Genomic DNA, 42,406 nt, shown 5'->3' with positions numbered 1-42,406 from the left:
TGTTTATAGGTCATATCGCCTTTTTCAACTTGCTCAACAACAGACAATTTAAAGGCTAGTGAATAATCGCGCTGAGTCCGCTTTCTTATTGAAGGAATTCGCTTTTCCATCATAGGTCTCCAATGTGTAAACCTATTTCAGGACGGGACATTAAAAAGCGACCAAAAAGCCAACGACAACCGCTGGCTTTTTTGGCTGATTGGAGCCGCTTAGAACGGCAAACCAAGCGAGTTTTTCAACGACGTAAGCATGGCTTGACCACCTTCGGTCTGCACATACTCATACACCGTATTCACTAACGGGCCAGCCAATTCTGGATCGAGCCCTAATGCAGACAATGATGAGTTGAGCATATCCAGATTCCCCGCGGTTTTACCTAAGTCGCCACCAAGACCACCCAGTAAGCCACCAACTTCCGAAGACTCAACTTCTGGAGCTGCTTTTAGCAAATCAGACATATCCGGCACAATGCTCGACAAATCACTAAAGTCACCACCCGACATGCTGCTTTGCGCCATGCTAAATAAGCTGCCTAACGCGCCGCTAGCTTGCTCGCTTGAAATGCCCAGCTGGCTCGTTACCGTATCGAGTAATGACGCTTGCTCAGCCTTTGCTGGCATTGCCATCAAAGCGCACACCAACATCAAGCCCGTCACTAAAATCGAGCTAAATTTTTGTAATTGCTGCATATGAAGTTCCTTGTTCAAAAGATTGTTGTTTTAACGAGAAGAGGCTGCGTCGTACAGCCAGCTGTATGGAGGTTAGTACATATCGACAAACAAACCATAACACGATGAAAATTAAGCTTAATAACAGCTAAAAATTGGCTCATAAAAATCCAGCTTATTATTAACAATAGCGGCCACAAAAAAGCCAAAGTAGCAATTTACTTTGGCTTTTTGATGCCAGCAGAGGCAAGAGGCAACTGCCTTGTTAATTCAGATCGTCATCTTTCCAGTACTTGGTGCCTTTTACCGTAGCCTGTAGAGCAAGACCATTTTCGGTTAGCTGGTAAACAGTGATATCACCGATCGTAGTACCGGCACCGGCTTCACCGCCTTTTTTGCCCGATTTAGCCGCGGCGTCGGCTTCTGCACCAAATCCCCAACCATCATCAACAAATTTTTCCATCGCTTCTTTGGTGTGAAACACAAATAGCACTCGGAAATCTTTCGCACCTAAACCCAAGCCGATGCCACCTTCACCCATCGACATATAAGTGCGTTTGCCACTGCTGCGGTCCACCACCACACCAGAGCCACCGCCGGCTGCTACAAAGATTAAATTAACCTGCACATTAGAAAACGTTGCATAGCCAACACTGGAGTTCACCAGCGTTTTGGCAGCAGGGTCTTCTTTGTAAATTTTTTGCAGGATACTTTGGCTTTCTTCATTAATTTCAGTGCGCTCTTCAGCAGGATCGGCTTGCGCAACAAAGCTACTGAAAACCAGTACCAAACTGGCGAGGCCGGACATAATAAGACGACGCATGGTCACTCCTTGTTGTTGTTTTTTTAAATTACATCAACAGTATAGTCAGGCTTATCGAAAGCAACGACAAAATTTATAACTTGGCCCAAACAGGCTTAAGTAGGTTTAAATCGGCTGACAGACGAAGTCCATTCGCAGCGATGTTAACTCGGCGCCATCATCGCTGATCTGAACAACCAAGATCCGATCAAACTCATGATGTTCGATTGCTGGCACGGGCTGGCTAGCTAACAGTGCTGCCAATTCAGGCGTGGTATTACTGTGCCCGACCACTAACGCATCCTCTCCTTGGCGTTTCAATTGCTGTGCGAACCCAGCCAAATCTCGCGGATTATAAGACTCGATAGCGGTATTAAATAATCCAGCACTAGCCGCAGCTGTATGACGTGTTCGACGATAATCGGTGCTGTAGATTGTGAGGTATTTAGTTGCGGTCTTTTGCAACCAAGTCGCAAAGTAACTAGCTCGTTGCTGACCGCAGTCAGTTAAGTCAGGATCCTTGCCGCTTTGTGGATTATCGACCTTCTCAGCATGGCGCACCAAGTAAATGGTATAAGGCTGCAACTCAGCTTGCAGAGGAAAGCAAAGTAGTGAACAGAGAAACGTTAATGAAATCAGATTCCAGCGAAAGTTTCGATTCATGGCTTAGGCGTTCCAGTTCGCGATGTATTGGATCATTTAATGACTGGCAGCTTACGTGATCCTCGCCTGAGTTGCATCACGCCGACCAGCAAGGCATGGTAGCCCGTAACGTTCCGTTGTATTAATGATCATGCCTCTGCAACCCAAAACAATCCTATTGACGGTATTGGCCTTGCTCGCTTTCGCAGCAAATTCGCTACTAACCCGGCTTGCCTTGGCCGATCAGGTCATCGATCCAGCCAGCTTTACCGGAATTCGTTTGATCAGCGGAGCCATTTTGTTAGCCATCCTGTGTTGGTGGCCCAACCGTCACCGTAACAAGCATGATAAAAGTCTTTGGCGCAGCGGAAGCTGGGTTGCGGCCATGGCTTTATTTAGCTACGCCGCACTATTTTCATATGCGTATTTGATATTGGGTGCCGCAATGGGGGCGTTGTTGCTATTTGCGGCCGTACAGTTAGTCATGCTGCTCGTTGCTTGGGTTAAACAGCGAAAACTCGCGACAACAGAATGGATCGGATCGGCGTTGGCACTCGCCGGCTTAGTTTACTTATTGCTGCCACACGCGACGACGCCAGGGCTTGTGTCTGCCGCCATGATGATTATTGCTGGCGTGAGCTGGGCAATATACACGCTGATGGGGCAACGGAGCTTATCGCCGACGCAAGACACCGCCGCTAACTTCATCAAAGCCATACCGTTCGCTTTACTATTAGTGCTAATTGCCATGCCGTTACATAGTTCGTGGCAAGGTGTGGTGTTGGCGATCGCTTCGGGGGCTTTAGCATCAGGCGTTGGCTATGCGCTGTGGTATGCCGTGCAGCCACAGTTATCAACCACCCTGAGCGGTAGCCTTCAATTGCTGGTTCCGCTGATTGTTGCGGTCTTTGGTGTGGTGTTATTGGATGAATCAATTACGGTGCAACTGCTCATTGCCGCAGCATTAATTTTGGGTGGAATAGGCCTTGTTATTACCGGTAAACGTTCTGTGCCAGCGAACAATTAAGGTGTGTCGGAATGGCCTAAGTCGCGCTCAGGATTCATCACATCACGAAGGCGTTGCTTCAACACTTTGAGCTCAGGGAAACCACCTTCGCGCTTACGAGACCACACCAGCGCATCATTCAGCCAAACATCAAATTGCCCTTTGCGGCCAGGTCCAAGTGCCACTTCCTCAAGTTCATTTTCAAACGTCGTTAGTAACTCTTGTGCCGTCCAGGCTGCACGCATCATCCAACGACAGCCGGTACAATAACGGATCCGCACAGTCCATGTTGGCGACGCTTGATGCTGTTCAGTCATGGGTGACGCGGTCGTGAGCAGCAAGCAGTAAGTCGCGGCTTTCGGATTGGAATTGCGTAGCAAAACCTCCGAACCAATGAGCCACTTCGTTAAATTTCTTAACGAAAGCTTGCTTGTCTCCTTGCTCCAGCAAGGTCAATGCTGACGTAAAGTTCTGCAGGTAACGTTTAAACATTTTAATGTTTTCTGGCGCCGCGGTAATAATGGACGCATACAGTTCACCGTCTTGCGCGAACAACCGCCCGACCATGGCCAATTCCAAGCGATAAATAGGAGAGCTAAATGCCAACAAGCGAGCCAGATCGGCATCTTCATTCTGCAGGTGCATGCCGTAGGCAAAGCTCGTGAAGTGACGAAGCGCTTGAACCATGGACATGGTTTCATCATGCTCTTGGCCATCTGATTCATGCAGACGAGGCCCCCACAAGCGCATTTGATCCAACACCCACTGGTATTGCTCGGCACCGCGGCCATCGCAATGAATAATGACTTGCTTGGCAAAACTTGCAATGTCGGGACCAAACATCGGGTGTAGGCCAACAACTGGGCCATCGTGGGCCGCCATCATGGCTTTCATCGGTGCTTGCTTAACCGAGGTTAAATCAGTCAACACGCAATCAGCAGGCAGCTTGGGTAAACGCTCAATGGTTACGACGGTTTTATCAATGGGAACCGAAATCACCACCAAGGATGCATTCGCCACAATCGCTTCAGCTTGATCCCAGTCTTGGCTTCCCAGTATTTTCACACTGTAACCCGATAAGCGGAACATGTTGACGAACAAGCGGCCTAGTTTGCCGTTGCCGCCGACTACAACCACATCACCAGCCGTTGGGTTCACCTGTTTGAAACCTGCATCATTTTCACTGGCGTAGGATTCACGCATGGCGCGGCGCAGCACATCTTCAATCAAATCTGCTGGCACCCCCATTTTTTCCGCTTCCGCCCGACGCTTAGCGAGCATCGCTGCCTCACGCTCAGGCACATACACCGGCAAACCGTGTTGGCTTTTATATTCACCAACCGCATGAACCAGCGCTAGTCGCTGTTTAAGCAGCGACAATAAAGCTTGGTCCGTTTCATCAATCTGATCACGGAGTTGATCTAGGTTTGCAGGTGAAATGTTCATACAGCGAATCCTTGTTTACAGCTAACTTGCGGATATTACCTACGATCGGGCAAGGCGTCAGCCATTACCTTGTGGGCATGCTCTAACAAGTCTGCTGTTGTCTGCCAGTTAATGCAGGCATCCGTGATCGATACACCGTACACCATGTCTTCTGGTTTTTGCTCGCTCGACTGATTGCCTTCGCTCAAATGACTCTCCAGCATAATGCCGATAATCGAACGATTGCCATTGGTGATTTGAGTGAGCACATCTTTAGAAACGATTGGCTGACGGCTGTAATCCTTATTGGAATTACCGTGGCTACAGTCGATCATCAAGCTTGGCGTTAAGCCTACTTTCTCTAATCCAGCTTCACACTCAGCAACGGCTTCAGCATTAAAGTTCGGTCCTTTCGAGCCACCACGCAAAATAACATGTCCATCTGGGTTACCTTCCGTGTTAATCACGGCAACCTGCCCCATGGTATTGATACCCAAGAAGCTATGGCCGCTTGACGCCGACTGAAGCGCATTAATTGCAGTGGTTAGGCTACCGTCAGTACCATTTTTGAAACCAACTGGCATCGACAAACCACTCGCCATCTCGCGGTGAGTTTGTGATTCGGTGGTACGAGCACCAATGGCAGACCAAGCAAATAATTCAGATAAATACTGAGGGCTGATCGGATCAAGCGCTTCGGTTGCCATCGGCAAGCCCATTTCAGCAATTTGAATTAACAATTTACGAGCGCGTTTTAAACCCGTTTCAACGGCAAACGTACCGTCCATATGAGGGTCATTGATATAGCCTTTCCAGCCAACAGTTGTGCGAGGCTTCTCAAAGTACACACGCATCACTATGTATAAGGAATCTTGATATGCTACCTGTAGATCCCGCAATCGCTTCGCATATTCCAATGCCGCCGTTTCATCATGAATAGAACAAGGGCCGCAAATAACCAGCAGCCGAGGATCGCGATGATGAATAATATCGGCGATGGTATTGCGAGACGCTTTAACCGCGTCCAATACAGTTTCAGAAACAGGGAATTGAGCCTTCAATTGAGCCGGCGTAATCATCACGTGCTCAGATTGAATATGAATGTCGTTAATTGTGTCCTTCAAAATTTACACCTCAACGCAAAACGGGCCAGTTTTGCCAAATAACCATAAACAGTGGGGCGCAAGTGTGTTATAGATGAAATAAAAAATCAAGGTGTACACCAAACGAAACAGCAGTAAATTTTACGTTACACCCAAATTAAGCGAATAGATAAGCGGGTAGAGATGTTGAATTCCAGTGTGCTAGCACGCTTTAAGCACTATAAAGTGACGATCAAAGCAAGGGCTTATCGAGCCTTTGTATCGTTCAGCGAAAACCCCAAACGTTATAGCCGAACGCTCGCGCTATTATTGGTTGGCGCTTTGCTGATGATGCTATTTGAAAGCTACCAACTGCAGCACCAACTGTCGCAAAGTAGTCAGCACGCGGTGATCACCCATCAGGCTAAATTGGAGGCACTCAGCGCCAGTAAATTTCATCTCAGCAAATACCAACTGCTGGTAGAAAATTGGCCCCAATTCAAATCATTGAAAGCCGACACTGAACTTGAGCAGGCTCGCGCCACCGCCAATGAGCAACTGGCGCAACTCGATGAGCAACACGTTTCGCAACTTTGGCAACAAGTGCTGGCGCTCGACTACCAGCTACAACTAGTGGCCGAACCGAGCAGTAATCAAGCGCTAGCACTCGTCAACAAACTCAATGCAACATTGCGCGACGTACACCTAGCGCTTGACCAATCAAACACTGAACTATTTGCCCTCATTCAGGCGCAAAGCACTCAAAACCAGCGTTTCATCGACGATGCCAAACAACGATCGTTGTACCTTGACGGCGCCACCTTGCTGCTAGTGATCTTAGCTTTCGCAGTGCTTTATCGGTATTTTCGAGCCAGCCAGTTCTATCGCCATAAAGCTTTTCATGATCGCGTCACCGGTTTGCCTAATCAGTCGAAGATGTTGTTAGATCTTCACCAAAAACGCCATGGCAACATGCTGCTGCTCGCACTGGAGCTCAATAACATTGAACATTACGTTGCAGGTCAGGGTTACAACATTATCGAGCAGATCCACCAGTCCTTCTCTCACCATTTGTTGAATGTCCTAGCGCAGCTTGAACTTAATTATTTTCAGGTGTACCGCAGCGGCAAAGGGATCTACTTGATCAAAGGCTGCGTGGCCGATCAGAACAAAGTTGCCGAAGTGATCAAACGTATTCGGGCTGCGCTTATCAAACCCATTTCAACCAGCATTGGTGAATATCACCCGCGTTGGAATCGTGGTGCCACACTCATTTCACCAAACACTGCGCCAGAAAAGGCACTTGATCAGCTATATGCCGCTTTAGCCGAAGCAGGCTACGAAGGCCAAGACTCGCTCCAGTTTTTCTCGTCAGCGTTGCGAGATAAGCGTAAGCGACGCTGGAAACTGCAGCAGCTGCTAGGGCAAGCGATGCGCGAAAATCAACTCGCGCTTCATTATCAACCCCAATTTGAAATGAAAAGTGGCCGCCTAATGGGGGTTGAAGCACTGCTGCGCTGGCAAATAAACGGCAAAAACGTTGCCTCGCCGGCTGAGTTTATTCCAGTTGCCGAACAAACAGGCCTAATCATTGAAATGGGTCGTTGGGTAATTAGAACCGCCATTCATCAGGCGGCGTTTTGGTATCACCATAATCAGCCGGTCAAAGTTGCCATTAATATTTCACCACGGCAGTTTGAACATCCCGACTTTATTTCTGAACTCAAACAGCTACTTAACATCACTCAACTACCGCCCAAATTCATCGAGCTTGAAATCACTGAAGGCGTGTTAATGAAAGATGCTCAGGGCGGCTTAGCAACGCTCCATGATCTCAAGAAAATTGGGGTATCACTGGCCATCGATGACTTTGGTCAGGGCTATTCGTCATTGAGTTACCTGCACCGCTTTCCCATCGATAAATTAAAAATCGACCGCAGCTTTGTTACCGACGTGCACCATTCAGAAATGGATCAAGTGATTGCGCGCATCATTATTGAATTAGGTAAGCAACTGCAGCTAGAGGTTATCGCTGAAGGCGTGGAGCTGGATGAACAAGCCCAATGGTTGATAACAAATGGCTGCCAATTGGCACAGGGTTATCTAATGGGCAAACCTGTTAGCTGTGGTGAATTGCAACAACTGCTCGACCAACAGCAATTGCCGTTGCCGCCAATTACTCCCAATGCCGAATAAGTGGTAGGACGCTAAATTTCAGGTATAAAAAAGCCCGCTATTGCGGGCTTTTTCATGCTTGGCACTGGAACCGGAAACCGAATTAAAAATGGGTTTAGTTGAGCTTTTCTTTAATACGTGCAGACTTACCTGAACGATCACGCAGGTAAAACAGCTTAGCACGACGAACATCACCGCGACGTTTCACGTCAATGCTATCAATCATTGGGCTGTGAGTCTGGAAAGTACGCTCAACACCTTCGCCATTAGAGATCTTGCGAACGGTAAAGGCTGAGTGAAGACCACGGTTACGCTTAGCGATAACCACACCTTCGAACGCCTGTAGACGCTCACGGTTGCCTTCTTTTACTTTAACTTGTACGACAACTGTGTCACCTGGCGAGAACGCCGGCACATCAGTTTTCATTTGCTCTTCTTCGAGCTGCTTAATGATATTGCTCATAAGATTTCCACCCTAGGTAACTGAAACTAAGCTTTCTCATCGAGATAAGCCGCAAGCAATTTGGCTTGCTCGTCAGTCAGAGCTAGACCTTCAATTAAGTCGGGCCGCCGTTCATAAGTCCGAATAATGGACTGCTGAAGTCGCCACCGACGAATATGTTCATGATTGCCACTCAGTAACACTGAGGGCACGTTTTTCCCGTCTAATAATTCAGGTCGTGTGTAATGTGGGCAATCTAACAAGCCTTCGGTAAATGAATCTTGCTCAGCTGACGCTTGTTTACCCAGCACACCCGGAACAAACCGAGCAACTGAATCAATCAATGTCATTGCTGGCAACTCACCACCACTTAAGACGTAATCACCAACCGACCATTCTTCATCAACTTCCGCTTCAATTAAGCGTTCATCAATGCCTTCATAGCGGCCAGCAACTAAGATCAGTTTGTCGTTTTGAGCAAGCTCACAAACGCCTTGCTGATCCAACTTACGCCCTTGCGGTGATAAATACACCACCTTGGCTCCCTCGCCTGCCGCTGCTCGCGCAGCTTGAATGGCATCACGAAGAGGTTGCACCATCATTAACATGCCCGGACCACCGCCGTAAGGCCGGTCGTCCACGGTTTGATGCTTATCATGGGTGAAGTCGCGCGGGTTCCAGCAATGAAACTCAATGAGCCCATTGCGGACTGCTCGGCCAGTCACACCATAATCAGTAATGCTCCGGAACATTTCCGGAAACAAGCTAACAACACCAAACCACATGATCACATACCTGACTAAAAGCCAGGGTCCCAATCCACGGTAATTTTCTTCTCGGCAATATTAATGTCGAGAACAAATTGACCGTCGATATACGGGATTAATCGTTCTGTTTGACCGAAGCCATCATTTGGATTGGCTTTCACCCGCAGCACATCAGCTGAGCCGGTTTCCATCAATCCTTCAACTTTGCCTAGGTTGTAACCTTTGTCCGTCACCACTTCGCAACCAATGAGGTCACGCCAGTAGAACTCACCTTCGAGTTCAGGCAAAACAGACTCATCCACTGCAATAGTGGCATTAGTCAGGCGTTCTGCCTCGGTGCGGTCGTCAGTGCCATCGAATTTTGCCACTAGCCCTTTATTGTGCCAGCGCCAAGCTTCAATCGTCACTTCCTGCCAGTTACTCCCTTTTTGGATATACCAAGGGGCGTAGTCGAAAATGCCTTCAGTCGCATCGGTCGCGGAGTGGACTTTTACCCAACCCTTGATGCCGTAGGGCGTACCAATTTTCCCCACAACAACTTTATTAGCGGACATAACCACTCTCTAACCTTATGCTTGAGCTTTTTTCAGCTCTTTAACCAACTGAGCAACACGGTCAGAGGTTTGTGCACCTAGACCTACCCAGTGATCGACGCGTTCCAGATCTAAGCGCAGGCGTTCAGCGTTACCACGAGCAACAGGGTTGAAGAAACCCAATTTTTCAATGAAACGACCGTCACGCGCACGACGAGAGTCTGCAACTACGATTTGATAAAACGGAGTTTTTTTAGCTCCGCCACGTTGTAAACGAATGGTTACCATACCGTCCTCTATCTCTATAAATAGGGGTTTGCGGTTCCAGTGTTCCCCACAAGAAACTTGCGCCCCCTGCGGGAAAGCGGACGGATCTTACTAGAAACTGGTTAGAATGCAAGCAAAACCAAGAAAAAGAGCAAGTTGAAAAGGGCCTGTGCAGCAAGTTATTGAAAGGCCCCATGACGGCCAGAAGCGCAGCTGACAAAGCATCACTTGAAATCGATTTAAAGGCGCGAAATCAACATGCTAAAGTTGAGCACTACGAGCCTTTATCAATCAAACTTTATTATTCACCCCCAAAGCAAAAAACGGATGACGACATGCGCGGAATAGTCCTTTGTATATCATTGATGATGATGACCAGCTCTGCTATCGCTCAGGTAGTTCATATCGCCCCGCATGGTTTTATCGTTGAAAACCAAGTTGTTATTAATCAACCAGCCGAAAAAGTTTGGCATGCATTAATCGAAGATGTCGATCAATGGTGGCCCAAAGATCATAGTTGGTGGCAGGGTACGTTCTCAATCGACGCCAAGGCTGGCGGTTGCTTTTGCGAAATCAGTGGTGGCAAATCAGCCGAGCATATGCGAATTAGCTTTGTTGAGCCCCGCAAGTTATTACGCATGACGGGCGGATTAGGGCCGCTGCAAGGAATGGGGATGCATGGAGCTCTCGATTGGCAGCTTGCCAATGAAGGCTTAAACACAAAAGTAACCCTGACTTATCGCGTCAGCGGCATTGATCCCGACGGTTTTGACAAGCTTGCGCCGGTTGTTAGCCACGTACAGGGGTTACAATTAAATGCACTGAAGCACTACTTGAGCCGTTAACGCGGGTCTAATAAAACAGGCCCAGGCCCTTGTTCGGCAAGTTCATCATCGGGGTTATATAACGGACAAGCTTCCATGGATAAACACCCACAGCCAATACAGCCCGATATCTGATCGCGCAGCCGCTCCATGTATTGAATTTTTTCAGTTAGCTTTGCTTGCCAAGTGGCAGAGAGCTTTTCCCAGTCGTTCTTGTTGGGCGTCCGGCTATTGGGCAAGGCGTCAAACGCGCTTTTAATCTCCTCTAAGCTGATCCCCATCGCCTGAGCCGCTTTGATGATAGACACTCGCCTAAGCACATCGGGTTTAAACCGCCGTTGATTCCCTTGGTTTCTTAAACTTCTGATTAACCCTTTTTGTTCATAAAAATGAAGTGCTGAGACGTTAACCCCACAGCGCTTGGCAACTTGACCAACACTGAACTCTTTGTCAGCCATAACCCACTCCATAATTTTTTAGTCATGCTAGAGAAAAAAGCCCTTTACCTCAACTTAACTTGAGGTTTTATGCTTGATGGCAGATTCAAAACATGGAATCACAACACGGGTTCATCACTCTGATTCGCAACTCTGACAAATACGAAAGGGAGCCAACATCATGGAATATATTCAAACTTCACTGATACCCGCCAAAGTAGGGTTAATTGCCAAACCGAAAGACCGCAGTCAGCAGCAAAAAAACAAACGCTGGTTACTTAAATTGCTCAGCATCTTTAATGGCACCATGCGCAACAAGTAGCCGCCGCTCATGGTTATTAATCGCAAGAAACGATCACACGCTGCGGTTAGCCTGCCGCAGCAACGGGCGAAACGCTACCAGACGAGACATCTGGACGAGCCATCTCAAAATGGCGAAGGATTTGAGTCGTTTCATCAATGCGGCGCTCAAAACTTGCTTTAAGTGCCCGCTCTTTCGGAGTGTGATCACCGTCGCCGAATGGGCCAAAGCCATCAAGAGTGGGTACGCCTGCTGCCGCAACAATGTTGGCATCACTGACGCCCCCTCGTTGCTCCGTTGGTAAGGAATAGCCAAGTACCGATTCAATGGTTGCCAATAGTTGCGCTTGTGCCGAGCTAGGCTGCATTACATCGCGTTGAATACCGCCTGATAAACGCGCTTTCACCCCCGCAATAGCTGGTGTTGCAACTAACCGTTCTAATTCAGCTAAAACCCGATCACGCTCGGAAGTTTGGGTATAACGCATTTCGACAAGTAGCTCAGCACTTGGCGAAATGGTATTAGCGCCAATGCCACCGGACATTTTGCCAACATTAACCGTGGTACCTTGCGCCAAGTCGGTTAATCCTTGCAACGCCACCAGCAGGTGTGCCGCCGCTAGATTGGCATTACAACCATCAGCATAATGATTACCAGCATGAGCACCTTTTCCGGTCAGTTGCACCTTAAAGGTACCAACGCCTTTCCGGCCAATCACCACTTCATGGTTAGGCCCTGCGGCTTCAAACACCAAGCAAGCGTCGTAATCTTTGGCCAGCTCTGCTGTTAAGTATTTGCTGTCATCACTGCCGGTTTCTTCATCGCTCACCAGTAACATATCGATATTGCGTATTTCACCCAATTCGGCATGTAATCTGCGTAGCGCGCACAGAGCGATATAGTTACCACCTTTCATGTCACAAACACCGGGCCCATAAATCCATTCTTCATCTTCGCGAAAGTCGGTAAATGAGTTAATCGGAAATACCGTATCTAAATGGCCAAGTAGTAAAATTCGCTTGCGATTATCACGCTCGTTTGAAGATTGAGAAAAAAACTTAATATGGTTGCCAATGGCATCTCGTTCGAAGATTTCTGCCTTAAAACCAAGCGCGGTCATCCAGCTTGAGAAAATGATACCGTTTTCATCCACTCCGGACTTGTTTCTAGTGTGAGAATTTAACTCAATAATTGAAGATAACTCTTTAAAATCCATTATAAAAACCTAGTTACGCACCAAATAAGACAAAAAAATAAAACTGACTAGAAAATCCACCTAAACATTGCACCATTTTGGCCAAATTTGAGCCTGAAAAATGGCACTTTCTTTACTAAGCAACAAATGTGCAATTTTCACACAATTGAAGCTAGTTTTTGCAACATTTTTGGGTTAAAAAGGCGCCGACGAAACCTAGTAGGACAACGGAGTAATTTCTAACGCGGGAACCTCACGTCAAATTTCCGCATCACCTCGTATTGGGACAATGGATCGATGGCAAAGCATAAGGTTGGTTTTTGGTTGTATGAAAATGGTGGTGGTTTAGCCATCCAGAAAAAATTTGAAGAACAATTGTTAGAGCGCGATATACAAGTCGTGCCCGACTTAAATTTGCGCGAAGCAAGTGCATCTAGCGGCACAATTCTGTGTAACGGCGTTTCGATGGAAGAATTATCACTTTATTTTTCCTACAACGCGGGTCAACAAACACAGTATCAAATCTATCTATACGATATGGTTGATCGCCTAATTCCGGTGATTAACAACTTCAATTCATTTGCGCTAACCGAAGATAAATTCAAAACCACGCACCTGCTGCGCCAACACAATATACGAACACCAGATTACCGACTTTGTCACCGGAATGATCTGGACAGCCTACGCCTTGCGATGCGTGAATGGGGAGGCCGCGCTGTATACAAACCAACCGATGGTTGGGGTGGCATTGGTATTGTTCGCTTAGAAAACGAAGAATCGTTAGACATGCTGCAACCTTTCTTACACCAATTAGACGTGCCGCACTTTTTTGTCGAACGCTACATCGACAACGACAACACAGATTTTCGTATCGACATTGTCGATGGCCAATTTGTCGGTTGCTATGGTCGCCAAGCACCAAAAGATCACTGGAAAACCAATATCACCAGTGGTGGCCAGGTAATCAACCGAGAAGCAAACGATGAGGTGATCGATATTGCCCTCAAAGCTGCAGCGGCCACAGGATTAGAGATCGCCGGTGTTGACCTACTGTATGACCGCGAACACGAAGAGTATGTCGTTCTGGAAGTCAATGGTATTCCCGCCTTTGCCACGCCAGAACAAGAAGCCAACGGGCTTGATTTTAACAACCGCAAAATTGAACTGATTGTCGATTTGATTGAGCGCCTCGTGCAACACCCAGACCAACGCAATCATCGCCAATTAACCACTAGCACTAACGAGAATACAAATGCCTGAATCACGCTCAACCTTACCTAAGTTAGGCCTGCTGTACATGACACACGTACTGCGCTTTTTCGATCGCTCAAATTTCAAATCTTGGCCTGATCGCATTGAGCATGTGACATACCGATGGGGCAATGACAAACAACGTTTCATTGATGAAGTGAAACGTAAAAAAATTGAAGTGCTAATCGGTAATGTTCCTGCCACTGCCTACGAAACGTTTCGTGAAATCGCCCGAGCATTGCCGGGTGTCCGTTTTGTTCCATCACTTGATACGCAGTTTTCAAATAAATCAAAAGAGAACGTGACGCACTTCTGCCACAAATACGATTTGCCCGTGCCAGACACCAAAATATTTTACGATCTCGAGCAAGCTGATTTGTACTTGCAACAGAGCGAATTTCCAAAAATCATCAAGCGTAGTTACGGACCGTCTAACTACGGTGGCTACTACGTCCACAAAGTGGATTCATATGACGAAGCGATAACGTTGCTCAATAAAAAGCGTTATCTACCCGCCTATGTGCAAGATTTTGTGCCGATGAAAGCCGATATTCGGGTCATGCTAATTGGCCATAAGCCTGTCTGTGCGTTTTGGCGTCGCCCACCAGAAGGTGAATGGCTAACCAACACATCACAAGGTGGCAGCATGGATTATCAGGATGTTCCGCAAGAGGCTTTAGATATTGCTGTTGCCGCATCACAAGCCGCCAATGCCGAATATTGGGCTTGTGATATTGCACTCGGGCATGACGACCAGTTCCGTATCCTTGAATGCGCTACAGCTTTTGCTGCATTCCCGTATATTCGTGATTGGATTGGCCAATACTTATGCTGGCACTTCTCAGACGGTAAACTGCGCCAACCACACATTCCTGACTACAACTGGGAAGAGCTGGGCAAGATATCAACCCACGTACTGCGCACCTTACGTCATGTGAATTTCAGCTCACAAGCAGAGGTTTACCCACAAACCGATGGCGGCGAAATGTTTGAGCAAATGACCCCTCGCGGCTATCCGATTTTAAGTGTGCAATATAGCTCGGTTGAAGAGTGGCCAAGCGAAACTTGGAACTTCCAAGATTTACTCGGTCGCAAACCTAAATCGGCAACACACCAGCAGGCTAAGCCGGTAGCTGAAAGTAGTGAAGATGTGGCCATTGTAGTAACCGCGAGTCATACTGCTCCAACTCAAGCCGAAGAAGACGTTGTTCAAGCTGCCGAATGGGCGGAAGAACAGGTGCGCGACTTTCTATTAAGCATCAGCGGTATTGGTAACAAAACTGCCGAGCAGATTATTGGCACGCTGACATCAAACGGTGTTGTCCAAGCTCTGCGCGAAGATCCGATGCGCCTGACCCAAGTTAAAAGCATCAAACAGAAAAAGCTCGACAGTATTGTCGAGCAATGGCACAAAGTAGATCAAAGCCTGAGTTAAATTCAGAAAAGGGTTGATTGTTGTTTCAAAACCGCAACAATCAACCTTCTAACCTCTCATTCGATGAGTTCAGCTCTCAAGCTGAGCCAGACATCAGTCTCTACACGGATCATCCGCGCATGAAGCAACAATATATTTCCTATCAGCAAACCATCGATTTCCTCAAACAAGCAATGGGCGAGCACCCACATCTAATTCGCTTGCAAACCATTGGTGAAACATGGGAAGGCCGCCCGATTATCATGGTGACAATGTCGCTCGATGTTGCCTACGCAGATGAAAAACCAGCGTTGCTCTACACAGGTACCATTCATGCTCGCGAGTGGATTGGTATTGAGTTGTCAATTGCCTTTATTAAGCATGTTATTGATAACTATAAAGTTGACCCAAAGTTACTAGACACACTAAGTCGCAATACCTTGTACATGGTGCCGTGCTTGAATCCAGATGGGTTTGAATATTCTCGCAATCACTTTTCATTCTGGCGCAAGAATCGCCGCGACAATGGTGATGGTACTTTTGGCGTAGATTTAAACCGCAACTTTGGCGTTCGCTTTAAACAAAGTAATGATACTAGCGTCAACACATACGGTGGCCCTGCGCCATTCTCTGAGCCAGAAACGCGTGCCATTAAAGACTTTGTGGAGCGCCACCCGAACATAACCATTGCTTTGGACTATCACTCCCAAGGGAATGTTTTTTTCCCGGCTCACAAATTCAATCACGAAGCTGAAGTTGAAGGCACGGACTTAAACGTGCTGTGCGCCAATATGGCTCGTGAAATTGAACGAGTTACAGGCCGTCGCTACGGTATTCATCGTGGCAAACCCCCGACAAATCTCATTCATGGCAGCGGCCGCGAATATTACTACTCGCAGGGCATCATAGGTACCGTGGTTGAAGTTGGTACTCGTAACATTCCTGACTACCTCATCAACATGTCACAAAGTGTTGATGAGAACATTCCAGCAGTCTTGTATGCGTTAAAATCGGCAACGAATTACTCCAAGCATGCCCCTAAGCGAGTGGAGAACTTCACTGTTGAAAATATCGGCTCTAATGAAGTGACGCTCAGTTGGGATGCCGAAACAGCCCCCGATTTGTATTTCGAAATTTACCGAGCTGAACGAGGCAAAAGCCCATGTGTGGATGAAAATTTAGTCGCAATCACACGTACCCAAAGCTATACCGATGTTCAACTCAAAAGTGGCCACCGCTACTTTTATAACATTCGCGCAGTGGATCGCGTCCGCAAGGTTAAATCGCCATGGGCGCCAGAGGTTCAGCTTAAAACCTTGCTTGCTAAAGATGAGTTTTCCCACACCGCTTTTCCAATGAAAGCTCAGGTGGGTTACGTTGGTGAACGCACGTTAAAACGCAATGCTGAGCACTTTGGTCACAACTCTTTATTTGTTGGCGTAAACCGCAACAAAGGCTGTTGTTTTGGCGTCATCATGTTCCAATTTGGAAGTCTGCCAATAGACGTACTATTGCGCAAAGCATCACTTGCTTTGTACCCAATGGATCGCGTCAACGCTAAAATTGAGCGCTATGGTGAATGGTCTATTTCGATTCTGGACGAAGCCGAAATCACCGATATTACCAGCTACGATCAGATTGCCAACGCGCAAGCATTGCAAACCCTCGGCAATGCCATTGAGTCTGACAAGCTGACCCAAGGGATCTGGAGCAGCTGGAACTTCACCGAAATCGAGCGAGGTATTTTGAGCCAGCAATTTGCCTCGGGTCGAGTCATTCTGCGGATTGAAGGCCCTACATCATTGCCACAAGGCCATGACTCGCAGATGATGCAGTTCGATATAGGTTATGGCCGCTTTGGCGGCGGCATCCATTATCGTCCAAGCTTGCAACTTATTTACACCAAACAGCCCAAAACAATGGAGTTTTCTCCGGCTGCACTAAGCACCATTGCGCAAGCAGGTGTTAAACATGAGCAACTACAAAGTGGTTTTGATGCCCAAGGCGATAAAGTTTACGGTAGCTTAGCGTTCTCACTAGCGGGATTACCAAAGCCGGACGAAACGGTGATCACCACGGCTTACGTCAAACTCAGTGCGCAAAACAAACTCAACACCAACAAAGATATTCGCTTTACCATGGAATTGGCGGAGCTAGAGGATTTAGATTACCAAAGCGTTCGCTCACGGGATCAAATCGAATTTGTCGGCTATGAAGTCAGCAATACCCAGCTCAAAGAAAATAGTAGCCACGACTTTGTTTTTGATAGCTATTGCCGGAACCAATTGGAGCAATGCCACAGCGACAATCGAGATGTGTTTTTGTTGCTGCGCCCGACCACACCATCACAAGAAAAAAATGCGCTGATCGACTGGTTTGCTCAAGGCGATAATAAGCAAGCTAAACTCGTCATTGAATACATTGAGCGACGCAAGCAACCGTTACCGCCACCAACAGATTTCAAAGCTGAAATAGAGAACGGAAAGGTCAAACTAAGCTGGACATCACCATCACACCAAGATCTAGTAGGCTGTTATGTGGTCCGCAATCGCTTCCATCCGCCCCGCTCTCCATTTGATGGCGTGAAACTATACGGCGGCAAAGACGGTTATACCTACGACTCTTTTGGCAACGCAAACATTCCCAAGTACTACTCGGTCTTTAGCTACGATGATGTACCTAACTACTCGCAGCCAGCGAGTATGATGTTCAGTGTTGATGAGGTCATTCACATTGAAGAAGATGTGATAGAGACGCAAGAGGAAGAGGAAGAGCGCTTACAGCGCGAAGATGAAGTACCCGAGCCAGTCAACAACAACTAGTATCGGCCTAACGTAGCGCCCTTTCGGTTACTTCCTGTAAACCTAAGGGCGCATAGTGGTTGTTTATTGCCGCGTTAAGCTGGGGTTATTCGACCCAAGTTTCGTGCTTGACCCAATCAACTTCCATGGTCCAGTTGCTGGTCATTGGCGAGTCATTGATTTTGGCGAAGTTAAGGATGGCAAAGAACGGCTCAGGCAACAGGTGGCCTTCATCTTTAATGCGATACACTTCCACGTCATCGAGGCGGAAAATGACGTCATTATTCATCCACTCCACCGAATACTCGTGAAACTTATCAAGGGTCGCTTCTTGCACTAACATTTGTGACTGCCAATCACCGCCACCACAATGGCCTTCATTTTTAATAATCCGCGCAGCGTAGTGATTCGGCCCACCATCGCTGTGGTGTTCAAAAATATCCAACTCGCCTGAGCCCGTCATTGGCCAGCACACAGTCTCATCAGCCTCTTGTACTGGCGGCTCATTGTTGTAGGCACCCAATAACCACCAAGCTGGGAACATGCCGGGCTGGCCACTGTTAGGGACGCGCAAACGAGCCGTCCACTTGCCCTGAACAAACTCTTGCTTGTTTTTTGAGGCAATACGACCGGCAACATACTGGGTATCAGGATGCTGCTCGCCAGCTTTGTTCATATTGTCGCAAGGACGTTTTTGGCCAAGATCAACCACCCGCAACTTCAACGTGCCATTGCTCACTTCTCGGGTATCAAACGCGCCATCACGCACGTAGCACTGATCTTCGTTATTGACCCACAAGATTTGGTCTTGCCAGTTATCGGTATTAAAGGTTTCAAAGTCATCAAAAAAGGTGGTTTGCCAACCCTTTTCAGATGCCTGTTCAGCCGTCGTGTCGGTGTCGGCATTGTTAGAGCACGCTGTAATAAGCAATGCAGTGGATAGAGTGGCCCAGACTAACTTCATAATGTCCTCACGGAATAATTGTAATAATCACGCTTAAACGCTAAACCATTGCGGCTTGTTATATCGTCCGCTTGCCGGAAAATCGTTTAAGTGAACCGAATTGTAAGCGCTTTCTTGAAGTAATTCCGCGAGCCATCCCACAAACGTGAAGGGGCTAGGTTTAGTGACAGTTGTAGGTTTTATTGGGCAAAAGTTCGGTTGTAGGAACGACACCAGAACTTCGGGTATAAACGGCGAACAGGCGGCAAACGAGCGTTTGTTCCGTAAACTTATTCCTTAACGAAACGAACTTGGCTAAACCCCATGCGAGCAAACTCTTTATCACGAAAGTCGCGCACTGCTTTGTTGTGCTTTGACACCATTTCAACTTGCTGCTCCATGGCGAGATAACGGGTCAAATCTACCCCTTCTTCTGCCGCTATGGCTTCAAACATATTGTTAAAACGGTCTTGAGCAAACGAAATGGTTTTATCTTTGCCTTTGTAGGTGTAATGAATGCGCTTGGCCATGGTTGAACTCTTTGCAAGTTAAAAGCGGCCGAAGTATACAGCGAGCGGCGCAACTCTGCACCTGGATTAGCATTGGCACAACAGCGACGCTCCGTGTGTAGTGAACCTTTTGCCCGTTAACAAAACGCCTTATACAAGGCCATTAACTCATGTGCCAAACGTTCATCGCTGGCATACAACACCCCACGCCGATTCATAAAGAGCGAATCGGCCGCATTCAATTGCAGCGGTTCACCCATCATATCGGTCACCCATATTCCAGCAGCCTTTGCTACAGCAGCTGTAGCTGCAAAGTCCCATAGGCTGCCGCCGCCCCGGGTTGCTTTGGGGAATTTAAAATAGCAGCCAGGGCCATGTTGCAACACGCTTAACGCATTCATCACCGAGCCGGCTTGGTGATGCACTTCAATGCCATCGTAACCGAGCCGAATAGCGCACTGCTCTGTGGCATTGATAACATCGGGAAATGTCGGTAACGCCGTAAAACTTCGATCAAAGAACACTGAAAGCACCGGCGTTTTTGCGCCAATAATCGAGCGGCTCGTTGGAGACCAAGGTTTCCCTTGTTTGAGCAACGAGGGCTTCACGTCCACATCAGTTTGGCCAGCAATTGCCTGTACCAAGGTTGCTGTTACCGGATCGTAGATGACGCCTAAAAGCGGCACGCCATCTTGGCGAACCAAGCCAATCGATACGGCATAACCGGGCACGTTCTCCGTAAACGGCAAAGTGCCATCGAGCGGATCCACGCACCAAAAATACGGCCGACTCAGTCTTGGGTGTTGTTCGATAGGGCAACTGGACGAGCTTTCCTCCCCCAGAAAAGCAATATCAAACAGCTCAAACGAGGGCTGTAAGACATTGTGGATAATCGTTTCGCAAGCCAAATCCACTTGCGTCACAACTTGAGAAGCGATGCTGTCACCTGCCAACTTGCAGTTGACCTCAATGGCACGGCGGTCAAACGCGGCAATGTAATCACCGGCTTGCTGTGCTGCGTTCGCCGCTAATGCTGATAGTTGCTGCAGCTGTTGTGAATTTAACATCCGTTAATCCACCTTATGGTCCCGTTGAGGCGGCAATGCACTAAGTGCCAATTCAGTTTGTTGCTGGCAATAGTCACCTATTTTCCAATGGCCCGGACTCCAGCCAGCCAAAAAGCGATGAAAATCAGCCCAAGCAACGGCATACAGCGGTCGCCACGCAGAAACGACTTGCTCAGCACCGATCGCCGGTTGCCACCGGTTCAATTCGACGACTAACTGTTCGAAGTAGTCATCAACAAAACCTGGCGCATGAGTTACTAAACCTTGATCGGGCATGACACTGCTGAGCAGTAGCATCAAATCTTTTACGCCAGGCCCTTGTCCAACATATTGAAAATCGACAGCCGCAACCTGTTCGCCGCAACCATCCAAAGCGGGATTGGCAAAGCAAAAGTTAGCGAGCTTGGCATCCCCATGGATTAAGGATTGAAAACGGCAGTTGCGAAGCTCGTTATCGAGTGCCTGAGCCGCTTGTTTAAGCTTGCCATCGGTCATCGACTGCCATTCATCAGGTCGTGTATCAAGATGCCAATAGCCGCCTATTGGCCACAAGTCAGATGGGTGATTTGGCAACGATTCGTCCAACGCATTTGGCGAATGGGTGGCGCGGTTTTGTTGCACCTGATGGTGCGACATTTCTTCGATATCAAGATTCAGCGTTCGTGCATGCAGCTTTGCTAACCAGCGAACACAGGATTGTATTTGGCGAGTGGTTGGTCGGTCATCTTTGCCCGCTGTAAAGCGATCTGGGTAAGTAATAGCCAAATCTTCCAAGACTAACAAAAGACCCGACTCGGATGATTCCGAATAAACTAGATGAGGAACGCGAGCGGCTTGATTCACCAATGGCGCAAAACGCTGATACCAAGCCATTTCAACCTGATATGAGCGACGTTTACGCAGTTGAGACTGTTGGGTATTCCAACCTCTGGGGTGCTCTCCGTTCGCGTTATAGGCGATTTGCTTGACCACCAACGAATGAACGGGCTGATTAGACTCAGCTAAACCGGTAAGAGTTAACCGAGTCAATTCGCCCTTCCCCGCCCAAAGTGACTGCATGGGCGTCTCGTCAATAATCTTCTGGCAACCAGCAGCCAAACAAATAGTAGATCGCTGCTCAGTCGATAATGTCATTAGTCACTCTGTATTCCTTTATATGCTGAGCGCATTCTAACGTGAGCGGCATTCCTTGTGGTAAGCATTAACGTAAGAGTGAGGCTAGCGCCGAATCTGACCGCTATATATGAGGTGAGCAAGCCCGTGGCTTCTACTAGAGCTGACTCGACACGGAACGACTGAGGCCCTCAGTTTGCCGAATGCTGTTTGCCACTACAGAACACCTTGTCTTAGGTTTCATTAAGCAACCACCAAGCCTTCCTACAGCAAGCAAACAGGCTCTTTACGGGCACAAAAAAAGGAGCCCAACACAGCTCCTTTTTTATTTTAATGGTTTGCAACGTTATGGCTTAGCGCGGCGGGAAACCGCCACCGCCTGGGCCGCCACCGGGGCCTCCCATGCCACCGCCCATACCAGGCGGCAACATACCGCCCATGCCACGCATCATTTTCTTCATGCCGCCTTTACCCGACATTTTCTTCATCATTTTCTGCATTTGATTGAATTGCTTAAGCAGTTTATTGACGTCTTGAATCTGTAGACCACAACCAGCAGCAATGCGGCGTTTACGTGAGCCTTTGATGATATCTGGGCGTTGGCGTTCAGCAGGCGTCATTGAGCTAATGATAGCTTCCATATGAACGGTCATCTTGTCGCTCATCTTGTCTTTGATTTGCTCAGACATACCGCCCATTCCCGGCATTTTGTCCATCAAGCCCATCATGCCGCCCATGTTACGCATCTGCGATAGCTGATCGCGGAAGTCTTCTAAATCAAAGCCTTTGCCTTTTTTCAGCTTGGCAGCCATTTTGGCGGCTTTGTCTTTATCAACTTTTTGATCGATCTCTTCGATTAACGACAGTACATCGCCCATGCCCAAAATGCGTGATGCCACACGGTCTGGGTAAAATGGCTCTAGGGCATCAAGCTTCTCACCCACACCCAAGAATTTAATCGGCTTGCCGGTGATATGACGAACCGAAAGGGCAGCACCACCACGGGCGTCACCATCTGTTTTGGTCAGAATGACACCCGTTAACGGCAAGGCGTCATTAAACGCTTTGGCTGTATTCGCCGCGTCTTGACCGGTCATGGCATCGACCACAAACAAGGTTTCTACCGGCTCAATGCTGGCATGCAGCTCTTTAATTTCGCCCATCATGCTTTCATCAACGTGCAGACGGCCGGCGGTATCCACCAGCACCACATCAATGAATTTTTTACGCGCGTGCTCTACTGCGGCATTAGCAATATCAATGGGTTTTTGATCGGCAGACGATGGGAAAAACTCAACCCCAACTTCACCAGCAACCGTTTCTAACTGTTTGATCGCCGCAGGGCGGTAAACATCAGCTGAAACCACCAACACTGACTTTTTCTGGCGCTCTTTTAAGAAGCGACCCAATTTACCCACACTGGTGGTTTTACCGGCACCTTGCAAACCCGCCATTAAGATGATGGCTGGCGGTTGCGCGCGAAGATTTAAGTCTTCGTTTTGCTCCCCCATGGTGGCTTCAAGTTCATCACGAACGATCTTGATGAAGGCCTGCCCTGGGTTGAGGTTTTTCGATACTTCCTGACCAACCGCGCGCTCTTTCACTCGGTTGACGAAATCTTTCACCACCGGCAATGCCACGTCAGCTTCAAGCAATGCCATGCGCACTTCACGCAGCGTTTGCTTAATATTGTCTTCTGTCAGACGGCCACGGCCGGTTACATTTTTGAGCGTTTGCGATAAACGTTCAGTCAGGTTGTCAAACATGCTAGGTACCGAATTATCTGGTTGATCGTCAGTTGCCTGAATCTTTTGCAGTATCCCACTATGACGCCATTTGGCGACAGCAGCAGGATCAGAGCAGGCGATTATACGCGATTTCAAAGAAATTGGGGCAGTGATTATCCGTATCAAGGGGCGGGTTAATTTCAAGCTCGGTTAAGGCTATAATCGACAACTCGCAGCCGGAGTTTTCAATGAATTTTTTCAATCACTTAATTGATTTGAGTTTAGAAGCGGCGCCCTACTTATTACTCGGGCTGATTGTTGCGGGTCTAATTAAAGCCTGGCTACCGGAATCCTGGGTGCGCAAACAATTAAGTGGCAAAGGCAGTAAACCAATTGTAAAAGCAGCACTTTTGGGTGCGCCTATGCCGCTGTGCTCTTGTAGTGTCATCCCCGTCGCGCTCGGCATTCGCCGCAACGGCGCTAGCAAAGGCTCAACGGTATCGTTTTTAGTTTCTACTCCAGAAACCGGCGTTGACTCCATCTCCTTAACTTACGCGATGATGGGGCCAATAATGGCCATAGTCCGCCCCTTTGCGGCAATCACTACAGCATTAACCGCAGGGTTATGGGTGAATGCCACTGAGTCTGAACACACAGAACAGCATGCAACAAGTTCTAACGACAACAACACCAAAGCATCCTCATCGTGTTGCAGCAGTAAAACGCCTGAGCCAGCGACGAGCTGTTGCAGCAGCAAACAAGCTCAAACGGTGACGCCGGCGCCAGCTACAAGTTGTTGCAGCACATCCAGTAAGCCAGCCCAAGCTGAAACATCAAGCTGCAGCGACGCAGTAACGGAACCTTCAAAAGCCGAAGCAACTAGCTGTTGCAGTAGCACGACCAAAGCCACAAGCAGTTGTTCATCGCAACCAAGCACTCATTCCGCATCAGTAGCTACGCCCGCGACGACCTCTTCGTGCTGCAGTAGCAATCAAACACAATCACGCCCTGTACTGGACGGCATTCAATTTGCCTTCGGTAAGCTATATCAAGATATTGTCATGTGGTTATTGGCAGGCTTGTTAATAGCCGCCGCAGTTCAAACATTTATTCCAACCGAATGGCTTGCATCTTGGGGCAGCGGTTGGACGGCAAAGCTCATCATGCTGGTGATTGGCATTCCCATGTATATATGCGCCAGTGCCTCAACGCCGATTGCCGCGGGGTTAATGCTAGCAGGCGTATCACCGGGAACCGTGTTAGTGTTTTTGTTGGCGGGGCCAGCTACCAATATGTCGACCATTGCAGTGCTGCGTAACGAGCTTGGTCAGCGCATTATGTTTAAATATATTATTACCGTTATGGCGCTGGCATTGGCCGCCGGCGTGTTGCTTGATTTAGTCCTAGCTCAGCAACAGATAGTGATTACCGAACAACACCAGCATGCCGATTGGCTTCCGGTTTGGTTTAGCGCCAGCTGCTTGCTGTTATTAATTATTGCCGCCATTACACCATTGCGTGATAAGTTCTTTGGACTATTTAACCGCCCATCAGGAGTCCACTAAGCATGTTGCAACCACCGCAATTAGCTATAGCTGTTGTTGTTTTGTATGTCGCAATTGCGCTGATCCTTTGGCAGCAGTGGGTGCGCCCAGGCAAACGGCAACTGGCTCCGATGTTGCTAGCTGCGCCTGCGTTGTTGTTGCACACAGGTTTGCTCAGTTGGCAGCTCTTTGCTGTGGGTGGGTTGCTCGACTTTAGCCTGCCCAACGTTGCTTCGCTGGTGCTACTGCTAGTCGCCGCGATATTAACGTTGGCGCACCACAGTTTAAAATCCTTGCTGTTGTTACCCCCCGTGTATTTATTGTGTGCCGCTGCAAACATTCCAGCGATGACCGAAACAGCGCACTACTTCACCAGCATTACGGGCAGTACCGGTTTAGCCATTCATATTTCATTAGCGGTGCTGTCTTATTGCTGCATGTTTATTGCGGCTTTAATGGCGGTGCAAGTCTGGCTCATTGACCACCGGCTGAAACAACATGGCCCATTACACGGCTTGCCGCCGCTAATGGTGGTCGATCGCCAATTAAGTTTGCTGCTACGGGTGGGCTTTGTGTTGTTGTCCACCAGCATTCTGTCCGGTTGGTATTTCCTCGAAAGCTTCTTCGGCCATGGTCAGGGCCACAAAGCAATCCTGACCATTATTGCTTGGTTCATCTATGGCCACGTCCTTTGGATCGACTGGCGCTCGGGCATGTCATCCAAGCGAATGGCGATTTTGAGCATAGTGTCTGCTTCTGTGTTAACGCTGGCCTATTTTGGTAGTCGATTAGTTCGAGAAGTCGTGCTGGGCTAAAAGATTTTATTAAGGAAATGTGACTGGTGGGCTCCTCCTCTTGACACCGGGGGACCAATTGCGGCCAAATGATCCTTCAATAGTCATACAGGACTTCCCTTTTTGGACCACATATCGAATAGCACTCTGGTAGGAGTGCTCATTGCCCTCATCGTTGTGTCCGCAATGTTCTCCGGCTCAGAAACCGGAATGATGTCGATAAACCGCTACCGGTTAAGACACCAAGCGAAACAAAAGCATGGCGCTGCTCGCCGCGTTCTGAACATGTTAGAACGACCCGATCGGCTGCTCGGTCTGATCTTATTTGGCAATAATTTGGTAAATATTTTCGCCGCTTCAATTGCCACGATTCTCTGTACCCGCTGGTTTGGTGATTACGGCATTGCCATTAGCTCTTTGGGTTTAACGGTTGTCATTTTGGTATTTGCCGAAGTTACCCCAAAAACCTTTGCGGCGCTTTATCCTGAGCGCGTTGCCTTTCCGATGTCGGCAATACTTAAGCCGCTGAGTTATGTGCTGTACCCGTTTGTGTGGTCGGTCAACATGATTTCAAATGGTTTGCTGCGCTTGTTTGGCATCCAAACCGGCGATGATCAGGACGAGCACTTAAGCTCTGACGAACTGCGCTCGGTGGTGAATGATGCCGGCAAAATGATCCCTCGGCGCCACCAAGATATGTTGTTGTCGATCCTCGATTTAGAAAAAGTCACCGTTGAAGACATCATGGTGCCGCGTAACGAAATCATAGGTTTTGATGTCAACGACGACTGGAAAGTGCTGTCTCGGCAATTGATTTCTACGTCACACACCAAGGTCTTGCTCTACCGCGACACCATTGATGACGCAGTGGGCTTTGTTCATAGCCGCGATGCTTTGCGCTTACTCGCCAAAAGCGAATTTGAGAAAGAGTCCATGCTGCGCGCCGTACGCCCACTGTATTACATTCCAGAAGGTACGCCTCTGAATGTGCAGTTGCTGAAATTTCAGCGCAATAAAGAACGAATTGGCTTGGTTGTCGATGAGTACGGTGACATTCAAGGCTTAGTCACGCTGGAAGATATTCTGGAAGAAATTGTTGGCGACTTCACCACCACGATGGCTCCTGCGCCAAGTGAAGAGGTTGAACGGCAAGACGATGGCAGTGTATTGGTTGATGCCACCGCCAACATTCGCGACTTAAACAAAGAGTTGAGTTGGAGCCTACCAACCGATGGGCCGAAGACCCTTAACGGCTTGATTCTCGAATACTTAGAAGATATTCCCGATGCCAATGTTAGCTTGCGCATTGGTGACTACACCATCGAAATACTGGAAGTAGCCGACAACATGGTCAAGCAAGTGCGTATGCTTACTCGCACCGGTAAGAAACGACTGATTTAACAGGCTCAGCGGTTACAAAAAATAAGCGGCACTCGTATTCGTGCCGCTTATTTTTTGCCTTCACCTTAATCAAACCAACGTTCAACCGCTTCTTTGCTTGGCACGCTACCTTTATGAATAACCTGCCCATCTAACACTGCAGCCGGGGTTTTCATAACGCCATAAGCCATGATGTCTTGAGGTTGCGTGACCTTTACCAATTCATATTCAACCCCGCGACGGCTCGCTTCATGTTCAATCATGGTCGCCAATGTTTGGCAACTCTTACAGCCAGAGCCAAGCACTTTAAAAGTTTTCATATCAAATCCTTACAGAGTGGGAATAAAATTAAATAACCAGCCGACCAAGGTAAATGCCGTCAGCAACACAGCGAATAGCGTGACTAGCAACGGCCAACGCATCACTTGTTTTAGCAGTACAAACTCGGGAAAACTGGCCGCTACCGTGCTCATACAAAAAGCCAAGGTCGTACCGATGGGAAGGCCATTAACGATCAAACTTTCCATCACCGGAATAACGCCGGTTGCATTCGAATAAAGCGGAATACCAACCAACACAGCCGCCGGTACCGACCACCACTGGCCGCCGCCTAAATGGTTTTCAATCCAGCCGTCGGGCACAAAGCCATGAAGCGCAGCACCCAACCCAACGCCAATGAACACCCACTTCCATACGCGTTGAAAAATGACCGATGTTTCTTGCTTGGCAAATTGATGGCGCTGGCGCGCACTGAGCGGGGATGATTGATTAACTTCCGTAGGTAAGCCGGCTTGCCCTTTTTCTAAAGCTTTTGCCACAAAAGGCTGAAGCCAGCGCTGCGCGCCAATCGCATCGAGGAACAAACCGCCAAGCACACCGATGGAAATACCAACCGTGATGTAAAGCGTTGTGAATTTCCAACCCAATAAACCGGCGAGCAGCAAGACCGCCACTTCATTAATCAATGGCGATGTGATTAAAAAGGCCATGGTTATACCGAGTGGAATGCCGGCAGAGGTGAATCCTAGAAAGACAGGAATACTAGAGCAGGAACAAAACGGCGTAATCGAGCCAAAACTGGCGCCGAGCACGTAGCCTAAAAAGCGGTTTTTGCCGGCTAAATAGTCACGCACCCGCTCCACATCGAGACTTGCCCGAATAAAACCAATGACGTAAATCATCACCGCTAAGAGGCAGAAAATCTTGCTGGTATCTTCGATGAAAAAATGGAGTGCGGCTGCAAATCCTTGCTCTGGCGAGAAACCAAGCACGTCATACACCAGCCATGACGCAAGATCAGTAAACACTTGAAACATGATGAGCCTATTAAGTCTTTCTACACTTACCTATCGATAAGACGTAGCTAGTCTCAAAAGGATCCTAATTTTTTTAATCCGACTCTTTTTTTGTTCCACGTGCAGTAAAACAACAAACGCGCAACTGTTCGTCGAGACGAACCTGACATGAGGATTCGATTTGTCGTTTTAGCTTTTGCCGCGCCCGACGCAATCGTGACTTAACAGCAGGAAGGGACAATTCATGCGAGTCTGCAAATTGCTGTTGCGTCATGCCTTGTAGATCGCACGCGGTAATGATGTGTTGATATTGATTTTCGAGTTCAGATAACACTCTGGGCAAACAACTGAGGGCAAGCAGATCGACCGCGGCATGTGCATTTTCTTCTTCATCCGCTTCAGCGAGAAGTTCATCATCCAAAAGATCGACAAAGCGCTCTTTTCGGACATGATCAATCAACAAATTTTTGGCCACTCGAAACAGCCAGGCTTTGCCGTTAGTGACAGAGCAGAACGCTTCGCGCTGTTGCATCAATTTGATAAAAACGTCTTGAAGCACGTCTTGCGATAGCGCAGGACGTTGAGTTTTGCGCAACAGCCATTGGAGTAAGCTCTGTTCGTGCTGATGCCAAGCTTGCAGGGCACAGGGAAATGCCCCTTTAACGCTCGCTCGGATTTGTTCAGTCACGATTTAACCCTGTTCAAGCGTTAAACGCCCCTTAGAACAACCAATCCAGAAAACCACCTTTAAGCTCGTCTTTACAACTACGATATTGGCTACCGTAGTTACTCGCGCGACGCTCTACCTTCTTAGCCACTTTCTTAAGCCACGGCTTGCTGTTGTAGGTTTTACGGCGGTAACCGCCCCAACCTTCGTGGTAATTCAAGTACTGACCGTAGGCGTCCCAGCGCGACACGCCGTTGATTTTGTGGGTTTTGGTGATGAACCAACCCATGAAGTCGATGGCATCGCCGAAGTCATCGCGATCGGCACCAGAGTTGCCGGTTTCACGCATGTAATCTTCCCACGTCATGGTTTTGGCTTGCGAATAACCATAAGCACTGCTGACGCGGCCCCAAGGGATTAAGCCGAAAAAGATGTAGTCTTTTGGTGGCAACGCATCATGACGGAACGACGATTCCTGATACATCATGGCCATTGGCACTTGGATCGGCACGCCCCACTTCTCGTTCATGTCCACGGCATCGTCATACCAATCATCTTTTTCGCGAAAAATTTCGCATAGATTTTCCGGATTAGCCGGCGGCGTGTTAGAACAAGCCGTTAATGCCAACACAAAAAAGCACATAACGAACTGTTTTAAGTAGTTTTTTCCCATTAGCGCTGGTTATCCCTAAAAAAACCTAAAAAAAATTAAAAAGTTTCTGAACTTTTCGCGTTAGCCCGCGTCTTAATAAGTGAACGGATTTATCGCATTGTTCATCTTTATATCCCTTTCATTTTCCCCTGGGTATGTGGGAGTCGCTGACAACAGCGGCTCTTTTTTTTATCTAAAATTTACTCTCAGCAACTACTACAGCGAAAATGGCTGCTGGTTACGCGCAAAATAATCGCTCAAAAACTCATCCAGCGATGGGGCTGATGCAGCTTCTAAATCGGCTTGTTGCTGAATAGAATCGCTCGCCAACTGTTGCCAGTAGCTATCTGACTGATTTTGATACGGCACATCGGTCAATAACTTCTTGTATTGCGTGGCTAAATGCAAGCCAAACTGACCGTTGTCCAGATTCCCCTTCACCAATTGTTCCATCAAGCGCCCAGAGGTTGTTAGCTCAGGCTGCTGGAAACGGCGTAATTGCGCCGATAGCGCTTGTTGGTAGGTACGCTGACGCTGACCTTGATCGAGTAATTTGGCAATCGGTTGCAACCGCTCGACAATATCTTCGCCCCATTCCCGCAAGCTGACGGGGCCAGCACTGCGCTCTAACATCAAGCCTGGGCGTCGTCCTTCATGCACGACTTTAATCATGTTGTCGCGCGCACGTTGCTGATCGGCTTCATCGCGCGGACCACTTTCTTCAATCAGGCACAGACACAAGAGTAAGTCGATAAACGCGATGGTGAGTTTGTCGACGCCCACCGGTGAAAATGGATTCACATCCAATGAACGAACTTCAATGTATTCAATGCCACCACGACGCAGCGCTTGCGTAGGTGTTTCCCCTGGCAAGGCGACGCGTTTCGGTCGAATGGGCGAATACAGCTCATTTTCAATTTGCAGTACGTTGGTGTTGAGCTGCCGGTAGTTACCGTCAGCATCTTTCAAACCAAACTGAGCAAAGGCGTCTGAAGGCGTAGAAATCGCTTTTTGCAGGCACTTCACATAGTCTTCAAGCGAGTTATGACACACATACAAATCGGACTGAGCACTATTGGTGTAGCCCAAATCGCTCATCCGCAAACTAGTTGCATACGGCAGGAATAAAGTACCTTTACCCAGTTTCTCGAACGGCAAGTCTTGCTCTTTGCCTTGCAAGAAGGAGCTACATAGCGCCGGCGATGCGCCAAACAAGAATGGCAGAACCCACGCATAGCGGTAGTAATTACGAAGCAAGCCCATGTACTGCGTCGAGCGGAAACTTTGCACATCACTGGTATCGCCTAATATGTTCTGCCAAATCGGCCAGAAAGCATCTGGCATAGAAAAGTTGTAATGCACACCGGAGATCACCTGCATCATACTGCCGTAGCGCAAGTGCAACCCTTTGCGATAGATGGTTTTCATCTGGGCCGTATTGGATGAGCCGTATTGAGCCACCGGAATATTGGTTTCGTCATCGACATAACAGGGCATACTCAGCGGCCAAAACTGTTCATCGCCCATATTGCTGTAGGCAAATTTATGAGCATCGGCCAACGACGCTAAACTCGCGTCGATACTGCTCGTCACCGGCGTAATGAACTCCACCAACGACTCGGAAAAATCAGTGGTAATAGCAGGGTGAGTCAGCGCAGAACCAAACGCTTTGGGGTGCGGGGTTTGAGCCAGCGTACCTTGGCTATCGATGCGCAAGCTTTCTTTCTCAATCCCGCGGCGAATCGGTTGTAAGGTTTCGCCAATGTCAGTTTCAGCCAGTTGCGTTAGGCGCTGGGTAATCAAGTCAGTCAACGTAATATCCTAATGAATCAAGCGGCCCGCACAGGCCGCTTTGCAAAGTGATTTGTTATGGCTGCCAGTTGGTAACCGTCCAACCTTCAATGGCTTCCAGATCGTCTTTCACACTATCGGCGTTTGCGACGACCAAGACCCACATGGTTTTCGGATCGAGCCACTCTTTGGCTAGCGTTTGTAGTTCTTGCTTACTAATCGAAGCAATTATTTTTTGCTGCTCGGCCGGGAAGTCGTCGGCTAAATCAAACAACTGAATTCGACGCAGCAATGATGCTTTTTGCCCAGCCGACTCATAGCTAAGTGCCTCACCTTGAGTAACGGCACTGCGCATGCTTGCGACTTCGTCATCGGTTGGGCCGTTCTCAGCATAATCAGTCATCAAGCTAATGGCATCGGCAACCGCATTGGCCGTTTCGGCTTGTAACAAACTGGCAGACAAACTGAAGTTACCCTGCTGTTTGCCACCTGCAAAACCAGAAAATGCACCGTAGGTGTAACCTTTTTGCTCTCGCAACAGCTGATTCGCGCGGCTGGTAAAGCTGGCACCGAATGGGTGGTTAGTCAGTCCCAACTTAAAGTAGGTGCCAGTGGCATCAAACGGGACACTTGTCCGGCCCACTATCATCACCGCTTGCGCCGCTTCTGGATGATCAACCAGAATAATTTGCCCTTTATGTTGAGTTTGGCCCGGTGTTGCATCTGGCAGAGTTATGGGGTCTCCAGACCAAGATTGCAACCAGGCAAGTGTTTGCTTCGTCTCGGCTTGGCTGATATCTCCAACCACAACGGCTGATGCCATTGCCGCGCTATAGTTGGCTTGATAAAACGCCTGCAAATCGGCTAGTTCGATAGCACTAACCGTTGCCAAGGTGCCGCTGTCTGCAACGCCTAAACGGCTGTCTTTGCCCCACAACAGCTGTCGTTTAGCATTGCTAGCAACGCTCTTCGGATCTTTGCTAGCGTGATGTAAAAACTGCAAAGTCTGTTGCTTCAAACGCATAAAGTCAGCCTCAGCAAATGCTGGCTGAGTGAGCATTTCTTCTAGCAGCGCCAAGGTTTCAGGTAAGAACTCCACCAAGCTAGACACCGAGATTTGGGTCGAGCGCCCTTGCGAGCTGAACTTGATGCTACTACCCAAACTTTCAATGGCGTTAGCCAGTTCTTCAGATGAACGATTTTGAGTCGACTCATTCATCATGGATGCAGTCAACGACGCAAGGCCTTCTTTACCTTGTGGATCGAGCAGTGGACCGCCTTCAATGTCGATCAACAACGAGACCGTCGGGGTTTCAGTTGTAGAAATTCCCTTCACATTAATGCCGTTGGTTAACTGGAATTGCCAGCTACTCGGCATAGAAATCGCAATTGGCGCGCCAGTTGCTGGCATCACATTGCGGTCAAAGTCGCTGTTCACCGTCGGTGCGATAACATCGTGAGTCACCAATTGTTCAGGCTGCGGGCGTTGCGGCTCTGGTAATTGGTAGTTTTGTGGCTTGGCAGCAATTGCTTCGGCGCCATGCGGCACAATACTCAGCACCACGGCGTGGCTTTGGTCGATGTATTGATTGAAGACGCGTTTAATATCGGCTTCGGTCACGGCGTCATAGCGTTGAAGATCATAAGCGATGTTATCTGGGCGTTCGAACAACACTTCACCAGAAGCCAACTGATTAGCTTTACCAGCAACGCGCTCTAAACCAAACACAGTGTCGGCTTTGAACATTCGCTGGAATTTTTCAAGAGTCGCAGGATCGACAGGTTGTTGCTGCCATTCGGCAAAGCTGTCTCGAATGATGGCTTCAACATCAGCTAACGATTTACCTGCAGCCGGGTTGACTACCGCAAACACGTTAAAGGTACAGGATAACTCTTGGCACGGATGGGAAGTGCCCACTTCCACCGCAATACCAGTTTTTACGAGCTTTTCGTACAGCACGCTGGTTTTACCATCGCCAATGATTTGCGATAGGAAGTCCAAGGGCGCTTCGTCTGGATGCTGCACATAGACCGTTGGGTAAGTCATTTTAAGCAGCGGTAAATGAATATTATCAGGCAGCGTCACATAGCGGTCTTCTTCAAGCGCGACTAATTGCTTGTCTGCTTTTTCAACCGTAGGGCCAACAGGAATATCGGAAAAATACTGATCAACCCAGTCAATGGCTTGCTGTTTATCGAAATCGCCAGCAACCACTAAGGTGGCATTGTTAGGACCATACCAACGTAAAAAGAAGGCTTTGAGATCGTTAACCGTGACGCGGTTGAGATCTTCGATATAACCAATCGTTGGCCAAGAATAAGGGTGCTCTGGTTGATACAAAGCGCGGCCCGTGGTTTCCCACATTAAGCCATAAGGCGCATTGTCGTATCGCTGCGCACGTTCGTTTTTCACCGTTGCCCGTTGGATCTCAAATTTTTCCTGAGTGACGACAGGCAGCACAAACGCCATACGATCGGCTTCTAACCACAGCACTTTTTCCAACTCGTTGGCTGGCACCGTGTTGTAGTACTTGGTGGTATCACTGTTGGTGCCACCATTGAGATCGCCCCCCATGCTGTCGATCAGCTTGGAGTGCAAATCATCTGGTGCATGAACCGAACCTTGAAACATCATGTGTTCGAAAAAGTGCGCAAAGCCTGACATACCGGGCTCTTCACGAGCCGAGCCAACGTGGTAGGTGACGCTCACGTGCACCAATGGATCCGAATCATCCTGATGGAGGATAACGGTCAAGCCATTGTCTAAAGTAAATTTGTCGTAGCTGATCCCCAGTTCGCCATCAACTGGGGCATGACTTTCAACCCAATTAACGCCTTCTGGTGTTGTGGTTTTCTGCTCGCTAACAGAGCAGGCGGAGAGCAGCGTCAGTGCGCAGCATAAAGAAATAATTCTATTCATAAAATGTCCTTATCAAACAAAGATAATGTCCCGCATCAGGCCATTTGCCAGTCAAATTCACTGGCACCAATTTAACACCAACTTTCCGCAAACCTGTCCTTGTTCGAGGTGAAGGTGCGCTTCAGCAACAGACTGAGCAGGGTAACAAGAGTCAACCTCAATGGTAAGTTTGTTGTCCGACACAAGTTGTAACAAGTGTTGTAACGAATCACCGCATGGATGAACCAGCATACCGGTGGCGTCAATCGTCCGCGATTTTGCCGCAGCAATCACATCGTCGGCCGTCACCGTCGGCACAGTCACCACGCGCCCACTCGCTTTGACCTTAGCAACAGCCTGAATGCCGGCGTCCCCTCCTACCAAATCGAGCAATAAGTCGACCGGCGCCAGCCCTTCAAGCCAGTCGGAGCGGTAGTCTAACGCTTGATTGGCTCCGAGTTGCTGAAGCAATGGTCCTCGTTGTGCCGATGCCACGGCGATCACTTCACAACCTGCATCAGCCGCTAATTGTAGCGCAAGGTGACCAACCCCTCCGGAAGCCCCTAAGATCAGCACCCGTTGACCTGCTTTTGCTTGGCCATGCTCAAATAGTGCTTGATGCGCCGTTAGTCCGGCTAGTGGTAGCGCGGCAGCTTGCATGGGATGGATCCGCTGGGGGATGACTTGCAAGTCACTAACATCGGTCGCTCGAACCGAGCCATAACAACCCGCTTCAAGGGGAAAGCCGAGCATGCCGCAGACGGGCTGGCCGAGCCAAGCTTCATCAACGCCCTCGCCTACCGCAATGACTTGCCCTGCGGCATCGTAACCAAGCGCCCAAGGTAGGCGATCTGCATTTTGTTGCGCCGCCCAACCTAAGCCAGCTCGGGTTTTCACATCAATGGGATTAATACCTGAATAGTGAGTTTTAATCAGTACCTGACCTTTGGTCAGCGATGGCATGGGATATCGATTTAGCTGAAGGCCGTCTACCTCACCGAAGTGAGTTAAGTCGATACGGCAATAATTTAGCATCCTCAGGTTTACCTTGTTGGGCCGAACGCGCAATAATCAATAGGATACCCAGCTCAGCCATAAGATAAACTGATATTCATGAAGATTTTTACAATTTGGTTCGCCATTCCATTTTGGCAGCGTGTTTTAGCCGGTTTTATATTAGGGGCCACCACAGGCTTACTGCTGGCCGAGCAGGCGGTAATCGTCAAACCTTTGGGCGATTTGTTCATTAACGCCATTCGTATGCTCATTGTCCCATTGGTATTTTGTACTCTGGTGGTTGCCTTAACTTCATACACAGGGAAAAACCTCGGCCGAATAGGTTTAAAAACCGTTGGCCTGTTTTTGCTCACGGCCTTTATAGCATCGGCCATTGGCCTCACCATCGCACTTAGTATTGATTGGGGCAGCGGTTTGCAACTGGTTGCTGCCGATTCGGTAAAAGAGCGCAACATTCCAACTGCCGCGCAAGTGCTGATCGATATTATTCCGCGCAACCCCATTGCGGCGATGGCCGAAGGTAATATCCTGCAAGTGTTGTGCTTTGCAATTTTAATCGGCGTGGCCATTAACACCGTAGGTGACAAAGCAAAAGCCTTGAAAGACACCATCACTAGCGGTGCCGAAGTGATGTTCCAAATCACCCGCTATGTAATGGAGCTCACACCATTTGGTGTCTTTGGCTTGATTGCTTGGATGTTTGGCAGCTTTGGCTTTGAAGCCGTGGTGCCGCTACTAAAATTCGTTGGTGCCATCTATGCGGCATGTCTAATTCACATGCTGTTGGTGTATGGCACCTTAGTTAAGGTCTTAGGAAAAACGTCACCAGTGCGCTTTTTCCGCAGCATCTTCCCTGCTCAATTGGTGGCCTATTCGTCATCTAGTAGTTATGGAACCTTGCCAGTAACCACTCAATGTGTGACCGAAAACCTCGGCGTGTCTAAACAGTATTCGAGCTTTGTGTTACCGCTGGGCGCAACCATTAATATGGATGGGTGCGGCGGCATTTATCCGGCCATTGCATCGGTCTTTATCGCCCAGCTCTACGGCATACCTCTCGGAGCTAGCGAATATGTATTGATCATGGCGACCGCCGTGCTGGCGTCTGTGGGCACCGCTGGAGTGCCAGGCTCTGCCATGGTGATGTTAACCGTGACATTAAATGCCGCTGGTTTGCCATTAGAAGGAATCGCCTTTATTGCCGCTATCGATCGGATCATTGATATGATGCGTACAACCACCAATGTTACTGGTGATGCAGCCGTTGCACTTGCCATTGGCCAACAAGAAGGCTTGATGCAAGCAAGTGACGAAAAACCTGCGCTGGTAATATCTGAGGAGCAAGCATGACACGATTATTTTTAGTTCCGTTAGTTCTGTCAGCCCTATGGTGGCTGTTTCTCAACTATCACGGGCTAACCATTAAACAAGGCGCCAAAGGCTTCTACGCAATTTTCGCGTTTTGCGGAGCCTTTGGCTTAATGCTCACGATCATAATGTGGTTCATGCAATAGCCTCGCTTGAAGCTATACCCGAAACTTCGCAACACTCAGGTTTAACGAGTTTGCCAGCGATGACAAATTGCCAGAGGCTTCTTTGGTTTCCTTGCTGGCAACACTCACCGCCTCGCTCCCTTCACTAATGGCCTCAATGTGCTCACGCATGGTCGTTGCGCTCACGCTACTTTGCTCAGACAGTTGTGCCAGAATCTTGTTTTCGTCACTCAATTGCACCACTGTTTGCTGAAGCTGTTCGAGTGCTTGCACCGTCGATTGCGTTTGCACCACCGTTTGCTGCGCTGCCGATTTGTTATGATCCATGGCTGCTACCGTTGTGGAAATGGCGCTTACGATCGTTTCCAGAATACTATTGATTTCGTGGGTCGACTCATAGGTTCTCGACGCTAAGGTTCTTACCTCATCAGCAACTACGGCAAAGCCACGCCCCGAGTCACCCGCTCTAGCCGCTTCAATGGCCGCATTGAGCGCTAGCAAATTGGTTTGCTCGGCAATTTGGGCGATGGTTTCTACCACAGAGCTCACTTGATCGCCGGCCTGCTTCAGGCTAATCAACATGGTGGCCGACTCTTCAATCTGATCGGCTAGTTTGGAAATTGAGGCGGCATTTTCAGTGACTTGTTGAGCCCCGTCATTCACTTGCTTCGCACCGACAAGCGCAATCTCAGACGCACTCATCGAACGATCCGAGCTTTGCGTAATGTTGCCTTCAATCTGTTCGATGGTATGGATCAGGTGCTCTATTTGGGCCGTAAACTGGATAATTTGATCATCAGTGGCCAATGCCGAGCCAGATAATTGTTCTGCCGACGAGCCTAACTGCAGCGAGGAGTGCTGAATATCAACGGCGATTTGATGGAAGGTAGCCAGCAACGTATTTACACTCGTTGCGGTATTGGCCACTTCTCGTGAGCCAGAGGTATCCACTGTGCTGGTTAGGTCAGAAGAAGCGGTAATTTTATCGAGTTCAGAGGCCAGCTGACTGACAGGCGCTACGATGCGCCGCCTTGCCATCCAATACGCCCAGCCGGTGATCAACACCGACAACAGTAAGGTAATCGCAATCAGTTGTTGCATATCCACGAGTCGAGACGAAACCAATAACGAATCTTGCTCAGCATTGCTGGCCGTTTGTCGCTGCAAGTCAGCGAGTATCAAATTGAGCTCATCAATTCGTAATGTAATACGCGCCAACTCAGTTCGCGCTTGATCCCAATCGCGGCTGCGTGCAGCCATGACATCGTACAGCGAACCAATCGGCTCAATCACAGCAGCGACGCTTTGAGCTAATTGCCCTGTATTCATTTGCTGCAGCTCTAGCAGCTCTAAATCTTGCGAAATGAGCTGTTGCTGCGCCCGCCACTGTTCAACAAATTCGTCCAATGTCACCGTTAACCCATAAATGCCAAACGCACTGATCTGCATATCGCCAATCATAGTTTCTATGCGCTTAACGGCATCGAGCGTGGGTAGCGTGCTATCGATGAATTGGTTGTTGCTCTCTTTAATTTGCTCACTGGTGCGAAACAGCAGTAGTGATGTTGCCAACAGTAGCACTAATACTGCCGCGTAACCGGCCATGACATGTTTGCTGATTGAATTGAACACTGGGACTCCTGAATCAGTGAGATACGCTTCAAAAGACCGGCAGGCGGTTCAATTAATTTCACACCGCACTAAAACGAGCTCCAAACGATGCTTAACCAACGGGCACAAAAAAAGGCTGCCGAAGCAGCCTTTTTAAATACAACGAGTAACTTAGCCAACCAGTGCCAACAAGACACCTGCGGCAACTGCAGAGCCTAGAACACCTGCTACGTTTGGCCCCATGGCATGCATTAACAAGAAATTGTGTGGATTGGCTTGCAAACCAACTTTATTAACCACACGAGCCGCCATTGGCACAGCAGAAACGCCCGCAGCACCAATTAACGGATTAATCTTGCCGCCGGTCAAACGGCTCATCAATTTAGCCATCAGTACACCAGATGCCGTACCAATTGAGAATGCGACAGCTCCCAGCGCCAGAATGCCCAAAGTTTCCACAGTCAGGAACTTGTCGGCAGACAGCTTAGAACCTACCGCCAAGCCCAACATAATGGTGACAATGTTGATGATCTCGTTCTGTGCGGCTTTTGATAGACGATCAACCACTCCCGATTCACGCATCAAGTTACCGAGGCAGAACATCCCCACTAAAGGCGCTGACGCAGGCAAGAACAAAATTGCCAACGCAAGCACGGCCAGCGGGAATACAATTTTCTCTTTACGAGAAACGGCACGTAGCTGCCCCATTGGGATTTGACGTTCTTTTTCGGTGGTTAGCGCCTTCATAATTGGCGGCTGAATAATCGGTACCAACGCCATATATGAGTACGCAGCTACGGCAATAGCCCCCAGTAAGTCGGGTGACAGCCGCGAGGCAACGAAGATCGCCGTGGGCCCATCTGCACCACCAATAATTGAAATGGCCGCCGCATCTTGCAAGGTAAATTCAAAGCCCGGCAATGCGTTCAGGGCAATAGCACCAAACAGAGTCGCAAAAATACCAAACTGCGCGGCAGCACCGAGCAATAAGGTTTTAGGGTTGGCAATCAGTGCGCCAAAATCAGTCATCGCCCCAACGCCCATAAAGATGAGCAATGGGAAAACACCGGTTTTGACACCAATTTCAAATATGTAATAAAGAATACCGCCCGGCTCGGTAAAGCCGGCAACGGGCGTATTTGCCAAAATAGCGCCAAATCCAATTGGCAATAGCAATAATGGCTCGAAGTTTTTGGAGATAGCCAAAAACAGCAACAACAGGCCAACGACAATCATCACCAGCTGACCGCCGGTAAAGTTAGCGATGCCCGTCTCAAGCCATAGCGTGTGCAATGCTTCCATCAAAAACTCCCGTTATGCCAGCGACATTAAGGCGTCGCCAACGGCAACGGAGTCGCCCTCTTTGACATCAACGCTGACAACCTGACCATCGCGCGGCGCGCGTACTTCAGTTTCCATTTTCATGGCTTCAAGTACCAAAATGACATCTCCAGACTTAACCATTTCGCCCGGTCCAACATTCACTTTAAAAATGTTACCCGCCAACGGTGCTGCTACAGCTTCACCTGCGCTTGGTGCAGCAGGCGCTGCCGCAGGACTGGCCGATGCTGCGGCCGGAGCAATCGAACTAATGTCACCCCCCTCAGCAACTTCCACCACAAACTGCTGGCCCTGAACTTTCACCGAGTACACACTTGGTCCACTGGCAGGAGCAGCAGCCGGTGCCGCAGCAGGAGCTGGCTCAGGTTCATTACCTGGGGCAGGCTCAAAGGCATCTGGATTATTACGGTTTTTAAGGAATTTAAGGCCAACTTGTGGGAACAAGGCGTAGGTCAGCACATCGTCAATTTCATCTTTGGCAAGCTCAATGCTATCGGCCGTTGCTTTTTCCTTCAGCTCGGTGACCAATGAATCAAGTTCGTCGTCAATCAGATCGGCTGGGCGGCATGTGATTGGCTCGCCGCCCTCGAGTACTTTTGCTTGCAGCTCTTTGTTCACTTCGGTTGGAGCAGCACCATATTCGCCCTTGAGAACGCCCGCAGTTTCTTTGGTGATGCTCTTGTAACGCTCGCCCATCAACACATTGATCACCGCTTGCGTACCAACAATTTGCGAGGTTGGCGTAACCAGAGGAATGTAGCCTAAGTCTTCGCGAACCCGAGGAATTTCAAGCAACACTTCATCCAACTTGTCGGTGGCGTTTTGCTCGCGCAGTTGGTTTTCCATGTTGGTTAACATGCCACCTGGCACTTGTGCCAGTAGAATACGCGAATCAACACCTTTCAATGCACCTTCGAACTTAGCGTATTTTTTCCGCACATCACGGAAATAAGTCGCAATTTCTTGAAGCTCAGTGAGATCCAAGCCGGTGTCACGCTCAGTCCCTTCCAGCGCAGCCACCAAGGTTTCTGTTGGTGAGTGGCCGTAAGTCATACTCATTGACGATATAGCCGAGTCAATCATATCTACACCGGCTTCAATGGCTTTCTGATGGGTCATCAAGCTCAAGCCTGTAGTGGCATGGCAGTGCAATGCAATCGGCACGTCTACTGCCGCCTTCAACGACTTAATGAGGCTTTCTGCTTCGTATGGTCGCAACAAACCCGCCATGTCTTTAATACACAGCGAGTGACAACCCAAATCTTCGAGTTTACGAGCAAGTTCCACCCACGTTGCTTCGGTGTGGAATGGTGACGTGGTGTAGGACAGCGTGCCCTGCGCATGGGCGCCCACGTTAACCGCAGCTTTGACTGCCGTTTGGAAATTACGAGTATCGTTCATGGCATCAAAAATTCGGAACACATCCATGCCATTGGCATGTGCGCGCTCAACGAACTTTTCGACCACATCATCAGCATAGTGACGATAGCCCAACAAGTTTTGGCCACGTAGTAGCATTTGATGCTTGGTATTTGGCATCGCTTGCTTCAATAGGCGGAGTCGCTCCCACGGATCTTCACCTAAAAAACGAATGCAGGCGTCAAAGGTAGCGCCGCCCCAAGATTCGATCGACCAATAACCAATTTTGTCTAGCTTTTCGGCAATAGGCAGCATGTCTTCTACCCGCATACGGGTAGCCAAAATGGATTGGTGGGCGTCACGCAGCACCACATCAGTAATTGCTAATGGCTTGCTCATAATTAATTCTCGTTTTGTTTTATTCGAATTTAGGCTTTTGCTTGATTTCGGTGTTGTTGCACCGCGGCGGCAACAGCTGCCAGCACAACAGGAGAAGTCGCAGTGCTTGGTGGCGCTGGTTTACTCTTTACTGGTACGGGTGCATCAGGAAAATATTGGCTGATCACCTTAGACATCACGTTGACACATAAAATCAAAAACGTGAGAAAGCAGAATACGATAATCATGCCTAAAGCCATGATATTGGCGGCTTGGGCTACGAGCTGGGTTAGGTCAGCCATGATCTCCCCTTAAGTATATTTATGTAATTTTTCTACATAATAATGCAGATCTAGTCTTTCTGTGAATAGGATTTTGCGCTTGATTTTTACGCAAACCCTCAACAACTCTCGAACAACCCTGTTTCGCAGGAGTAGTTAACTTACAAAAATAATGGCTGTAATACGACTTTAGCGATTGATAGCAAGCATGTTGCGGCTTGTATCATGTTGTGACCTAAAGCCTTTTAGACGTTGCTGTGTGATTTTTAAACTGGTACTAGTTATGCCTACAATGCTAAGAAATGGTCATGAGATAGATCAAATTCGCGCATTGTTTGAGCAGTGTCAAGATGACAACATTTTAGATTTTCTACGGGAATCAAAAAAGTTAAAAAAATGTAGGAAAAAATACAGGGGTGCCGACTGGCAAAAAAGATGGCGGACGCGGGAGGATTCGAACCTCCGACCGCCTGGTTCGTAGCCAGGTACTCTATCCAGCTGAGCTACGCGTCC

General features: G+C 48.6%; 39 protein-coding genes and 1 tRNA gene. 11 read left to right on the top strand and 29 right to left on the bottom strand.

Translation table 11 applies throughout. The features are described from left to right. Positions 1 to 209: 209 nt before the first annotated feature. From K0504_RS17465 to K0504_RS17455, 3 genes are all read right to left on the bottom strand, one after another. A complete protein-coding gene (locus K0504_RS17465) occupies positions 210 to 689 on the bottom strand; it encodes a DUF2780 domain-containing protein (protein WP_220105448.1) in 480 nt (159 codons plus the stop codon). A 244-nt stretch (positions 690 to 933) separates the two neighbouring features. Then, positions 934 to 1,491: a lipid-binding SYLF domain-containing protein gene (locus K0504_RS17460; RefSeq protein WP_220105447.1), complete on the bottom strand. Its 558-nt coding sequence runs from the start codon at positions 1,489 to 1,491 to the stop codon at positions 934 to 936. Between the two features lie 105 nt (positions 1,492 to 1,596). Then, positions 1,597 to 2,133: a SixA phosphatase family protein gene (locus K0504_RS17455; protein ID WP_220105446.1), complete on the bottom strand. Its 537-nt coding sequence runs from the start codon at positions 2,131 to 2,133 to the stop codon at positions 1,597 to 1,599. Between the two features lie 130 nt (positions 2,134 to 2,263). Here K0504_RS17455 and K0504_RS17450 point away from each other — a divergent pair, with 130 nt between their 5' ends. After that, complete coding sequence (locus K0504_RS17450; protein WP_220105445.1) at positions 2,264 to 3,139, top strand: DMT family transporter; 876 nt, start codon at positions 2,264 to 2,266, stop codon at positions 3,137 to 3,139. On the opposite strand, the gene K0504_RS17445 is transcribed toward K0504_RS17450, so the two are convergent. Genes K0504_RS17445 through K0504_RS17435 form a run of 3 tightly spaced genes read right to left on the bottom strand, consistent with a single transcriptional unit; the run spans position 3,136 to position 5,670 of the window. Further along, positions 3,136 to 3,435: a SelT/SelW/SelH family protein gene (locus K0504_RS17445; RefSeq protein WP_220105444.1), complete on the bottom strand. Its 300-nt coding sequence runs from the start codon at positions 3,433 to 3,435 to the stop codon at positions 3,136 to 3,138. The two genes, K0504_RS17450 and K0504_RS17445, sit on opposite strands and share 4 nt — an antisense overlap. After that, a complete protein-coding gene (gene tyrA, locus K0504_RS17440) occupies positions 3,428 to 4,564 on the bottom strand; it encodes a bifunctional chorismate mutase/prephenate dehydrogenase (RefSeq protein ID WP_220105443.1) in 1,137 nt (378 codons plus the stop codon). The genes K0504_RS17445 and tyrA overlap by 8 nt, the downstream gene beginning before the upstream one ends. Before the next feature lie 35 nt (positions 4,565 to 4,599). Next, positions 4,600 to 5,670: a 3-deoxy-7-phosphoheptulonate synthase gene (locus K0504_RS17435; RefSeq protein WP_220105451.1), complete on the bottom strand. Its 1,071-nt coding sequence runs from the start codon at positions 5,668 to 5,670 to the stop codon at positions 4,600 to 4,602. Between the two features lie 159 nt (positions 5,671 to 5,829). Here K0504_RS17435 and K0504_RS17430 point away from each other — a divergent pair, with 159 nt between their 5' ends. Continuing rightward, positions 5,830 to 7,821: a putative bifunctional diguanylate cyclase/phosphodiesterase gene (locus K0504_RS17430; protein ID WP_220105442.1), complete on the top strand. Its 1,992-nt coding sequence runs from the start codon at positions 5,830 to 5,832 to the stop codon at positions 7,819 to 7,821. A gap of 94 nt (positions 7,822 to 7,915) precedes the next feature. On the opposite strand, the gene rplS is transcribed toward K0504_RS17430, so the two are convergent. The 4 genes from rplS to rpsP are packed head-to-tail and all read right to left on the bottom strand — an operon-like array spanning position 7,916 to position 9,830. Continuing rightward, the gene (rplS, locus tag K0504_RS17425; RefSeq protein WP_220105441.1) at positions 7,916 to 8,263 is read right to left on the bottom strand and encodes a 50S ribosomal protein L19; all 348 of its coding nucleotides are present in this window, start codon (positions 8,261 to 8,263) and stop codon (positions 7,916 to 7,918) included. Between the two features lie 26 nt (positions 8,264 to 8,289). Next, on the bottom strand, positions 8,290 to 9,027 hold the full coding sequence (gene trmD / locus K0504_RS17420; RefSeq protein ID WP_220105440.1) for a tRNA (guanosine(37)-N1)-methyltransferase TrmD: 738 nt from the start codon (positions 9,025 to 9,027) through the stop codon (positions 8,290 to 8,292). A 14-nt stretch (positions 9,028 to 9,041) separates the two neighbouring features. Further along, positions 9,042 to 9,563 carry a ribosome maturation factor RimM gene (gene rimM / locus K0504_RS17415; RefSeq protein ID WP_220105439.1) on the bottom strand — a complete coding sequence of 174 codons (522 nt, stop codon included), beginning with the start codon at positions 9,561 to 9,563 and terminating at the stop codon, positions 9,042 to 9,044. Between the two features lie 15 nt (positions 9,564 to 9,578). Continuing rightward, on the bottom strand, positions 9,579 to 9,830 hold the full coding sequence (rpsP, locus tag K0504_RS17410; RefSeq protein WP_220105438.1) for a 30S ribosomal protein S16: 252 nt from the start codon (positions 9,828 to 9,830) through the stop codon (positions 9,579 to 9,581). A gap of 173 nt (positions 9,831 to 10,003) precedes the next feature. Between rpsP and K0504_RS17405 the strand changes: the two genes are divergently transcribed. Continuing rightward, positions 10,004 to 10,654 (top strand): SRPBCC family protein, encoded by a 651-nt coding sequence (locus K0504_RS17405; protein ID WP_225918207.1) that lies wholly within the window; start codon positions 10,004 to 10,006, stop codon positions 10,652 to 10,654. Here the strand turns inward: K0504_RS17405 and soxR are convergent. Continuing rightward, on the bottom strand, positions 10,651 to 11,091 hold the full coding sequence (soxR, locus tag K0504_RS17400; RefSeq protein ID WP_220105437.1) for a redox-sensitive transcriptional activator SoxR: 441 nt from the start codon (positions 11,089 to 11,091) through the stop codon (positions 10,651 to 10,653). The two genes, K0504_RS17405 and soxR, sit on opposite strands and share 4 nt — an antisense overlap. Before the next feature lie 160 nt (positions 11,092 to 11,251). On the opposite strand from soxR, the gene K0504_RS17395 reads away from it, so the two are divergent. Next, complete coding sequence (locus K0504_RS17395) at positions 11,252 to 11,392, top strand: hypothetical protein (protein ID WP_220105436.1); 141 nt, start codon at positions 11,252 to 11,254, stop codon at positions 11,390 to 11,392. Between the two features lie 46 nt (positions 11,393 to 11,438). Here K0504_RS17395 and K0504_RS17390 read toward each other — a convergent pair whose 3' ends face one another. Further along, positions 11,439 to 12,587 (bottom strand): M20 family metallopeptidase, encoded by a 1,149-nt coding sequence (locus K0504_RS17390; protein WP_220105435.1) that lies wholly within the window; start codon positions 12,585 to 12,587, stop codon positions 11,439 to 11,441. Between the two features lie 276 nt (positions 12,588 to 12,863). Between K0504_RS17390 and K0504_RS17385 the strand changes: the two genes are divergently transcribed. The 3 genes from K0504_RS17385 (at position 12,864) to K0504_RS17375 (ending at position 18,053) form a co-directional block, all read left to right on the top strand. Further along, entirely contained in the window at positions 12,864 to 13,826 is a 963-nt protein-coding gene (locus tag K0504_RS17385) for an ATP-grasp domain-containing protein (protein WP_220105434.1), read from the top strand. After that, positions 13,819 to 15,252 carry a helix-hairpin-helix domain-containing protein gene (locus K0504_RS17380; protein WP_220105433.1) on the top strand — a complete coding sequence of 478 codons (1,434 nt, stop codon included), beginning with the start codon at positions 13,819 to 13,821 and terminating at the stop codon, positions 15,250 to 15,252. Before K0504_RS17385 ends, K0504_RS17380 begins: the two co-directional genes overlap by 8 nt. 119 nt (positions 15,253 to 15,371) lie before the next feature. Then, positions 15,372 to 18,053 carry a M14 family zinc carboxypeptidase gene (locus tag K0504_RS17375; RefSeq protein ID WP_220105432.1) on the top strand — a complete coding sequence of 894 codons (2,682 nt, stop codon included), beginning with the start codon at positions 15,372 to 15,374 and terminating at the stop codon, positions 18,051 to 18,053. Between the two features lie 85 nt (positions 18,054 to 18,138). Here K0504_RS17375 and K0504_RS17370 read toward each other — a convergent pair whose 3' ends face one another. From K0504_RS17370 to ffh, 5 genes are all read right to left on the bottom strand, one after another. Next, positions 18,139 to 18,996 carry a glycoside hydrolase family 16 protein gene (locus K0504_RS17370; RefSeq protein ID WP_220105431.1) on the bottom strand — a complete coding sequence of 286 codons (858 nt, stop codon included), beginning with the start codon at positions 18,994 to 18,996 and terminating at the stop codon, positions 18,139 to 18,141. Between the two features lie 269 nt (positions 18,997 to 19,265). Continuing rightward, complete coding sequence (locus K0504_RS17365; protein ID WP_220105430.1) at positions 19,266 to 19,505, bottom strand: DUF2960 domain-containing protein; 240 nt, start codon at positions 19,503 to 19,505, stop codon at positions 19,266 to 19,268. 116 nt (positions 19,506 to 19,621) lie between these two features. Then, a complete protein-coding gene (locus tag K0504_RS17360; protein ID WP_220105429.1) occupies positions 19,622 to 20,551 on the bottom strand; it encodes an inositol monophosphatase family protein in 930 nt (309 codons plus the stop codon). 3 nt (positions 20,552 to 20,554) lie between these two features. Beyond that, positions 20,555 to 21,685 (bottom strand): phosphotransferase, encoded by a 1,131-nt coding sequence (locus tag K0504_RS17355; protein WP_220105428.1) that lies wholly within the window; start codon positions 21,683 to 21,685, stop codon positions 20,555 to 20,557. Positions 21,686 to 22,017: 332 nt separating this feature from the next. Continuing rightward, positions 22,018 to 23,430: a signal recognition particle protein gene (gene ffh / locus K0504_RS17350; protein WP_220105427.1), complete on the bottom strand. Its 1,413-nt coding sequence runs from the start codon at positions 23,428 to 23,430 to the stop codon at positions 22,018 to 22,020. A gap of 209 nt (positions 23,431 to 23,639) precedes the next feature. Here ffh and K0504_RS17345 point away from each other — a divergent pair, with 209 nt between their 5' ends. The 3 genes from K0504_RS17345 to K0504_RS17335 all read left to right on the top strand — a co-directional run bounded on the left by K0504_RS17345 (position 23,640) and on the right by K0504_RS17335 (position 27,130). Continuing rightward, a complete protein-coding gene (locus K0504_RS17345; RefSeq protein WP_220105426.1) occupies positions 23,640 to 24,956 on the top strand; it encodes an SO_0444 family Cu/Zn efflux transporter in 1,317 nt (438 codons plus the stop codon). A gap of 2 nt (positions 24,957 to 24,958) precedes the next feature. Further along, entirely contained in the window at positions 24,959 to 25,750 is a 792-nt protein-coding gene (locus tag K0504_RS17340; RefSeq protein ID WP_220105425.1) for a cytochrome C assembly family protein, read from the top strand. A 102-nt stretch (positions 25,751 to 25,852) separates the two neighbouring features. Further along, positions 25,853 to 27,130 (top strand): HlyC/CorC family transporter, encoded by a 1,278-nt coding sequence (locus K0504_RS17335; RefSeq protein ID WP_220105424.1) that lies wholly within the window; start codon positions 25,853 to 25,855, stop codon positions 27,128 to 27,130. A 65-nt stretch (positions 27,131 to 27,195) separates the two neighbouring features. On the opposite strand, the gene K0504_RS17330 is transcribed toward K0504_RS17335, so the two are convergent. The 7 genes from K0504_RS17330 to K0504_RS17300 form a co-directional block, all read right to left on the bottom strand. Then, positions 27,196 to 27,429, bottom strand: coding sequence for a thioredoxin family protein (locus K0504_RS17330; RefSeq protein WP_220105423.1), 234 nt, complete (start codon positions 27,427 to 27,429; stop codon positions 27,196 to 27,198). Between the two features lie 9 nt (positions 27,430 to 27,438). Continuing rightward, positions 27,439 to 28,425 (bottom strand): permease, encoded by a 987-nt coding sequence (locus K0504_RS17325; protein WP_220105422.1) that lies wholly within the window; start codon positions 28,423 to 28,425, stop codon positions 27,439 to 27,441. A gap of 73 nt (positions 28,426 to 28,498) precedes the next feature. Continuing rightward, entirely contained in the window at positions 28,499 to 29,092 is a 594-nt protein-coding gene (locus K0504_RS17320; RefSeq protein WP_318837996.1) for a sigma-70 family RNA polymerase sigma factor, read from the bottom strand. A gap of 31 nt (positions 29,093 to 29,123) precedes the next feature. Further along, a complete protein-coding gene (locus tag K0504_RS17315) occupies positions 29,124 to 29,744 on the bottom strand; it encodes a transglycosylase SLT domain-containing protein (protein ID WP_220105421.1) in 621 nt (206 codons plus the stop codon). A gap of 195 nt (positions 29,745 to 29,939) precedes the next feature. Then, complete coding sequence (gshA, locus tag K0504_RS17310) at positions 29,940 to 31,535, bottom strand: glutamate--cysteine ligase (RefSeq protein ID WP_220105420.1); 1,596 nt, start codon at positions 31,533 to 31,535, stop codon at positions 29,940 to 29,942. A gap of 55 nt (positions 31,536 to 31,590) precedes the next feature. Beyond that, on the bottom strand, positions 31,591 to 34,434 hold the full coding sequence (locus K0504_RS17305; RefSeq protein ID WP_220105419.1) for a M16 family metallopeptidase: 2,844 nt from the start codon (positions 34,432 to 34,434) through the stop codon (positions 31,591 to 31,593). Positions 34,435 to 34,491: 57 nt separating this feature from the next. Continuing rightward, on the bottom strand, positions 34,492 to 35,448 hold the full coding sequence (locus K0504_RS17300) for an NADP-dependent oxidoreductase (protein WP_220105418.1): 957 nt from the start codon (positions 35,446 to 35,448) through the stop codon (positions 34,492 to 34,494). A 78-nt stretch (positions 35,449 to 35,526) separates the two neighbouring features. On the opposite strand from K0504_RS17300, the gene K0504_RS17295 reads away from it, so the two are divergent. Further along, the gene (locus tag K0504_RS17295; protein ID WP_220105417.1) at positions 35,527 to 36,780 is read left to right on the top strand and encodes a dicarboxylate/amino acid:cation symporter; all 1,254 of its coding nucleotides are present in this window, start codon (positions 35,527 to 35,529) and stop codon (positions 36,778 to 36,780) included. A 176-nt stretch (positions 36,781 to 36,956) separates the two neighbouring features. On the opposite strand, the gene K0504_RS18615 is transcribed toward K0504_RS17295, so the two are convergent. The 5 genes from K0504_RS18615 to K0504_RS17270 all read right to left on the bottom strand — a co-directional run bounded on the left by K0504_RS18615 (position 36,957) and on the right by K0504_RS17270 (position 42,406). After that, positions 36,957 to 38,555 carry a methyl-accepting chemotaxis protein gene (locus K0504_RS18615; protein ID WP_220105416.1) on the bottom strand — a complete coding sequence of 533 codons (1,599 nt, stop codon included), beginning with the start codon at positions 38,553 to 38,555 and terminating at the stop codon, positions 36,957 to 36,959. A gap of 150 nt (positions 38,556 to 38,705) precedes the next feature. Beyond that, positions 38,706 to 39,836 carry a sodium ion-translocating decarboxylase subunit beta gene (locus K0504_RS17285; protein WP_220105415.1) on the bottom strand — a complete coding sequence of 377 codons (1,131 nt, stop codon included), beginning with the start codon at positions 39,834 to 39,836 and terminating at the stop codon, positions 38,706 to 38,708. A gap of 12 nt (positions 39,837 to 39,848) precedes the next feature. After that, entirely contained in the window at positions 39,849 to 41,633 is a 1,785-nt protein-coding gene (gene oadA, locus K0504_RS17280; protein WP_220105414.1) for a sodium-extruding oxaloacetate decarboxylase subunit alpha, read from the bottom strand. Positions 41,634 to 41,662: 29 nt separating this feature from the next. Beyond that, positions 41,663 to 41,914 carry an OadG family protein gene (locus tag K0504_RS17275; RefSeq protein WP_220105413.1) on the bottom strand — a complete coding sequence of 84 codons (252 nt, stop codon included), beginning with the start codon at positions 41,912 to 41,914 and terminating at the stop codon, positions 41,663 to 41,665. Between the two features lie 415 nt (positions 41,915 to 42,329). After that, positions 42,330 to 42,406, bottom strand: a tRNA-Arg gene (locus K0504_RS17270).

Origin of the sequence: Neiella holothuriorum (genome assembly GCF_019457915.1) — a bacterium.
Classification (GTDB): domain Bacteria; phylum Pseudomonadota; class Gammaproteobacteria; order Enterobacterales; family Neiellaceae; genus Neiella; species Neiella holothuriorum.
The sequence above is the reverse complement of the archived record's forward strand: the minus strand, read 5'-3'. Positions and strand labels throughout refer to the sequence as shown.

Bases quoted from the DNA above. Each gene is read 5' to 3' on its own strand.
- K0504_RS17465 (WP_220105448.1), bottom strand. From the start codon at position 689: ATGCAGCAATTACAAAAATTTAGCTCGATTTTAGTGACGGGCTTGATG.
- K0504_RS17460 (WP_220105447.1), bottom strand. From the start codon at position 1,491: ATGCGTCGTCTTATTATGTCCGGCCTCGCCAGTTTGGTACTGGTTTTC.
- K0504_RS17455 (WP_220105446.1), bottom strand. From the start codon at position 2,133: ATGAATCGAAACTTTCGCTGGAATCTGATTTCATTAACGTTTCTCTGT.
- K0504_RS17450 (WP_220105445.1), top strand. From the start codon at position 2,264: ATGCCTCTGCAACCCAAAACAATCCTATTGACGGTATTGGCCTTGCTC.
- K0504_RS17445 (WP_220105444.1), bottom strand. From the start codon at position 3,435: ATGACTGAACAGCATCAAGCGTCGCCAACATGGACTGTGCGGATCCGT.
- tyrA (WP_220105443.1), bottom strand. From the start codon at position 4,564: ATGAACATTTCACCTGCAAACCTAGATCAACTCCGTGATCAGATTGAT.
- K0504_RS17430 (WP_220105442.1), top strand. From the start codon at position 5,830: ATGTTGAATTCCAGTGTGCTAGCACGCTTTAAGCACTATAAAGTGACG.
- rplS (WP_220105441.1), bottom strand. From the start codon at position 8,263: ATGAGCAATATCATTAAGCAGCTCGAAGAAGAGCAAATGAAAACTGAT.
- trmD (WP_220105440.1), bottom strand. From the start codon at position 9,027: ATGTGGTTTGGTGTTGTTAGCTTGTTTCCGGAAATGTTCCGGAGCATT.
- rimM (WP_220105439.1), bottom strand. From the start codon at position 9,563: ATGTCCGCTAATAAAGTTGTTGTGGGGAAAATTGGTACGCCCTACGGC.
- rpsP (WP_220105438.1), bottom strand. From the start codon at position 9,830: ATGGTAACCATTCGTTTACAACGTGGCGGAGCTAAAAAAACTCCGTTT.
- K0504_RS17405 (WP_225918207.1), top strand. From the start codon at position 10,004: ATGACGGCCAGAAGCGCAGCTGACAAAGCATCACTTGAAATCGATTTA.
- soxR (WP_220105437.1), bottom strand. From the start codon at position 11,091: ATGGCTGACAAAGAGTTCAGTGTTGGTCAAGTTGCCAAGCGCTGTGGG.
- K0504_RS17395 (WP_220105436.1), top strand. From the start codon at position 11,252: ATGGAATATATTCAAACTTCACTGATACCCGCCAAAGTAGGGTTAATT.
- K0504_RS17390 (WP_220105435.1), bottom strand. From the start codon at position 12,587: ATGGATTTTAAAGAGTTATCTTCAATTATTGAGTTAAATTCTCACACT.
- K0504_RS17385 (WP_220105434.1), top strand. From the start codon at position 12,864: ATGGCAAAGCATAAGGTTGGTTTTTGGTTGTATGAAAATGGTGGTGGT.
- K0504_RS17380 (WP_220105433.1), top strand. From the start codon at position 13,819: ATGCCTGAATCACGCTCAACCTTACCTAAGTTAGGCCTGCTGTACATG.
- K0504_RS17375 (WP_220105432.1), top strand. From the start codon at position 15,372: ATGAAGCAACAATATATTTCCTATCAGCAAACCATCGATTTCCTCAAA.
- K0504_RS17370 (WP_220105431.1), bottom strand. From the start codon at position 18,996: ATGAAGTTAGTCTGGGCCACTCTATCCACTGCATTGCTTATTACAGCG.
- K0504_RS17365 (WP_220105430.1), bottom strand. From the start codon at position 19,505: ATGGCCAAGCGCATTCATTACACCTACAAAGGCAAAGATAAAACCATT.
- K0504_RS17360 (WP_220105429.1), bottom strand. From the start codon at position 20,551: ATGTTAAATTCACAACAGCTGCAGCAACTATCAGCATTAGCGGCGAAC.
- K0504_RS17355 (WP_220105428.1), bottom strand. From the start codon at position 21,685: ATGACATTATCGACTGAGCAGCGATCTACTATTTGTTTGGCTGCTGGT.
- ffh (WP_220105427.1), bottom strand. From the start codon at position 23,430: ATGTTTGACAACCTGACTGAACGTTTATCGCAAACGCTCAAAAATGTA.
- K0504_RS17345 (WP_220105426.1), top strand. From the start codon at position 23,640: ATGAATTTTTTCAATCACTTAATTGATTTGAGTTTAGAAGCGGCGCCC.
- K0504_RS17340 (WP_220105425.1), top strand. From the start codon at position 24,959: ATGTTGCAACCACCGCAATTAGCTATAGCTGTTGTTGTTTTGTATGTC.
- K0504_RS17330 (WP_220105423.1), bottom strand. From the start codon at position 27,429: ATGAAAACTTTTAAAGTGCTTGGCTCTGGCTGTAAGAGTTGCCAAACA.
- K0504_RS17325 (WP_220105422.1), bottom strand. From the start codon at position 28,425: ATGTTTCAAGTGTTTACTGATCTTGCGTCATGGCTGGTGTATGACGTG.
- K0504_RS17315 (WP_220105421.1), bottom strand. From the start codon at position 29,744: ATGGGAAAAAACTACTTAAAACAGTTCGTTATGTGCTTTTTTGTGTTG.
- K0504_RS17305 (WP_220105419.1), bottom strand. From the start codon at position 34,434: ATGAATAGAATTATTTCTTTATGCTGCGCACTGACGCTGCTCTCCGCC.
- K0504_RS17300 (WP_220105418.1), bottom strand. From the start codon at position 35,448: ATGCTAAATTATTGCCGTATCGACTTAACTCACTTCGGTGAGGTAGAC.
- K0504_RS17295 (WP_220105417.1), top strand. From the start codon at position 35,527: ATGAAGATTTTTACAATTTGGTTCGCCATTCCATTTTGGCAGCGTGTT.
- K0504_RS17285 (WP_220105415.1), bottom strand. From the start codon at position 39,836: ATGGAAGCATTGCACACGCTATGGCTTGAGACGGGCATCGCTAACTTT.
- oadA (WP_220105414.1), bottom strand. From the start codon at position 41,633: ATGAGCAAGCCATTAGCAATTACTGATGTGGTGCTGCGTGACGCCCAC.
- K0504_RS17275 (WP_220105413.1), bottom strand. From the start codon at position 41,914: ATGGCTGACCTAACCCAGCTCGTAGCCCAAGCCGCCAATATCATGGCT.